The 55,309-nt window shown below is 60.0% G+C and carries 53 protein-coding genes and 1 other RNA gene (2 of these 54 cut by a window edge); 20 read left to right on the top strand and 34 right to left on the bottom strand.

What is annotated here, in order from left to right; genetic code table 11:
* The 8 genes from gcvT to GIV35_RS03280 form a co-directional block, all read right to left on the bottom strand.
* Nucleotides 1–450, bottom strand: the 5' portion of a protein-coding gene (gene gcvT, locus GIV35_RS03315) for a glycine cleavage system aminomethyltransferase GcvT (protein WP_105228911.1). It extends 633 nt beyond the left edge of the window; 450 of the gene's 1,083 nt are visible here — the first part of the coding sequence; its start codon is at nt 448–450; its stop codon lies off the left edge, out of view.
* Between the two features lie 156 nt (nt 451–606).
* Nucleotides 607–2,223, bottom strand: coding sequence for an ABC transporter permease (locus GIV35_RS03310; protein ID WP_020301817.1), 1,617 nt, complete (start codon nt 2,221–2,223; stop codon nt 607–609).
* Between the two features lie 150 nt (nt 2,224–2,373).
* The gene (locus tag GIV35_RS03305) at nt 2,374–3,378 is read right to left on the bottom strand and encodes an extracellular solute-binding protein (protein WP_057975325.1); all 1,005 of its coding nucleotides are present in this window, start codon (nt 3,376–3,378) and stop codon (nt 2,374–2,376) included.
* Between the two features lie 219 nt (nt 3,379–3,597).
* Nucleotides 3,598–4,815: a 2-octaprenyl-3-methyl-6-methoxy-1,4-benzoquinol hydroxylase gene (locus tag GIV35_RS03300; protein ID WP_168220205.1), complete on the bottom strand. Its 1,218-nt coding sequence runs from the start codon at nt 4,813–4,815 to the stop codon at nt 3,598–3,600.
* A gap of 8 nt (nt 4,816–4,823) precedes the next feature.
* Nucleotides 4,824–5,309 carry a DUF4442 domain-containing protein gene (locus GIV35_RS03295; protein WP_236264306.1) on the bottom strand — a complete coding sequence of 162 codons (486 nt, stop codon included), beginning with the start codon at nt 5,307–5,309 and terminating at the stop codon, nt 4,824–4,826.
* Nucleotides 5,302–6,489: a 2-octaprenyl-6-methoxyphenyl hydroxylase gene (gene ubiH / locus GIV35_RS03290; RefSeq protein ID WP_236264307.1), complete on the bottom strand. Its 1,188-nt coding sequence runs from the start codon at nt 6,487–6,489 to the stop codon at nt 5,302–5,304. Before ubiH ends, GIV35_RS03295 begins: the two co-directional genes overlap by 8 nt.
* Nucleotides 6,486–7,808: a Xaa-Pro aminopeptidase gene (pepP, locus tag GIV35_RS03285; RefSeq protein ID WP_236264308.1), complete on the bottom strand. Its 1,323-nt coding sequence runs from the start codon at nt 7,806–7,808 to the stop codon at nt 6,486–6,488. The genes ubiH and pepP overlap by 4 nt, the downstream gene beginning before the upstream one ends.
* A 21-nt stretch (nt 7,809–7,829) precedes the next feature.
* Entirely contained in the window at nt 7,830–8,387 is a 558-nt protein-coding gene (locus GIV35_RS03280) for a YecA/YgfB family protein (protein WP_034129010.1), read from the bottom strand.
* Nucleotides 8,388–8,525: 138 nt separating this feature from the next.
* Here GIV35_RS03280 and GIV35_RS03275 point away from each other — a divergent pair, with 138 nt between their 5' ends.
* The 4 genes from GIV35_RS03275 (at nt 8,526) to GIV35_RS03260 (ending at nt 9,945) form a co-directional block, all read left to right on the top strand.
* Complete coding sequence (locus GIV35_RS03275) at nt 8,526–8,735, top strand: TIGR02449 family protein (RefSeq protein ID WP_003177365.1); 210 nt, start codon at nt 8,526–8,528, stop codon at nt 8,733–8,735.
* Nucleotides 8,732–9,049, top strand: a complete 318-nt coding sequence (locus GIV35_RS03270) for a cell division protein ZapA (protein WP_054895993.1) — start codon at nt 8,732–8,734, stop codon at nt 9,047–9,049. The genes GIV35_RS03275 and GIV35_RS03270 overlap by 4 nt, the downstream gene beginning before the upstream one ends.
* A 30-nt stretch (nt 9,050–9,079) precedes the next feature.
* A non-coding RNA gene (ssrS, locus tag GIV35_RS03265) (6S RNA) lies at nt 9,080–9,258 on the top strand.
* A 57-nt stretch (nt 9,259–9,315) separates the two neighbouring features.
* Nucleotides 9,316–9,945: a 5-formyltetrahydrofolate cyclo-ligase gene (locus tag GIV35_RS03260; RefSeq protein ID WP_213152894.1), complete on the top strand. Its 630-nt coding sequence runs from the start codon at nt 9,316–9,318 to the stop codon at nt 9,943–9,945.
* Between the two features lie 12 nt (nt 9,946–9,957).
* Here GIV35_RS03260 and GIV35_RS03255 read toward each other — a convergent pair whose 3' ends face one another.
* A complete protein-coding gene (locus GIV35_RS03255; RefSeq protein ID WP_010207387.1) occupies nt 9,958–10,107 on the bottom strand; it encodes a hypothetical protein in 150 nt (49 codons plus the stop codon).
* A 195-nt stretch (nt 10,108–10,302) separates the two neighbouring features.
* Here GIV35_RS03255 and GIV35_RS03250 point away from each other — a divergent pair, with 195 nt between their 5' ends.
* The 4 genes from GIV35_RS03250 to GIV35_RS03235 all read left to right on the top strand — a co-directional run bounded on the left by GIV35_RS03250 (nt 10,303) and on the right by GIV35_RS03235 (nt 15,620).
* Complete coding sequence (locus GIV35_RS03250) at nt 10,303–10,752, top strand: EVE domain-containing protein (protein ID WP_105228916.1); 450 nt, start codon at nt 10,303–10,305, stop codon at nt 10,750–10,752.
* Nucleotides 10,753–10,822: 70 nt separating this feature from the next.
* The gene (locus GIV35_RS03245) at nt 10,823–11,788 is read left to right on the top strand and encodes an HlyD family secretion protein (RefSeq protein WP_105228917.1); all 966 of its coding nucleotides are present in this window, start codon (nt 10,823–10,825) and stop codon (nt 11,786–11,788) included.
* Nucleotides 11,785–14,502, top strand: coding sequence for a ribosome-associated ATPase/putative transporter RbbA (gene rbbA, locus GIV35_RS03240; RefSeq protein ID WP_236264309.1), 2,718 nt, complete (start codon nt 11,785–11,787; stop codon nt 14,500–14,502). Before GIV35_RS03245 ends, rbbA begins: the two co-directional genes overlap by 4 nt.
* On the top strand, nt 14,502–15,620 hold the full coding sequence (locus GIV35_RS03235) for an ABC transporter permease (RefSeq protein WP_105228919.1): 1,119 nt from the start codon (nt 14,502–14,504) through the stop codon (nt 15,618–15,620). Before rbbA ends, GIV35_RS03235 begins: the two co-directional genes overlap by 1 nt.
* 42 nt (nt 15,621–15,662) lie before the next feature.
* Here GIV35_RS03235 and GIV35_RS03230 read toward each other — a convergent pair whose 3' ends face one another.
* Complete coding sequence (locus GIV35_RS03230; RefSeq protein ID WP_198715833.1) at nt 15,663–16,070, bottom strand: flagellar basal body-associated protein FliL; 408 nt, start codon at nt 16,068–16,070, stop codon at nt 15,663–15,665.
* Nucleotides 16,071–16,220: 150 nt separating this feature from the next.
* Here GIV35_RS03230 and GIV35_RS03225 point away from each other — a divergent pair, with 150 nt between their 5' ends.
* Nucleotides 16,221–17,198 (top strand): NADPH:quinone oxidoreductase family protein, encoded by a 978-nt coding sequence (locus GIV35_RS03225; protein ID WP_236264310.1) that lies wholly within the window; start codon nt 16,221–16,223, stop codon nt 17,196–17,198.
* A gap of 291 nt (nt 17,199–17,489) precedes the next feature.
* On the top strand, nt 17,490–18,827 hold the full coding sequence (gene glpT / locus GIV35_RS03220) for a glycerol-3-phosphate transporter (RefSeq protein ID WP_014720415.1): 1,338 nt from the start codon (nt 17,490–17,492) through the stop codon (nt 18,825–18,827).
* Here glpT and GIV35_RS03215 read toward each other — a convergent pair.
* Complete coding sequence (locus tag GIV35_RS03215; protein WP_054895996.1) at nt 18,824–19,477, bottom strand: gamma-glutamylcyclotransferase; 654 nt, start codon at nt 19,475–19,477, stop codon at nt 18,824–18,826. The two genes, glpT and GIV35_RS03215, sit on opposite strands and share 4 nt — an antisense overlap.
* A 250-nt stretch (nt 19,478–19,727) precedes the next feature.
* Here GIV35_RS03215 and GIV35_RS03210 point away from each other — a divergent pair, with 250 nt between their 5' ends.
* Nucleotides 19,728–20,210, top strand: a complete 483-nt coding sequence (locus GIV35_RS03210) for a sn-glycerol-3-phosphate transporter (RefSeq protein ID WP_105228922.1) — start codon at nt 19,728–19,730, stop codon at nt 20,208–20,210.
* A gap of 60 nt (nt 20,211–20,270) precedes the next feature.
* Here GIV35_RS03210 and GIV35_RS03205 read toward each other — a convergent pair whose 3' ends face one another.
* The 6 genes from GIV35_RS03205 to GIV35_RS03180 form a co-directional block, all read right to left on the bottom strand.
* On the bottom strand, nt 20,271–21,239 hold the full coding sequence (locus GIV35_RS03205; RefSeq protein WP_213152890.1) for a CDP-6-deoxy-delta-3,4-glucoseen reductase: 969 nt from the start codon (nt 21,237–21,239) through the stop codon (nt 20,271–20,273).
* Nucleotides 21,239–22,705 (bottom strand): 4-hydroxy-3-polyprenylbenzoate decarboxylase, encoded by a 1,467-nt coding sequence (gene ubiD, locus GIV35_RS03200; protein WP_105228924.1) that lies wholly within the window; start codon nt 22,703–22,705, stop codon nt 21,239–21,241. The genes GIV35_RS03205 and ubiD overlap by 1 nt, the downstream gene beginning before the upstream one ends.
* 59 nt (nt 22,706–22,764) lie before the next feature.
* Nucleotides 22,765–24,747 carry an acyltransferase family protein gene (locus GIV35_RS03195; RefSeq protein WP_198715836.1) on the bottom strand — a complete coding sequence of 661 codons (1,983 nt, stop codon included), beginning with the start codon at nt 24,745–24,747 and terminating at the stop codon, nt 22,765–22,767.
* Nucleotides 24,748–24,903: 156 nt separating this feature from the next.
* Nucleotides 24,904–26,163, bottom strand: a complete 1,260-nt coding sequence (gene rho, locus GIV35_RS03190) for a transcription termination factor Rho (protein WP_003176825.1) — start codon at nt 26,161–26,163, stop codon at nt 24,904–24,906.
* 234 nt (nt 26,164–26,397) lie between these two features.
* Nucleotides 26,398–26,727: a thioredoxin TrxA gene (trxA, locus tag GIV35_RS03185; RefSeq protein ID WP_034129019.1), complete on the bottom strand. Its 330-nt coding sequence runs from the start codon at nt 26,725–26,727 to the stop codon at nt 26,398–26,400.
* A 121-nt stretch (nt 26,728–26,848) separates the two neighbouring features.
* Entirely contained in the window at nt 26,849–27,544 is a 696-nt protein-coding gene (locus GIV35_RS03180; protein ID WP_105228926.1) for a FadR/GntR family transcriptional regulator, read from the bottom strand.
* A 254-nt stretch (nt 27,545–27,798) separates the two neighbouring features.
* On the opposite strand from GIV35_RS03180, the gene GIV35_RS03175 reads away from it, so the two are divergent.
* The 4 genes from GIV35_RS03175 to GIV35_RS03160 are packed head-to-tail and all read left to right on the top strand — an operon-like array spanning nt 27,799 to nt 30,638.
* On the top strand, nt 27,799–28,584 hold the full coding sequence (locus GIV35_RS03175; RefSeq protein ID WP_223022899.1) for a transporter substrate-binding domain-containing protein: 786 nt from the start codon (nt 27,799–27,801) through the stop codon (nt 28,582–28,584).
* Between the two features lie 14 nt (nt 28,585–28,598).
* Nucleotides 28,599–29,267: an amino acid ABC transporter permease gene (locus GIV35_RS03170; protein WP_054896001.1), complete on the top strand. Its 669-nt coding sequence runs from the start codon at nt 28,599–28,601 to the stop codon at nt 29,265–29,267.
* On the top strand, nt 29,264–29,914 hold the full coding sequence (locus GIV35_RS03165; protein WP_073526089.1) for an amino acid ABC transporter permease: 651 nt from the start codon (nt 29,264–29,266) through the stop codon (nt 29,912–29,914). The genes GIV35_RS03170 and GIV35_RS03165 overlap by 4 nt, the downstream gene beginning before the upstream one ends.
* Nucleotides 29,901–30,638, top strand: a complete 738-nt coding sequence (locus GIV35_RS03160; RefSeq protein ID WP_034129024.1) for an amino acid ABC transporter ATP-binding protein — start codon at nt 29,901–29,903, stop codon at nt 30,636–30,638. The genes GIV35_RS03165 and GIV35_RS03160 overlap by 14 nt, the downstream gene beginning before the upstream one ends.
* 4 nt (nt 30,639–30,642) lie before the next feature.
* On the opposite strand, the gene GIV35_RS03155 is transcribed toward GIV35_RS03160, so the two are convergent.
* From GIV35_RS03155 to GIV35_RS03135, 5 genes are all read right to left on the bottom strand, one after another.
* Complete coding sequence (locus tag GIV35_RS03155; protein WP_230960007.1) at nt 30,643–31,005, bottom strand: hypothetical protein; 363 nt, start codon at nt 31,003–31,005, stop codon at nt 30,643–30,645.
* Between the two features lie 190 nt (nt 31,006–31,195).
* Nucleotides 31,196–33,700, bottom strand: coding sequence for a fimbria/pilus outer membrane usher protein (locus GIV35_RS03150; RefSeq protein ID WP_268939831.1), 2,505 nt, complete (start codon nt 33,698–33,700; stop codon nt 31,196–31,198).
* A 6-nt stretch (nt 33,701–33,706) separates the two neighbouring features.
* Nucleotides 33,707–34,408: a fimbria/pilus chaperone family protein gene (locus GIV35_RS03145; protein ID WP_081095710.1), complete on the bottom strand. Its 702-nt coding sequence runs from the start codon at nt 34,406–34,408 to the stop codon at nt 33,707–33,709.
* A gap of 105 nt (nt 34,409–34,513) precedes the next feature.
* The gene (locus tag GIV35_RS03140) at nt 34,514–35,173 is read right to left on the bottom strand and encodes a DUF1120 domain-containing protein (protein WP_236264312.1); all 660 of its coding nucleotides are present in this window, start codon (nt 35,171–35,173) and stop codon (nt 34,514–34,516) included.
* A 115-nt stretch (nt 35,174–35,288) separates the two neighbouring features.
* Complete coding sequence (locus GIV35_RS03135; protein ID WP_213152887.1) at nt 35,289–35,948, bottom strand: DUF1120 domain-containing protein; 660 nt, start codon at nt 35,946–35,948, stop codon at nt 35,289–35,291.
* A gap of 754 nt (nt 35,949–36,702) precedes the next feature.
* Between GIV35_RS03135 and ppx the strand changes: the two genes are divergently transcribed.
* Nucleotides 36,703–38,205, top strand: a complete 1,503-nt coding sequence (ppx, locus tag GIV35_RS03130) for an exopolyphosphatase (RefSeq protein ID WP_003195352.1) — start codon at nt 36,703–36,705, stop codon at nt 38,203–38,205.
* Nucleotides 38,206–38,344: 139 nt separating this feature from the next.
* Here the strand turns inward: ppx and ppk1 are convergent, their stop codons facing one another.
* Entirely contained in the window at nt 38,345–40,567 is a 2,223-nt protein-coding gene (gene ppk1, locus GIV35_RS03125) for a polyphosphate kinase 1 (protein WP_213152885.1), read from the bottom strand.
* 18 nt (nt 40,568–40,585) lie between these two features.
* Complete coding sequence (gene hemB, locus GIV35_RS03120; protein WP_057975313.1) at nt 40,586–41,599, bottom strand: porphobilinogen synthase; 1,014 nt, start codon at nt 41,597–41,599, stop codon at nt 40,586–40,588.
* Between the two features lie 208 nt (nt 41,600–41,807).
* On the opposite strand from hemB, the gene GIV35_RS03115 reads away from it, so the two are divergent.
* On the top strand, nt 41,808–42,443 hold the full coding sequence (locus GIV35_RS03115; RefSeq protein WP_105228929.1) for a DedA family protein: 636 nt from the start codon (nt 41,808–41,810) through the stop codon (nt 42,441–42,443).
* Here the strand turns inward: GIV35_RS03115 and GIV35_RS03110 are convergent.
* Nucleotides 42,424–43,659 carry a sterol desaturase family protein gene (locus GIV35_RS03110; RefSeq protein WP_198715841.1) on the bottom strand — a complete coding sequence of 412 codons (1,236 nt, stop codon included), beginning with the start codon at nt 43,657–43,659 and terminating at the stop codon, nt 42,424–42,426. The genes GIV35_RS03115 and GIV35_RS03110 overlap by 20 nt on opposite strands.
* Before the next feature lie 115 nt (nt 43,660–43,774).
* Here GIV35_RS03110 and elbB point away from each other — a divergent pair, with 115 nt between their 5' ends.
* Nucleotides 43,775–44,440 carry an isoprenoid biosynthesis glyoxalase ElbB gene (gene elbB / locus GIV35_RS03105; protein ID WP_236264313.1) on the top strand — a complete coding sequence of 222 codons (666 nt, stop codon included), beginning with the start codon at nt 43,775–43,777 and terminating at the stop codon, nt 44,438–44,440.
* 146 nt (nt 44,441–44,586) lie between these two features.
* Here elbB and GIV35_RS03100 read toward each other — a convergent pair whose 3' ends face one another.
* From GIV35_RS03100 to abc-f, 5 genes are all read right to left on the bottom strand, one after another.
* Nucleotides 44,587–45,042 carry a YaiI/YqxD family protein gene (locus tag GIV35_RS03100; RefSeq protein ID WP_105228932.1) on the bottom strand — a complete coding sequence of 152 codons (456 nt, stop codon included), beginning with the start codon at nt 45,040–45,042 and terminating at the stop codon, nt 44,587–44,589.
* A 1-nt stretch (nt 45,043) separates the two neighbouring features.
* A complete protein-coding gene (locus GIV35_RS03095) occupies nt 45,044–46,939 on the bottom strand; it encodes an FTR1 family protein (protein WP_236264314.1) in 1,896 nt (631 codons plus the stop codon).
* Between the two features lie 202 nt (nt 46,940–47,141).
* The gene (locus GIV35_RS03090) at nt 47,142–47,774 is read right to left on the bottom strand and encodes a LysE family transporter (RefSeq protein ID WP_005792425.1); all 633 of its coding nucleotides are present in this window, start codon (nt 47,772–47,774) and stop codon (nt 47,142–47,144) included.
* An 88-nt stretch (nt 47,775–47,862) separates the two neighbouring features.
* Complete coding sequence (locus GIV35_RS03085; RefSeq protein WP_105228934.1) at nt 47,863–48,435, bottom strand: mechanosensitive ion channel family protein; 573 nt, start codon at nt 48,433–48,435, stop codon at nt 47,863–47,865.
* Nucleotides 48,435–50,345 carry a ribosomal protection-like ABC-F family protein gene (gene abc-f / locus GIV35_RS03080; protein WP_014720438.1) on the bottom strand — a complete coding sequence of 637 codons (1,911 nt, stop codon included), beginning with the start codon at nt 50,343–50,345 and terminating at the stop codon, nt 48,435–48,437. Before abc-f ends, GIV35_RS03085 begins: the two co-directional genes overlap by 1 nt.
* Nucleotides 50,346–50,395: 50 nt before the next feature.
* Between abc-f and GIV35_RS03075 the strand changes: the two genes are divergently transcribed.
* Nucleotides 50,396–50,860, top strand: a complete 465-nt coding sequence (locus tag GIV35_RS03075) for a TIGR02444 family protein (protein ID WP_177430945.1) — start codon at nt 50,396–50,398, stop codon at nt 50,858–50,860.
* Here GIV35_RS03075 and GIV35_RS03070 read toward each other — a convergent pair.
* The gene (locus GIV35_RS03070) at nt 50,857–52,035 is read right to left on the bottom strand and encodes an AlgP family protein (RefSeq protein ID WP_236491365.1); all 1,179 of its coding nucleotides are present in this window, start codon (nt 52,033–52,035) and stop codon (nt 50,857–50,859) included. The genes GIV35_RS03075 and GIV35_RS03070 overlap by 4 nt on opposite strands.
* 192 nt (nt 52,036–52,227) lie before the next feature.
* Between GIV35_RS03070 and GIV35_RS03065 the strand changes: the two genes are divergently transcribed.
* Nucleotides 52,228–52,905 (top strand): FKBP-type peptidyl-prolyl cis-trans isomerase, encoded by a 678-nt coding sequence (locus GIV35_RS03065; RefSeq protein ID WP_105228937.1) that lies wholly within the window; start codon nt 52,228–52,230, stop codon nt 52,903–52,905.
* Between the two features lie 53 nt (nt 52,906–52,958).
* Here the strand turns inward: GIV35_RS03065 and GIV35_RS03060 are convergent, their stop codons facing one another.
* The 3 genes from GIV35_RS03060 to GIV35_RS03050 form a co-directional block, all read right to left on the bottom strand.
* Nucleotides 52,959–53,417 carry an Rsd/AlgQ family anti-sigma factor gene (locus GIV35_RS03060; RefSeq protein ID WP_034129039.1) on the bottom strand — a complete coding sequence of 153 codons (459 nt, stop codon included), beginning with the start codon at nt 53,415–53,417 and terminating at the stop codon, nt 52,959–52,961.
* A 209-nt stretch (nt 53,418–53,626) separates the two neighbouring features.
* Complete coding sequence (locus GIV35_RS03055) at nt 53,627–54,148, bottom strand: disulfide bond formation protein B (RefSeq protein ID WP_105228938.1); 522 nt, start codon at nt 54,146–54,148, stop codon at nt 53,627–53,629.
* A gap of 236 nt (nt 54,149–54,384) precedes the next feature.
* On the bottom strand, nt 54,385–55,309 hold the 3' portion of the coding sequence (locus GIV35_RS03050) for a heme biosynthesis protein HemY (protein ID WP_105228939.1). It continues 317 nt past the right edge of the window; only the last 925 of its 1,242 coding nucleotides appear in the window; its start codon lies beyond the right edge, outside the window; its stop codon occupies nt 54,385–54,387.

Here is a 55,309-nt window from a genome sequence, read left to right as displayed (position 1 = left end):
GTGTGGGCCTTGGATGGCGAGCATGGCCAACTCTGACCGTTCATGCAGTTGCACTGAGTAGGTGCCCAGTTGCTCCTGCATCCAGGCCATGTCCTGGTCGCGGGTGGCGGCGTTGACCACCAGGCGGTAACCGGCTTCGGTGCGGTAGACGATCATGTCGTCCACTACCCCGCCCTGCTCGTTGAGCATGGCGCTGTATAACGCACGGCCACAGCCGTGCAGTCGGTCGACATCATTGGCCAGCAGGTACTGGAGCCATTCCTTGGCCTGGGGGCCGGTGACATCGATTACGGTCATATGAGATACATCGAAGACCCCGCAGTCGCGCCGCACCTGGTGGTGTTCTTCAACTTGCGAGCCGTAATGCAAAGGCATATCCCAACCGCCAAAATCGACCATTTTCGCGCCGAGGGCGAGATGCAGGTCATACAGAGGCGTACGCTGTCCCATGGGTTTCTCCTTCCGGGCTTGGCGAAGGCGCGCAGAGCTGCCACTTGCGCCGAACACCTTGTACTACAAGGCCCGCAGCCACATACAGCAGGTCGATCCGAAAGACGGAGCGCACCGAATGCCGCGCATTGTAGCCTCAAGCCGTAGGACTGGCACCTAACCGATTTGCCGAGCCGAGCGACGAATCAGCCCGATGACCGGCAACAAGCCAACCAGCACAAGGGTCAGCGCCGGCAAAGACGCCCGCGCCCATTCGCCTTCACTGGTCATTTCAAAGATGCGGACCGCCAGGGTGTCCCAACCAAACGGGCGCATCAGCAAGGTGGCGGGCATTTCCTTGAGCACATCCACAAACACCAGCAGCGCTGCGCTCAACGTGCCCGGCAGCAATAACGGCAGATACACTTTGCAAAACAGTCGTGGGCCGCTCACGCCAAGGCTGCGTGCCGCTTCGGGCAGTGACGGACGGATTCGCGCCAGGCTGTTTTCCAGCGGCCCGTAGGCCACCGCCAGGAACCGCACCAGGTACGCCAGCACCAGTGCCGACAGGCTGCCCAGCAGCAAAGGCTTGCCCGCCCCGCCCAGCCATCCGGAGAGCGGCACCACCAACTCGCGGTCCAGGTAACTGAACGCCAGCATGATCGACACCGCCAGCACCGAGCCTGGCAAGGCATAGCCGACATTGGCCAGGCTGATACCGGAGCGAATCGCCCGGGTGGGCGCCAGACGGTTGGCAAAGGCCAGTATCAGCGCCACGCTGACCGTGATCAGCGCTGCGATACCGCCCAGGTAAAGGGTATGCACGATCAGCCCGGTGTAACGTTCATCCAGGTCGAAGCGGCCACGCTGCCAGAACCACGCCACCAGTTGCAGCATCGGAATCACGAACGCACAGGCGAAGACCAGGCTGCACCAAGCGCTGGCCGCCACGGCTTTGAACCCGCGCAGGTGGTACAACGCCTTGCCCCGTGGGCGCTCATTGCTCGGTCGGCTGGCCCCGCGCGCACGTCGCTCGCCATACAGCACCAGCATCACTACCAGCAGCAGCAGGCTGGCCAGTTGCGCGGCACTGGACAGGCTGAAAAAGCCGTACCAGGTTTTATAGATTGCGGTGGTAAAGGTGTCGAAATTGAACACCGAGACCGCGCCAAAATCCGCGAGCGTCTCCATCAGCGCCAAGGCCACACCGGCACCAATTGCTGGTCGCGCCATTGGCAATGCCACGCGCCAGAACGCTTGCCATGGCGATTGCCCCAGCACCCGCGCCGCTTCCATCAAGCCTTTGCCCTGGGCCAGGAACGCACTGCGCGCCAGCAGGTAGACATAGGGATAGAACACCAGCACCAACACAATGACCACGCCGCTGGTAGAGCGTACCCGCGGCAAGCGCAACCCGGTGCCGAACCACTCGCGCAGCAGGGTTTGCACCGGGCCGGCGAAATCCAGCAGGCCCACGAACACAAAGGCCAGCACATAGGCAGGGATTGCAAAGGGCAACATCAGTGCCCAATCGAGCCAGCGCCGCCCGGGGAACTCGCACAGGCTGGTCAGCCAGGCCAGGCTGACGCCCAGCAGCGTCACGCCCAGGCCGACACCGAGCACCAGGGTCAAGGTGTTGCCCAGCAAGCGGGGCATCTGAGTGTCCCAGAGGTGCGACCAGATCTGCGGGTCGATGCTTTGCCAGGACAGCAGCAGCACGCTCAGCGGCAACAGCACCAGGGCGGCGACGCTGAAAACCGGTAGGTACCAGCGACGTTGGGCGGGGTGGGCCAAGGAAAAGCTCTCAGAAAAATAAAGATGTTGAAGCGGCCACTAACCAATGTGGGAGCTGGCTTGCCTGCGATACAAGCACCTCGGTGTATCAGTGATACCGAAGTGATGCAATCGCGGGCAAGCCAGCTCCCACAGTTAAGCGGCGCAGCTTCAGTTCCAGCCAGCGCGATCCATCAGGCGAATCGCTTCGGCCTGGCGCTTGCCTGCCACTTCCACTGGCAAGGTATCGGCCACGAACTTGCCCCAGGTCGCCACTTCCGCCGATGGCGGTACCGCTGGGTTGGCAGGGAACTCCTGGTTGACGTCGGCGAAGATCTTCTGTGCCTCAGGCGTGGTCATCCACTCCACCAGCGCCTTGGCCGCTTCCGGGTGCGGTGCGTGCTGGGTCAGGCCGATGCCGGAGAGATTCACATGCACGCCGCGGTCGCCCTGGTTCGGCCAGAACAACTTCACCGCCAGCTCTGGCTTCTGCTTGTGCAGGCGACCGTAGTAATAGGTGTTGACGATACCCACGTCGCACTGCCCGGCGTTGATCGCCTCCAGCACGGCGATGTCATCGGAGAACACGTCGGTGGAGAGGTTATTCACCCAACCCTTGATGATTTCTTCGGTCTTGGCCGCGCCATGGGTTTCGATCAACGTGGCGGTCAGCGACTGGTTGTAGACTTTTTTCGCCGTGCGCAGGCACAGGCGGCCTTCCCACTGCTTGTCGGCCAGGGCTTCGTAGGTGGTCAGGTCGCCCGGTTTTACCCGGTCGGTGGAATAGGCGATCGTTCGCGCACGCAGGCTCAAACCGGTCCAGGCGTGGGCCGATGAGCGATATTGCAGAGGAATGTTCTTGTCGATGACAGGAGAGGTGAACGGTTGCAGGATGCCCATCTGCTCGGCCTGCCAGAGGTTACCGGCGTCAACGGTGAGCAGCAGGTCGGCGGTGGCGTTCTCGCCCTCTGCCTTGATGCGCTGCATCAACGGGGCTTCCTTGTCGGTGATGAACTTGACCTGTACGCCGGTCTTTTTGGTATAGGCGTCGAAGACGGGCTTGATCAGTTCGTCGATACGCGAGGAGTAGACCACGACTTCGTCGGCCGCCTGCACGGTGGTGCTGCCGATCAGGGTGAGTGCCAGGGCAGTCAGGAGGCGCTTGGGTGCCAACATGGGTGCGGTCTCTCATTTGCAAATGGAGGGCAAATGATAAGGACTCACATTTGGTAACGCTTGGTTGAGGCGTTACCAGATGTTGCAGGTGCTTTTATTCACCTTTGTGGGAGCGGGCTTGCTCGCGAAAACGGAGTGTCAGTTATAGAAATATCAACTGACCCACTGCATTCGCGAGCAAGCCCGCTCCCACACAAGCCCGAACGGACGCATTTCAGTTCAGGGTTTGGCGAGTTCGGGGAGATCGCCAGTCAATCCCAGTGCCTGGCGCACAAACACGGCTTTGGCTTCGGGCATCTGGTCGACGATTTTCAAACCCGCGTTGCGCAACCAGCGCAGCGGCAGTTGATCGGCCTGGAACAAGCGCTCAAAGCCTTCCATCGCCGCCATCAGCGCCAGGTTATGGGGCATGCGGCGCCGCTCGTAACGGCTCAGCACTTTCACATCGGCCAAGCGCTCGCCGCGCTCGGTCGCCGCCAACAGCACTTCGGCCAGCACGGCTGCATCGAGGAAACCCAGGTTGACGCCCTGCCCCGCCAACGGGTGAATGACGTGGGCGGCGTCGCCGATCAACGCCAGGCCTTCGGCCACATAACGTTTGGCATGGCGCTGGCGCAACGGTACGCACACACGCGGGTCGGCACTGACCACAGTGCCCAAGCGCCCCTCGAAGGCACGTTCCAGTTCCCGACAGAAGCGTTCATCATCCAGCGCCATCAAGCGCTCGGACTCCGCGGGCGTGGTCGACCAGACAATCGAGCACCAGTCTTCCTGCCCATCGCGCACCAGCGGCAGGAACGCCAATGGGCCGGTGTCGGTGAAACGTTGCCACGCGGTGCGCTGGTGCGGCTGACTGCTGCGCACGCTGGTGACGATGGCGTTGTGCAGGTAATCCCATTCGCGGGTAGGTGTACCGGTCAGGCGGCGTACGGCGGAGTTGGCACCGTCGGCGGCCACCACCAGCGGCGCGCGCAGCTTGCGGCCGTCGGCCAGGGTCAACAACCAGTCATCGCCGGATCGGCGCATCTGTTCCAGGCGCGCATTGGCCAACAGGCCGAGGTCGCAGTCATGCAGGCGATCGAGCAAGGCATCCTGCACCACGCGGTTCTCGACGATATGCCCAAGCACCTCCGCATGCACACTGGCCGCCGAGAAGTGGATCTGCCCGGTACCGCTGCCGTCCCATACCTGCATTTCGCCATAGGGGCTGGCACGCCGCTCTACGATGCCGTCCCACACGCCCAGGCGCTCAAGAATGCGCTGGCTGGCCGCCGACAACGCACTCACCCGTGGTTCAAACGCCGCCGCCGGCTCAAACGGCTTGACGCTCAACGGGCTGCCGTCGAGCAGCAGCACCTGCAGGCCACTGCCCTGCAACGCCAGCGCCAGGGCGCTTCCGACCATTCCGGCCCCGACAATCAGCACATCTGCGCGCATGTCCATATTCAAGCCTGTCTCGCTGGCGACTTGCGCCGCACATAAAGGGTTTTGTCGACCCGCGCCACCAGAGTGCCGGAGCCGTCATGAATCTCGACCTTGAGGTGGGGCAGATATTTCTCGCCACCTGCGGTCTGGCGCCGGATTTCATCGAGCAAAGCGTCGTCGATGGAGAGTTCGGCATACACCGGGCCTTTGCCCGGCGAGATGAAGTCGATACTCGCAGCCTTGTCCCACACGATGTAGTCGCGGCCCAGGTTTTCCATCAACAGCAACATGTAGAACGGATCGACCATCGAATACAGGCTGCCGCCAAATTGCGTACCGACGTAATTGCGGTTGTACCAACCCAGGCCCATGCGCACCTTGGCATGCCGAAAATCGGCACTCAATGCTTGCACCCGCACCCCGGCGCCGAGATACGGCGGGTACAGGGTGAGGAACCAGCGCAACAGGCGCGCCTTGCCCACGCGTTGGGTTAGCCACTTACGCATCGGAACGCGTACCCAGGCCCATGGCCTGGCGGGCGAACCAGCGTTTGGCCGGTGGCAACAGGTCGAGGCCGAGCAAGCCCATATTGCGGCCCAGCGCCACCAACGGTTGGGCACTGCCAAACAGGCGCGTGACCTGGTCGGAGAAGCCTACGGTGAGTTGCTGGTCCAGGCGCTGGCGCTCGCGATAGCCTTGCAAAGTCGCCAGGTCACCCGGCACAGCAGGCCCGGCCAGCAGCGCTTCGGCCAAGGCATTGGCATCGCGCAGAGACAGGTTGAACCCCTGCCCGGCAATCGGGTGCAGGCTATGGGCAGCATTGCCGAGGACCGCCAGGTGCGAGCGCACTTGCTCTTCGGCTTCCACCAGGGTCAACGGGTACAGGTGGCGGGCGCCCACTTGCTTGAGGGTGCCCAGGCGATACCCGAACACACCCTGCAGTTCGCTCAGGAAGCTACGCTCGTCAAGGCTGGCCAGGCGCTGGGCGTCCATGCCGATGCGGGTCCAGACCAGCGCGCAACGGTTGTCCGGCAGCGGCAGCAAGGCCATGGGGCCTTCATCGGTAAAACGCTCGAACGCCTCGCCATTGTGGGCTTCGCTCGGGGTGATGTTGGCGATCAGGGCGCTCTGGTTGTAGGGCCGGGTTTTCACGCCAATGCCCAGTTGCTCACGCAAGCCGGAACGGCCGCCATCGGCCAGTACCGCAAGGTCGCATTCCAGCACGGTTTCATCGTTGAGGGTCAGGCGATAGCCATCGGGCAGCGGCTCCATGCGCGTGACTTCCGCCGGGCAGCGCCAGCTCACCACGTCCTTGTCCAAGCCTTGCCACAGGCATTGGCCGAGCCAGGCGTTTTCTACCACATAACCCAGGGCCGGCACGCCCTCCTCCATCGCAGACAGACGCGCGGTGGAGAAACGCCCACGGTCCGACACGTGGATCTGCTTGATCGGCTCTGCACGTCGGGAAATGGCATGCCACAGGCCCAGCCGCTGGTAAATCTGGCGCGCGCCAAACGACAGCGCGGAAGAGCGCGCATCGTAGCTCGGCTGGTAGCTGTCGCCCGGTGCAAAGGGTTCGATCAGCACGATTTTCCAACCCCGCGCCTTGGCCCCCGCTTGCAACGCCAGGGCCAGGCTGGCGCCCACCAGGCCACCGCCGATAATCGCCAGGTTGAGCCGGCTCATCGGGCAGCCGCCATCAACGCTTCGATCTCGGCAACGGTCTTGGGCACGCCGCCAGTCAGGATTTCACAGCCTTGCTTGGTCACTACCACGTCGTCCTCGATGCGCACGCCAATGCCACGCCATTTTTTTGCCACGTTCTGGTTGTCCGGGGAAATATAGATGCCCGGCTCCACGGTCAAGGCCATGCCCACTTCCAACACGCGCCATTCACCGCCCACTTTGTACTCGCCCACATCATGCACATCCATGCCCAGCCAGTGGCCGGCACGGTGCATGTAGAAGGCGCGGTAGGCTTCGCTGGCGATCAACTCGTCAACGTCACCTTGCAACAACCCCAGCTTCACCAGGCCGGCGGTGATGACCTGCACGGTCGCCTCATGGGCCTGGTTCCAATGCTTGTTCGGTGCGATATGCTTGAAGGCGGCTTCCTGGGAGGCCAGCACAATCTCGTAGATCGCCTTCTGCTCCGGCGAAAACTTGCCGTTGACCGGCCAGGTACGGGTGATATCGCTGGCGTAGCAATCGATCTCACACCCGGCGTCGATCAGCACCAGATCGCCGTCCTTGAGCACCGCATCATTCTGCTGGTAATGCAGGATGCAGCTGTTGCGCCCAGCAGCGACGATGGAGCCATAGGCCGGCATCTTCGCGCCGCCTTTGCGAAACTCGTAATCCAGCTCGGCTTCCAGGCTGAACTCATGCAGGCCGGCACGGCTGGCCTGCATCGCCCGCACATGGGCCGCACAGGAAATTCGCGCTGCCTCGCGCATCACCTTCACTTCTGCCGCCGATTTATACAGGCGCATATCGTGGAGCAAATGATCCAGGGCAACGAATTCGTTCGGCGGCTGGGCGCCCAGGTGCGCTTTGGAACGGATCACGTTGATCCACTCCATCACGTGCCGGTCGAACTCGGCATTGCTGCCCATGGCCGAGTACACGCGGTCGCGACCTTCGATCAGGCCGGGCAGGATGTCGTCGATATCGGTAATGGGGAAGGCGTCATCCGCGCCAAAGTCGCGAATCGCGCCCTCGGTGCCCGCACGCAGGCCGTCCCACAATTCGCGCTCGGCATTGCGCTCGCGGCAGAACAGCACGTACTCGCCGTGTTGGCGACCGGGCATCAGCACGATCACCGCTTCGGGCTCGGGGAAACCGCTCAGGTACTGGAAATCGCTGTCCTGGCGGTAAACATGCTCGACATCGCGGTTGCGGATGGCCACGGCGGCGGCCGGCAGGATCGCTATGCTGTTGGGTTCCATCTGCGCCATGAGCGCCTTGCGGCGACGGGTGTATTCCGCTTTGGGGATATGAATCATGGGCAGATGGGCTTCCTTTCTTTAGTGCAACGACGGCTTGGCAGCGACCGGCTCAGCGGACTTCCTGGTCTCGGTGAACAGCAGCAACGGCGCGACGCGCAGGTATTCCATGACTTCCATGTAGTCGCCTTCGCCATCTTCGGACTCTTCCAGGGCATCTTGCACCTGTGAGATGGCCGCCAGGTCCTGCAGCACTTCCTTGGCGTCGGTGCTCAGCTCCAGGCCGCCGGCATTCACGCCGAAACCGTGGAGGAAGCCCTGGCACCACTGGCCCAGGGCAGCAGCGCGCTCGGTGAGCGGCGCGTCATCGGTCGGCAGCAGCAGGACCACGGTGACGTCGTCACCGGTCAACTCGCCCTTGACCATCTCTTGCAGGCCGATCAACGCATTGCGCACGTTCTCGGTGGGTTCGGTTTCCAGCAGCTCGGCCACATCGGCCAGCCAGTTGTCGGCATCAAAGCCGACACCGGTGCAACTGCGGCCCAACAGCACGCCGTGCAGTTCAGCAGGCGAGCATGGATGGCCGCTGGTGCTCAGCAGTTTGGAAAAAGCATCGTACGGGGAGTTCTGAATGGGCATGGTGAGCTAGGCGCCAGACGGCGCAATGTCTAGAATGGAGCGCTGTATCCTAGCACCGGCAGACGTACCAAGACTATCGAGGGCGTCAGATCGTTTATCCTGCAGTTGCCATTCATCAGACAAATCCAGTGGAACCCAATGGAAGACACCGACCTGCAAGCGCTGATGGCCAGACTCGAACTGCTAATTGATCGGGTCGAGCAACTTAAGAGTCAAAACGGACTCCTATTAGCTCAGGAAAAGACCTGGCGCGAGGAACGCGCTCACCTCATTGAAAAAAACGAAATCGCCCGGCGTAAGGTCGAATCGATGATTTCGCGCCTGAAGGCCCTGGAGCAAGACTCATGAGTTCAAGCAATAGCGTTACCGTGCAGATCCTCGACAAAGAATATTCGATCATCTGCCCCCAGGAAGAACGCAGCAACCTGGTGAGCGCTGCCCGCTACCTGGACGGCAAGATGCGCGAAATCCGCAGCAGCGGCAAAGTGATCGGCGCCGACCGCATCGCTGTGATGGCCGCGCTGAATATCACCCACGACCTGCTGCATAAGCAGGAGCGCCCTGACGTACAGGCCAGTGGCTCGACGCGCGAGCAGGTGCGTGACCTGCTCGATCGCGTGGATCTGGCGCTTTCCACCGATTCAGACACACCCAAGGGCTGATTGCCGAGCGGGTTTAAGGTATACTCGCCCCACTCCCTGGCGTGTTTGCCAGTCGGCGATGTCCCTGAGCCGATTCGCACTACCCTGGAAGTTGCACGTTGGGCTGGTGTGCATGTCCGCTAGACGGAAAGCCTTAAAGCCTACTGCTTCTTCCACCTTGAACTTTCGGGTTCAAGGGCTAAGTCGACAGCGGCTCTGTCGGGGAGCCTGAATTCCCAAACTCAATGCCAGTCCCCGGACTGGCATTGTTTTATGAGCCGAAAATCATGACCGAACCTGCGCCGCTATCTCGTCCGCAACTTCGACGCATGTTGCGCAAGTCCCGCCGCGCCCTCACGCCAAGCGAGCAGCGCCAGGCCGCTCAGGGTCTGTACCGACAACTGGCACAGCACCCGCTGTTTCGCCGGGCCAAACATATCTCTTTATATCTGCCCACGGACGGTGAAATCGATCCGCGCCTGCTGCTGCGTGCGGCCCAGCGCCGCGGCAAAGCCACTTACCTGCCGGTGCTCAGCGCCTGGCCGCGCACCAAGATGGTGTTCCAGCGCGTACGTCCTGGGGATAAGTTGTTGCCCAACCGCTTTCGCATTCTTGAGCCACGGGTCAATGCCCATCACCAGCGCCAGGTCTGGGCGCTGGACCTGGTGTTGTTGCCGTTGGTGGGGTTCGATGATGTGGGCGGGCGCCTGGGCATGGGCGGCGGGTTCTACGATCGCAGCCTGGCTTATCTTGCCCGCCGCCAGAGCTGGCGCAAGCCAACGCTGCTGGGGCTGGCCCATGAATGCCAGAAAGTCGAACGCCTGGCGCAGGCAAGCTGGGATGTGCCGTTGGCGGGTACGGTGACTGATAAGCAGTGGTATGTCGCGCAAACGCCACTGGAAACAGCGGCGCCTTAGTGAATGCTTGAGTTAACGCTTGAACGGTTGTGGCTGCTGCTGAGCCAGTTCAACCGGTGCATCGGTCTTGTTCGACCACAGGCTCTGGGCATAACCGGTGGTCACGACGCCCAGACCAAACAAAATAACCAAAATCCATAGTAAATCCGGCTTACGTTGCATCGATTGCCCCCCTTTCAGGCACCTCGTACACGATGACAACAACGTTCCAAAGTAGTCCGTTGCAGCTGCGTCAAGCTTAAAAGCGCGCATTCTGCGGTAACGTGAACCAACACGCAAACCTTGACGCCAACCGACTGTCGGTTTGTCATGCAATTGCCCGACAACGTGCCCAATACCTTTTTCAGGAGCCCAACAATGGCCTACTGGCTGATGAAATCCGAGCCCGACGAACTCTCCATCAACGGCCTGGAAAAGCTCGGCGAAGCGCGCTGGGACGGGGTACGCAACTATCAGGCCCGCAACTTTTTGCGTGCCATGGCCGTGGGCGACGAGTTTTTCTTCTATCACTCCAGTTGCCCGGAGCCTGGGATTGCCGGCACCGGCAAAATTATCCGCGCCGCCTACCCGGACCCCACCGCACTGGAACCAGAAAGCCACTATTTCGACGCCAAGGCCACCCCGGAGAAAAACCCGTGGAGCGCGATCGATGTCGCCCATGCGCAGACCTTCCCCAAGGTGCTAAGCCTTGGCTATCTGAAGCAGCAAACTGCACTGGCTGAAATGCCGCTGGTGCAAAAGGGCAGCCGGCTTTCTGTCATGGCAGTCACGCCTGAACAATGGGCGGCCATCCTTTCTCTGCTTTAACTGACCGATATCAACCCCCCCCATGGGCTAAACCCATCACACTGGGACGCTAACGCCGCAGGATGCAGCCATGTCTACGAACCACCATACGTCCCGTCTGTTCGCCATCGCCCTGATCGTCCTGTTGCTGGGGGCCGGGGCCTTTGGTTACTGGCGTTCGACCCAGGACCGCCTGCCCGAAGGCTTGAGCATGGGCAATGGGCGCCTGGAATCCACCGAAGTGCAGATCGCCGCCAAGATTCCCGGGCGCCTGGCCGAAGTGCACGTGGATGAAGGCGACAAAGTGCTCAAGGGCCAGTTGCTGGCGCGCATGGACACCCGCACCCTGCAAGCCCAACGCGCCCAGGCCGAAGCAGAGGTGTTGCGCGCCAAGGAAAACTTCGCCGCCGCCCAAGCCAACGTGCAATTGCGCCAAAGCGAGCAACTGCTGGCCAGCCAGGAACTCAAGCGTACCCAAGAGCTGTACCGGCGCGGCTTCGCCAGCAGCCAATTGATCGACCAGCAGCAAGCGCGCCAGAACACCGGCAACGCGGCAGTGATCGCCGCCCAAGCCCAGGTCAACGCGGTGAAGGCCGCCATCGGCGCAGCCCAGGCCCAAGTGGCCCAGCTCACCAGTGAAATCGACGACAGCAGCCTGCGAGCGCCCATCGACGGTATCATCCAATTGCGCCTGGCCGAGCCGGGCGAAGTGCTCGGCGCGGGCGGGCGCGTGTTGCTGCTGATTGACCCCAATGACCAGTACATGAATCTCTACCTGCCCGCCTCCGTTACCGGCCGTCTGACCGTCGGCAGTGAAGCGCGCATCCTGCTCGACGCCCTGCCCCAGCAAGCGCTGCCGGCCAGAATCAGTTTTGTCGCGGCCAAATCCCAGTTCACTCCCAAGGAAGTCGAAACCCGCGATGAGCGGCAGAAACTGGTGTTCCGCGTCAAATTGCGCCTGACTCAGCCAAGCGCCGTGCCACAAGCCAAACCGGGCATGCCCGGCGCGGGCTATGTACGCACGGCCGATGTCGACTGGCCGGCCAACCTGCAATGAGCGGCTTGGCGCTGCACGCCACGGGGATCAACCACCGCTACGGCAAGCAACACGCACTGCTCGACATTGCCTTCAGCCTGCCGGCCGGTACCCGCTGCGGGTTGATCGGCCCGGACGGCGCCGGCAAGTCGAGCCTGCTGGGTTTGATCGCGGGGGTTAAAAAACTGCAGGACGGCCAGTTGCAGGTGCTCGGCGGTTCCATCCAAGACCGTCGCCACCGCAACAGCCTGTACCCGCGCATCGCCTTTATGCCTCAGGGCCTGGGCGGCAACCTATACCCCGAGCTGTCCATCAGCGAGAACATCCGTTTCTTCGCTACTTTGTTCGGCCTGTCGAAAGCCGATTGCGACCAGCGCATGCACAACCTGCTGCTCGCCACCGACCTTGCACGCTTTGCCGAGCGCCCGGCAGGCAAGCTCTCCGGCGGCATGAAACAGAAGCTCGGCCTGTGCTGCGCACTGATCCATGATCCGGACCTGTTGATCCTCGACGAGCCCACCACCGGCGTCGACCCACTGTCACGCAGGCGTTTCTGGGAGCTGGTAGACAGCGTACGCCGTGAGCGCCCGCAACTGACACTGCTGGTGGCCACCGCCTACATGGAAGAGGCCGAGCAATTTGAGCATTGCCTGATGCTCGACCGTGGCAGGTTAATTGCTGATGGGCTGAGCCGCGAACTGGCGACGATCACGCCCAGCGGCAAACTGGATGAAGCCTTCACCCACTTCCAGGGCGACAGTGCCCACGACAACCAACCACTGGTCATTCCACCGCGTACAAGCGGCAACGCCGATATCGCCATCCAAGCCCACAACCTGACCCTGCGCTTTGGCGATTTCACTGCGGTGAACAACGTCAGCTTTGCCATTGGCCGCGGCGAGATCTTCGGCTTCCTCGGTTCCAACGGCTGCGGCAAGACCACCACCATGAAAGTCCTGACCGGGCTGATGCCGGCCACCGAGGGCAATGCAATCCTGCTGGGCAAACCGGTGGACGCCAAGGACCTGGCGACCCGCAAACGCGTAGGCTTCATGTCGCAGAGCTTCTCGCTGTATGGCGAGCTGAGCGTGCGCCAGAACTTGGTGCTGCATGCGCAACTGTTCGACTTGCCCAAGGCCGACAGCGGCCCGCGCATTGATGAACTGATCCAACGTTTCGACCTTGGTGAAGTGGCCGAACAGCCCTCCGGCGAGTTACCCCTTGGCCTGCGCCAGCGTTTGTCCTTGGCGGTTGCGGTGCTGCATCGCCCGGAAGTGCTGATCCTCGATGAACCCACCTCGGGCGTCGACCCTGCGGCGCGGGATGATTTCTGGCGATTGCTGATCGAGTTGTCACGGGAACAGGGCGTGACCATCTTCCTGTCCACCCACTTTATGAACGAAGCCCAGCGCTGCGACCGCATCTCCTTGATGCATGCCGGCAAGGTGTTGGCCTGCGACACGCCCGAGGCGCTGCAACAGCAGTTCCACGGTGACACCCTGGAAGCCGCGTTCGTCACCTGCCTGGAACAGGCACAGGGCGAACCGGAACCCACCACTCCCCCTGCAACCGTCAACGAAACCCACGCGCCGCCCGCGAGCAAACGCGGCTTCAGCCTGGCGCGGTGGTTGGCGGTGGCCAGCCGCGAAGGCAAGGAACTGCTGCGCGATAAGGTACGTATGGCCTTTGCTTTGCTCGGGGCGCTGTTCATGATGGTGATCTTCGGCTACGGCATATCCCTGGACGTGGAAAACCTCGCCTTCGCCGTCTACGACCAGGACCAGACCCCGCAAAGCCGTAGCTACCTGGAAGCATTTCGCAGTTCGCGCTATTTCGCTGAACGAGCACCCATCAGCGACGCCAACGAACTGCATCGGCGCCTGCAGCGCTCGGAAATCAAACTGGCCCTGGAGATCCCGCCCGGCTTTGGTCGTGACCTCTACGCCGGCCGCCAGCCCACTGTCGCGGCTTGGCTCGACGGCGGCATGCCGTTTCGCGCTGAAACCAGCCGCAACTACGTGGAGGCCGTGCACCAGAGCAACCTTGCGCAACTGGCTGAACTCAGTAGCCTGCCCTTGAATAACCAGGCGGCCGCCAAACTGGAAACCCGCTTTCGCTACAACCAGGACGTGGTCAGCGTGAACGCTATCGGCCCTGGCGTGATGGCGCTGATCCTGGCGTTCATTCCGGCCATGCTCACCGCCCTCGGCATCGTGCGCGAGAAGGAGCTGGGGTCGATCACCAACTTCTATGCCACGCCGCTGACACGCCTGGAGTTCCTGTTGGGCAAACAGGCGCCCTACCTCGTCGTCAGCCTGATCAACCTGGCGCTGCTGGTGGCGATGAACCGCTGGTTGTTCGGTGTACCGTTCAAAGGCAGCGGCCTGACCCTGGCCTTCGGCGGCCTGTTGTATGTGCTGGCGACGACGAGCATGGGCCTGCTGATCTCGGCGTTCACCCGCACCCAGATCGCAGCGATCCTCGGCACCATGATCATCACCAGCCTGCCGACCATCCAGTTTTCCGGGCTGATCGTGCCGCGTTCGTCCCTGGAGGGGGCGGCGGGGCTGATGGGCATGCTGTTTCCGGCCGGGCACTTTCTGGATATTGCGGTGGGCACCTTCACCAAGGCCCTGGACCTACGTCAGTTGTGGCCTCAATGCCTGGCGTTGTTCGGGTTTTTCGTCGGTTTTACCGGGCTGAGCCTGGTGATGCTCAAGAAGCAGGAGGCTTGATGCACAAGCTCACTCACATCCTGCGCCTGGGGCTCAAGGAACTCACCAGCCTGCGCCACGACAGCGTTTTGCTGCTGTTTCTGTTCTACGCCTTTACCGTGGCGATTTATATGCCCGCAGCCGGCTCGGTAATTGGCGTGCACAACGCCAGCGTGGCCTTTGTCGATGAAGACCACAGCGCGCTCTCGCGGCAAATGGCCCAGGCCCTGCAACCTCCAGAGTTCCAGGCGCCAGCGCCACTGCCTTACGACCAGCTGGACAAGGTCATGGACAGCGGCCAATACACCTTCGTGATCAATGTACCGGCGAATTTCCAGGCCGACCTGCTAGCGGGGCGCCAGCCGGGTGTGCAAGTGAACGTCGATGCCACGGCGATGAGCCAGGCATTCATGGGGGCGGGTTACATCGGGCGAATTTTTCAACGCGAGCTGCTGACCTACAGCGGTCAGGCCGACGCTGCTAGCAAAGCCCCGGCCCTGCTGACCACCCGGGCACTGTTCAATACCAACCTGGAAGGCGGCTGGTTCCTGGCGGTGATCCAGATCGTCAACAACATCACCATCCTCGCCATCGTGTTGACCGGCACCGCCCTGTTGCGCGAACGCGAGCACGGCACTCTCGATCACCTGCTGGTGCTGCCTCTGACCGCGCTGGAGATTATGCTGGCGAAAATCTGGAGCAACATGCTGGTGGTGGTGTTGTGTACGTGGCTGTCCCTGGAACTGGTGGTCAAAGGTTTGCTCGGCGTGCCGTTGGCCGGTTCGTTGAGCCTGTTCCTGCTGGTGACGGCGCTGTATCTGTTTGCGAGTACCGCGCTGGGGATCTTCCTCGCCACCCTCGCCCGCTCGACGCCGCAGTTCGGCCTGCTGGCGATCCCGGTGATCATCCCGATGCTGTTGCTCTCTGGCGGCAGCACGCCGCTGGACAGCATGCCCGAATGGTTGCAGTGGGTGATGCAGGGCTCACCATCGACGCATTTTGTGAGCTTGAGTGCAGCGATTCTATTCAGGGATGCAGGGCTGAGCGTAGTGTGGCCAGACTTGCTGGCACTGGCGGGGATTGGCCTGGTATTTTTTGCGGTGGCGTTGGCGCGGTTTCGCAAAAGCCTGGCTTCCTGAGGAAGCCTGGCAGGACCTCGCGAATGGCGCGAAGCGCCGGCTTTACTGGATGATCAGATTGTTGAAGAGCAGGTCTTCGACCATCGGCTTGCCGGTCTCGTCATTCATCACCTGCTGGGTTTGTTTCAGGGCTTCCTGACGCAGCTTTTCCTTGCCTTCGACCGTACTCATGGCCTCGCTAGTCTGCTGGGTAAACAGCGCCACCAACTGGTTGCGGATCAACGGATCGTTGGCCTTGACCGCCGCGGCTGCTTCGGTGCCGGTCACACGCAGGGCGATATCGGCCTTGTACACCTTGAGTTTGGCCGTGCCATCCAGGCCGTAATTGCCCACGAACGGCGGCGTCAGGCTGATGTAGCTGACTTTCGGCGCCTCGCCTTCCTTGGCTTCTTCGGCCTGGGCTGCCATCGGCAACGTCAGGGCCAGCATCAACAGGATCCACGCTTTCACAGTTCATTCCTCGAATTCGGTTGCCCGGTAGCATAACGCTAGCAAGGCTGAGCACAAGCTTATGGGGGCTTATCAGGCGTGGGCATGCTCGTTGACCCACGGGCGTTCCCTCCTACACTTATCGGCCACGACGCCAAAAGGAATAGTCCGATGAAAGCTGTGCTGTGCAAAGCCTTCGGCCCCGCCGAAACCCTGGTGCTGGAAGAGATCGCCAGCCCCGCGATCAAGAAGAACGAAATCCTGTTGGACGTGCATGCGGCCGGGGTGAATTTCCCGGATACGCTGATCATCGAAGGCAAATACCAGTTCAAGCCGCCCTTTCCGTTCTCACCCGGTGGTGAAGCGGCAGGCGTGGTCTGCGAGGTGGGTGAGAAAGTCAGCCACCTGAAAGTCGGTGACCGTGTGATGGCGTTGACCGGCTGGGGCAGCTTTGCCGAGCAGGTCGCGGTGCCCGGCTATAACGTGCTGCCGATCCCGCCGAGCATGGACTTCAACACCGCCGCCGCCTTCAGCATGACCTACGGCACCTCCATGCACGCGCTGAAACAACGCGCCAACCTGCAACCCGGCGAGACCTTGCTGGTGCTTGGTGCGTCCGGCGGCGTGGGCCTGGCCGCCGTGGAGATCGGCAAGGCCATGGGCGCCCGGGTGATTGCCGCCGCCAGCAGCGCCGACAAGCTCGCAGTAGCCAAGGCGGCCGGCGCCGATGAGTTGATCAACTACAGCGAAGCCAGCCTCAAGGATGAGGTCAAGCGCCTGACCGATGGCAATGGCGCCGATGTTATCTACGACCCGGTGGGTGGCGACCTGTTTGACCAGGCCATTCGCTCGATCGCCTGGAATGGGCGGCTGCTGGTGGTGGGGTTCGCCAGTGGGCGTATTCCTGAGCTGCCGGTGAACCTGGCGTTGCTCAAGGGCGCAGCGGTGGTCGGGGTGTTCTGGGGCTCGTTTGCCCAGCGCCAGCCGCAGGATAACGCGGCGAATTTTCAGCAGTTGTTCACGTGGTATGGCGAGGGCAAGTTGAAGCCGTTGGTGTCACAGGTGTATCCGCTGGAACAGGCAGCACAGGCGATCAATGATCTGGGGCAGCGCAAGGCAGTGGGTAAAATAGTTGTCCAAACCCGATAACACACCTGAAATGCAATCCATGTGGGAGCTGGCTTGCCTGCGACAGCGGTGAGTCAGCTGCTACAGATGAAGCTGAAAGACCGTCATCGCAGGCCAGCCAGCTCCCACAGTAGTTACTTCGCGGCCTTAGGACCTAACCACGACCATCACTTATCTATAGGCGACATGTTCGTAAAAGAACATGCAATTGCTCTCGTTTCCTGTGTTTGCAGATAAGAGGCGATGCTATTTTCGGTAACGAAACTGTAACATTCGCATCCGCAGTCAAAACAAGAAATTTGGAGCTCTTGAATGTTTGCTTTCTTTCGACCTGCCGCACACCAGGCGCCCCTGCCTGAAGAAAAAATAGACAGTACCTACCGACGGCTGCGCTGGCAGATCTTCGCGGGTATTTTCTTTGGTTACGCCGGCTACTACCTGCTGCGTAAAAACTTCTCCCTGGCCATGCCCTACCTGATCGACGAGGGTTACACCCGCGGTGAACTGGGCCTGGCGATGTCGGCGATCGCAATCGCCTACGGCTTGTCCAAATTCCTGATGGGCCTGGTGTCAGACCGCTCCAACCCACGCTACTTCCTGCCCTTCGGCCTGCTGGTTTCGGCGGGGGTGATGTTCATTTTCGGTTTCGCGCCTTGGGCAACGTCCAGCGTGACCATGATGTTCATTTTGCTGTTCATCAACGGCTGGGCCCAGGGCATGGGTTGGCCGCCAAGTGGGCGGACCATGGTGCACTGGTGGTCGCAGAAAGAACGCGGCGGCGTGGTGTCCGTATGGAACGTGGCGCATAACGTCGGCGGAGGCTTGATCGGCCCGCTGTTCCTGCTGGGCATGGCGTGGTTCAACGACTGGCATGCGGCGTTCTATGTACCGGCCACCGTGGCCCTGGCGGTGGCGGCGTTTGCCTTCATCACCATGCGCGACACCCCGCAATCGGTGGGCCTGCCGCCTATCGAGCAGTACAAGAACGATTACCCGGAAGGCTACGACGCCAGCCACGAAGACGAATTCAGCGCCAAGGAAATCTTCGTCAAGTACGTGCTGCGCAACAAAATGCTCTGGTACATCGCCTTCGCCAACGTGTTTGTCTATCTGCTGCGCTACGGCGTACTGGACTGGGCGCCGACCTACTTGAAAGAAGCCAAGCACTTCACGGTCGATAAGTCGTCCTGGGCGTACTTCTTCTACGAATGGGCAGGTATTCCGGGCACGCTGCTGTGCGGCTGGATGTCGGACAAGATCTTCCGTGGCAACCGCGGCCTGACCGGTATCGTGTTCATGGCTCTGGTGACAGTGGCCACCCTGGTTTACTGGCTCAACCCGCCGGGCAACCCGATGATCGACATGATTGCGCTGTTCTCCATCGGCTTCCTGATCTACGGCCCGGTGATGCTGATCGGCCTGCAGGCACTGGAACTGGCTCCGAAGAAGGCCGCCGGCACCGCAGCGGGCTTCACCGGTCTGTTCGGTTATCTGGGCGGTTCGGTAGCGGCAAGTGCGGCCATGGGCTACACGGTTGACCATTTCGGCTGGGACGGTGGTTTCGTGCTGCTGATCAGCGCCTGTGTACTGGCGATCGCGTTCCTGATCCCTACGCTGTGGCACACCAACAGCGTCAGCTCGGCGCGTTAATCGCCCGGGCAACCCTTGGCACAACGCTTGAGCCGCGCCTCCAGATTTTTATCTGGCATGGCGTGGCTACGCAGGGCGTTCACGGTCTGCTCGACATAATCGCGAGTGGTACCGTAACGCCCGCAAGCGCTTTGCAGTACATGGTTAAGCACGATATCGGGCAAGTTGCCGGCATAGCTGGGCAAATGCCGCTCCAACACAAACCCCAACGCCTGCACGGTACTGCCATCTTGCAATCGGCAGCTGAGCCAGTGCGGCCGGTAAGAGGGGTAAGGCATCTCGCGTTGCCACAGGGCATACAGCGAGGCCTCCAACTGATCTTCCGGCAAACGGTAGGCGAACCCGCTGCAGGAACCACCGCGATCCAGGCCGAACACCAACCCCGGCAACTCCGGCGTTCCCCGATGCTCATGGGACCACAGGTACAAGCCCCGGTGATAACCGTGGACCCGCGCCCGTACGCGTTCGGTGGATGAACATTCAGGGCGCCAGATCAGCGAACCATAAGCAAATAGCCACACCGGCCCGCCCTTATGCCGTGCCATGGTGGCTTGCATCGAGCTCATTAACTGTTCGTGTGTGAGTTGCGGCCCAAGATCGAGGCGCGGAGGGTAAGCCAATTGCAGAAGATCGGTTTCAATGGCGGTCATGGCGAAATGCGGTGCGCCTCCTGAGTGTTACCAGTTGTGAGCGACTTTACCGTAATAAAACGCAGCGCTGTAACCGTACGGCGAAAAAGTGCCACTGGGCATTAATCAACGCCGCCACTCGTCAGGATCTGGACGGTTAATCCCGCTACTGTCAGCCCCGGTTCAGCCTGGGCGGGCGCCATGCCGTCAAACTAGCGCGCACATAACGACCCACTTAGCCGTTCATTACATCGACTATCGAGGTCGCCCCATGAAAAAATTTCGATTGCCTGGGCTGTTGTTCCTGGCCCAAGCCACCACCGCGCTGGCGGGCGAAACCCCACCCGCCAACGACGACAAAGGCTTCTGGTACGCCCAGACCAGCGTCTACACCCGGCACTTCGCCCCCGACCCCGAGCACAACAACAAACAGGACCTGATCGGCCTGGAACGCAACGAGGCGTCGGGCCTGGTGTATGGCGGGGTGACTTTTCGCAACTCGTTCCGCCAGCGCTCGTACTACGCCTATGCGGGCAAGCGCTATGACATGGCCGAGTATCCGGTGTATGCAAAATTGACCGGCGGGCTGCTTCAGGGCTATCGCGGCGACTACCGCGACAAGATCCCGTTGAACCGATTCGGTGTGGCGCCGGTGATCATTCCGTCGGTGGGCGCGCATTACGGGCCGGTGGCGGCGGAGTTGGTGTTGCTCGGGTTCAACGCGGCAATGGTGACGACTGGCGTGCGCTTCTGACACGACACTGTCCCCTGTGAGAGCTGACTTGCCTGCTCCTACATTATTCAGCGCAAGGCTTCAGGGCCTTGGGGCGTAGGCGAAGACGTCGGCGCGCATCCGGTGCGCATCCATGCCGGCGCTGACCAGTGCGTCCAGCGTGCCGTAGATCATCGCCGGCGAACCGCTGGCGTAGACGTGCACGCTATTGAGGTCGGCAATGTCTTCGCACACTGCCTCATGCAGCAAACCACAGCGCCCTTCCCAACCACACAGGTCGCTGACGACTTTGTGCAGGAACAGGTTGGGCAATTGCAGCCATTGATCCCAATGCTCGATTTCGTAGAAATCATCCGGCAGACGCACGCCCCAATACAGATGCACCGGGTGCTTGAAGCCTGAAGCGCGGCAATGCTCGATCAGGCTGTTCATCTGCGCCATGCCGGTGCCGGCGGCCATCAGTACCAGTGGCCCGTCTGGCAGTTCAGCCAGATGAGTGTCGCCAAACGGCAGCTCGACGCGCGCCATCTGGTTACGCTGCAACTGCTCGATGAGGCTGCGCGCACTGGCTTCCCGTGCCAGTACATGCAACTCCAACTCACGCCCGGCATGGGGCGCCGAGGCCAGGGAAAACGCTGACTTCTCGCCGTTGTCCCGCTCGATCATCAGGTATTGCCCGGCGTGATAACGCACCGCCTTGCCAGCCGGGGCGCGCAGGCGCACACGCCACACATCGCCACCCACTTGCACACACTCGATCAATTGGCACGACAATTTGCGCAACGGCAACTCTCCCGGCGCCAGAACGCCATCCCACAGCACCACACAATCCTCCAGGGGCTCGGCGATACAGGTGTAGAACTCACCATGATCGCGCACTTCCCCGCCTTGGCGTACCCGGCCCTCCACCAGCAACGCCGCGCAGACATGGCACACGCCATTGCGACAGGCTTGAGGGCACTCATAGCCCAGGCGGCGTGCGCCTTCGAGGATTCGCTCGCCAGGAGCCAGCTCCAGCACAGCACCGGAAGGTTGCAGGGTTACACGCATCAATCTATTCCCAATTCTTTCCAGATCGCATCGACCCGCGCAGTGACGGCTTCATCCTTGACGATCACCCGGCCCCACTCACGCGTGGTTTCGCCCGGCCATTTATGCGTGGCATCCAGGCCCATCTTTGAGCCAAGGCCCGATACCGGCGACGCGAAGTCGAGGTAGTCGATGGGCGTGTTGTCGATCATCACCGTATCGCGCTTGGGGTCCATGCGCGTGGTGATGGCCCAGATCACGTCGTTCCAGTCTCGGGCATTGATGTCGTCGTCGGTGACGATAACGAACTTGGTGTACATGAACTGTCGCAAAAACGACCACACACCGAGCATTACCCGCTTGGCATGCCCCGGATACGACTTCTTCATGGTCACGATGGCCATGCGATACGAACAGCCCTCGGGCGGCAGGTAGAAGTCGGTGATTTCCGGGAATTGCTTTTGCAGGATCGGCACGAACACTTCGTTGAGCGCCACGCCGAGGATGGCCGGCTCATCGGGCGGACGACCCGTGTAGGTGCTGTGGTAGATCGGCTTGACCCGATGGGTGATGCGCTCGACGGTGAACACCGGGAAGCTGTCGACTTCGTTGTAGTAACCGGTGTGGTCGCCGTACGGGCCTTCATCGGCCATTTCACCTGGGTGAATCACGCCTTCAAGAATGATTTCGGCGGTGGCCGGCACTTGCAGGTCATTACCGCGGCACTTCACCAGCTCCGTGCGATTACCGCGCAACAAACCGGCGAAAGCGTACTCGGAGAGGCTGTCAGGTACGGGCGTGACTGCGCCGAGGATGGTCGCCGGGTCGGCACCCAGGGCCACGGATACCGGGAACGGCTTGCCGGGATGCTTTTCGCACCACTCACGGAAGTCGAGGGCGCCGCCACGGTGGCTGAGCCAGCGCATGATCACTTTGTTACGGGCAATGACTTGCTGACGGTAGATACCGAGGTTCTGGCGGTCCTTGTTCGGGCCTTTGGTGACGGTCAGGCCCCAGGTGATCAACGGGCCGACGTCGCCGGGCCAGCAGGTTTGCACCGGGAGCATGGCCAGGTCGACATCGTCGCCCTCAATGACCACTTCCTGGCACACCGCGTCTTTGACCACCTTGGGGGCCATGGCAATGATCTTGCGGAAGATCGGCAGCTTGGACCAGGCGTCCTTCAAGCCCTTGGGCGGCTCGGGCTCCTTGAGAAAGGCCAGCAGCTTGCCGATCTCGCGCAGTTCGCTGACGGACTCGGCGCCCATGCCAAAGGCCACGCGCTCGGGAGTGCCGAACAGGTTGCCCAGCACCGGAATATCGAAGCCGGTCGGGTTTTCGAACAACAGCGCCGGGCCCTTGTTGCGCAAGGTGCGGTCGCAAATCTCAGTCATTTCCAGCACCGGAGAAATCGGCATCTGGATACGTTTCAACTCTCCGCGCTGCTCAAGTTGCTGCACGAAATCCCGAAGATCCTTGAATTTCATTAACCATGCCACCCGTAAAATAGGCGTACATCCTACCTGCTCTGAGGGCGGCTGGCAGCTTAATTGGCCGTCAATCCGCGTGATTGCAACGAACTGAACAACGGCTCCAGGAAGGCTTCGATGTGTCGCGCGCCGACGTCTGAAAGGTGGTTATCGTCGGTATACAGCGCTCGGCCATTGAGTTCGACCCGGCATAGACCGTCGGTGCCACACAGCAAAGGTGCAGGGTCCAGCACCGCGACACCGCTGTCGGCCGCCGCCAACTCATCAAACAAGTGCGTGATAAAGGCCTGGCGCTTTACATGCTCGGCCACGGCGAGCCCTTCACCGTCCACGGGGCGGTTCATCATGGCCAGGCGGCTGAGACGGTAAGGTACGATGATTTCCTGCAGCGGCACTTCCTTGACCAGCCAGACCTTGTGCCCGGCAGCGCGCAAGCCCTGGATGCGCTCGCGCAAGCCCTGGGCAAAGCGTTGTTCGGCGACGGCACGCACATACTGGCCGGTGCCCGGGTCTTTGAGCGCATGCTCCTTGTCGCCGGACATTTGCCCGTACACATACAGGCTCCAGCGGGCGGCCAACACCACATCGCTGAAAGTCTGCTCGGACATGGCCTTCTCGACGCGACGATTGAAATGCGCGCAGCGGGCAATATTCTCCAGACCATCGAGGGGAATACAGCCGGCAAAACTGGCTTCGACCAGGCTGATATCGTGGCGATCAGCGCCCTCTTTAAGTGCAGGTATCAGCGCAGTGGCGTGACTGTCGCCCCATACCAGCGCTGAAACAGATTGGCCTTTCGGGCCGAAATGGCAGAACAAGCGTTCATCGGGCGTATCTTTGTCGGCCATGCACGCCAGCAGGTCAGGGCTCCACTTCTTGGCCTGGGCAAAACGCAACGCCTGTTCGGACAAGCGCGAAGGCACGCCGTCAGCTTCGCGTATCGCAAGGCCAGTGAAGCCCAGCCCCAGAATGCCGACCATGGCTGACGCCAGAATCGCCTTACGCGAAGCCAGCAAACGCTTTTCCCGGAACGGCGTTTCCACGAAGCGCCAGGACAGATAGCCCAGCACCAGCGAAAGCAGCATCAGCCCCGCCAGCTCCAGCGCGCTCAAGCCATCTACCGCGGCATAGTTGGCGTACACGAACACCGGCCAGTGCCAGAGGTACCAGGAATAAGAGATCAGCCCGATACCCACCATGATCCGTGTGCCCAACAGGCGAGCGACCCAGGTCTGTTGCTGACCGTTGGCCCAGATCAACCCGACCACCCCCAGCACGGGCAACAACGCGGTCGCACCTGGGAACGGCGTTTTCGCGTCGTAGCCCAGCACAGCGATGAGGATCAATGCCAGGGAAGCCAGGCTGACCCCTTGAGCCAAGGCCGGCGAGGCGCGCCATTCACGCTTGGGCTGCACCGCCAGCATTGCACCGGCCAGTAGTTCCCAGGCCCGCAGGTGCAACAGGAAGAAGGCTTTCTGCGGCTCATGCTGAACCGCCCAGACGCTCATGCCAAACGACACCAACAGTACCGCGAACAATGCCAGGCGCCAGTGCTTCAACCGACTGGAAAGCAACGTCAGCAGCAATGGGAAGAAAATATAGAACTGCTCTTCTACTGCAAGCGACCAGGTATGCAGCAAGGGCTTGATGTCGGATGAGGCATCAAAGTAGCCATGCTGACGCGAGAACAACAGGTTCGACGTAAAGGTCACCTGATAGTGCGCAGACCGCCCTAACTCCTCATAGTCCTTGGGCGCCAACAGAAACCAACCCACTGCCAGTGTCGCGGCGATCATCACAAACAGGGCCGGCAAGATACGCCGGGCTCGACGAGCCCAGAAGTCGATGAAGCTGAAGCGTCCAGCTTGACGCTCACGCCAGATAATTGACGTGATCAGGAAACCTGAGATGACGAAGAAGACGTCAACGCCAACAAAACCGCCAGTAATGCCAGGGACACCAAAGTGGAACAACACGACTGCAAGGACAGCAATGGCACGCAGGCCATCGATGTCTCTGCGGTAAGCAAGGGTGGTCATAAGAATGTGGTCAGTCTGCGACGAAAGGGATGAGCGAAGTCACGCGTCAATTTTTGTTACTTAACGGATACTTATGCCACAAAAATCGCAGAATCTCGACGCAAAAAAAATGGCGCCCCATTAAGGACGCCATTTTTTTGGACCTGAAACGCTGTATTACTTGCGTTTCATCGACAGGAAGAACTCGTCGTTGGTCTTGGTGGTTTTCAGCTTGTCGATCAGAAACTCGATGGCCGCAACTTCGTCCATCGGGTGCAGCAGCTTGCGCAGGATCCACATACGCTGCAGTTCGTCGTCTGCGGTCAGCAACTCTTCGCGGCGGGTGCCGGAGCGGTTGATGTTGATCGCCGGGAACACACGCTTTTCAGCGATGCGGCGGTCCAAAGGCAGTTCCATGTTGCCGGTACCCTTGAACTCTTCGTAGATCACTTCGTCCATCTTCGAGCCGGTTTCAACCAGCGCGGTGGCGATAATGGTCAGCGAGCCGCCTTCTTCGATGTTCCGCGCAGCGCCGAAGAAACGCTTTGGTTTCTCCAGGGCGTGGGCATCGACACCACCGGTCAGCACCTTGCCGGAGCTCGGGATCACGGTGTTGTAGGCACGGGCCAGACGCGTGATGGAATCGAGCAGGATCACCACGTCTTTCTTGTGCTCGACCAGGCGCTTGGCCTTTTCGATCACCATTTCGGCAACCTGCACGTGGCGGGTTGGCGGCTCATCAAACGTCGAGGCAACCACTTCGCCGCGCACGGTGCGCTGCATTTCGGTCACTTCTTCCGGACGCTCATCGATCAACAGCACGATCAGATGAACTTCAGGGTTGTTACGTGCAATGTTCGCGGCGATGTTCTGCAGCATGATGGTCTTGCCGGCTTTCGGCGGTGCGACGATCAGGCCACGCTGGCCTTTGCCGATCGGAGCGCAGAGATCGATCACACGACCGGTCAAGTCTTCGGTGGAGCCGTTACCGGCTTCCATCTTCATGCGCACGGTCGGGAACAGCGGGGTCAGGTTCTCGAAGAGAATCTTGTTTTTCGCGTTCTCTGGGCGGTCGAAGTTGATCGTGTCGACCTTGAGCAGGGCGAAGTAACGCTCGCCTTCCTTCGGAGGACGGATCTTGCCAACGATGGTGTCACCAGTGCGCAAGTTGAAGCGACGGATCTGGCTCGGCGAGACGTAGATATCGTCTGGGCCGGCGAGATAGGACGCGTCTGCAGAGCGGAGGAAGCCGAAGCCGTCCTGGAGGATCTCCAGCACGCCATCACCGGAGATTTCCTCGCCGCTTTTCGCGTGCTTCTTGAGCAGGGAGAAAATCACGTCCTGCTTGCGCGAACGGGCCATATTTTCTATGCCCATTTCTTCGGCCAATTGGAGCAGGTCGGTAATCGGCTTTTGCTTGAGTTCAGTCAGATTCATATAGGAATGACGTAATCATTTATGGAGGGGGGAAATTAAGCTTTTGGCTTAATGAGGCCGCGCCGCAGAGAAGGCGACAGGATCGCGTACTAATCGAAAAGGAATGCGTCGGCGACGGCTTGCAGGGGGCAGTGGAGAAACCACTGCGGGGCCGAATGTACCACCTGGATTTCGGAGCGTCTAGCCCTGCTTTACGAAAAAGCCCCGCTATTTGCGGGGCTTTTTTGACGACGCTTAGATGTTCGCGTCGAGGAAAGCTTGCAACTGGGACTTCGACAGCGCGCCCACTTTAGTCGCTTCAACATTGCCGTTCTTGAACAGCATCAGCGTAGGAATACCACGTACGCCATGCTTGGCCGGAGTTTCCTGGTTGTCGTCGATGTTCAGCTTGGCAACGGTCAGCTTGCCTTCGTAGGTGGTTGCAATGTCGTCCAGGACCGGAGCGATCATTTTGCAAGGGCCGCACCATTCAGCCCAGTAGTCAACCAGCACCGGGCCGGCAGCCTTGAGTACTTCGGCCTCAAAGGTCGCGTCGGTGACGTGCTTGATAAGATCGTTGCTCATGGATGTCTCCGGATTGTAAGCAAAAAAAACGTTGCCCATCATAGCCGCCCTTCCCCTGTTCAGGAAGCCGCGTCTGATTGAGTCTTGCTATGAAGTTGAATGAGTGTGGGTATGACCCCACTCACGACGTAACGGGCGTCACGAACGCAATGCCCGTGCGCAACGCAGCATTACGTATATGTTCCTGCATGGTTTTCTGCGCCGTCGTACTGTTGCGGCGGGCCAGGGCGCGCAGGATCCTGCGATGTTCCTGCCAGGTTTCCATGGCCCGCTCCGGCCGGATGAACGGTAGTTTCTGACTCTCCAAAAACACCTCGGCACTGGCACTGAGGATACTCACCATTGCCTGGTTACCGCTGGCCAGCAGAATGCACTGGTGAAATTCGAAGTCCAGGCGAGCGGCCGCTTCGAAGTCACCCGCCTTGAGCACTCTGTGCATGGCTTCGACATTATCCTCCAGGCTGTCCAGCGCCTCGATGGTCAGTGTCATTGCTGCCAACCCCGCCGCAAACCCCTCCAATGCGTAGCGCAGTTGGAAGATATCCGGCGGCGTAACCTGCGCCGCGAAGGGCCAGGCAAACCCTGGCGCTTCTTGCACGTCCTGCACGAACACGCCCTTGCCCGGCTGCACACTGACCACGCCCAAGGCGCTAAGGGATGACAGCGCCTCACGCAACGAAGCCCGACTCACCCCCAATTGCAGGGCCAGGTCGCGCTGGGACGGTAACGCATCGCCCGGCCCGAAGCCTTGCTCCTTGATCAGTTTGCGGATGGCCTGCAAGGCCGCTTCCGGTACGGCTTGGGCAATGGAATTCATAAAAAGCTCAGGTTCCCGATAGCTGCGTGACCCGTTGTAAAACTATTTATGGTCGGCTGCAAGCCACGCCCCAAAGGGGCTCGCAGCTTTTTGTCAGCGCTCGAAAAGGGTGCGAAAACCCTGGTAACTGTTCAGACCAGTAAGACCTGTGCACCTCAACAAACATCAGCCTTGCAGACGATCCGAACGGTGCTGGCATGGGCTGTGCACTGGGCAAACTCAGAAAATTCCTTCGCCTTTTTCGGAGAGTTGCCATGACCAAGCGCTACAGCGCCCTGCTCACTGCCCTGTTTGCCAGCCTGATGCTGAGCCAGGCACCCGCCCAGGCGAATGGTCTGGATGACATCGTCGCTCGTGGCACCCTGAAGGTTGCCGTCCCCCAGGACTTTCCGCCGTTTGGCTCGGTCGGCCCTGACATGCAACCCCGTGGCCTGGACATCGACACCGCAAAGCTGCTGGCCGACCAACTCAAGGTCAAGCTGGAACTGACCCCGGTGAACAGCACCAACCGCATCCCGTTCCTCACCACCGGCAAGGTCGACCTGGTGATTTCCAGCCTGGGCAAGAACCCCGAGCGCGCAAAGGTCATCGACTTCTCCAACGCCTACGCGCCGTTCTACCTCGCCGTGTTTGGGCCGCCTGACTCCCCCATCACCAGCCTCGACGACCTCAAGGGCAAGACCATTAGCGTGACCCGTGGCGCCATCGAGGACATCGAGCTGACAGCGGTAGCGCCCAAGGAAGCCACGATCAAGCGCTTTGAAGACAACAATTCCACCATCGCCGCCTACCTGGCCGGCCAGGTCGACCTGATCGCCAGCGGCAACGTGGTCATGGTGGCCATCAGCGAACGCAACCCCAAACGCGTACCCGCGCTGAAGGTGAAGCTCAAGGACTCGCCGGTGTACGTGGGCGTGAACAAGAACGAGCCGGCGCTGTTGGAAAAGGTCAACCAGATCCTGGTCGCGGCCAAGGCTGACGGTAGCCTGGAGAAAAACGCCATGCAGTGGCTCAAAGAACCGCTGCCTGCCGACCTCTGACGCGGAGCTCAACGATGGCCTATCAATTCGACTTTGTGCCGGTGCTGGCCAATACCGATCTGCTCCTGCGTGGCGCGCTGTTCACCCTTGAGCTGACGGCCATTGGCGCCCTCCTCGGCGTGGCACTGGGAACCGTCGGCGCCGTGGTAAGGGCGTGGAAGATCCAGCCGTTCGCGTGGCTCTTTGGTGTGTATGTCGAGTTGATCCGCAACACGCCGTTCCTGGTGCAACTGTTCTTTATCTTCTTCGGTCTGCCGTCCCTGGGGTTGAAAATCACTGAATGGCAAGCCGCCGTGCTGGCGATGGTGATCAACCTGGGGGCATACTCCACCGAGATCATCCGTGCGGGCATCCAGGCCATCCCTCGAGGGCAACTGGAGGCGGCCGCGGCGCTGGCAATGACGCGCTTTGAAGCGTTTCGCCATGTGGTGCTGCTGCCGGCCCTGGGCAAGGTGTGGCCAGCCCTGAGCAGCCAGATCATCATCGTGATGCTCGGCTCGGCGGTGTGTTCGCAGATCGCGACTGAAGAGCTGAGCTTTGCCGCCAACTTTATCCAGTCGCGTAATTTCCGTGCCTTTGAAACCTATGCCCTGACCACCCTGGTGTACCTGTGCATGGCGCTGATGATTCGCCAGTTGCTCAACTGGATCGGCCGACGGTTTGTCATGAGGAACAGCCGATGAGTGATTTTTCGTTCTGGGACATCGTGCGCAACCTGCTTACCGGCCTGCAATGGACGCTGCTGCTGTCGCTAGTGGCGTTTGTGGGCGGCGGCCTGATCGGCTTACTGGTGATGACCCTGCGCATCAGCCGCAAAGCGTTCCCACGCAACATTGCCCGCACCTATATCGAACTGTTCCAGGGCACGCCACTGCTGATGCAGCTGTTCCTGGTGTTTTTCGGCGTTGCCCTGCTCGGCGTGGACATATCGCCCTGGCTGGCAGCGGCGATTGCGTTGACCCTGTTTACCAGCGCTTACCTGGCTGAAATATGGCGCGGCTGCGTCGACTCAATTGCCCACGGCCAATGGGAAGCCTCGGCCAGCCTGGCCCTCAACCCGCTTGAACAACTGCGCTACGTGATCTTGCCCCAGGCGCTACGTATTGCTGTCGCGCCGACAGTGGGCTTCTCGGTGCAGGTGGTCAAAGGCACCGCCGTGACCTCGATCATCGGCTTCACCGAACTGACCAAGACGGGCGGCATGCTCGCCAACGCCACCTTCGAACCCTTCATGGTCTATGGCCTGGTGGCCCTCGGTTACTTCCTGCTTTGCTACCCCTTGTCCCTCAGTGCGCGCTACCTGGAAAGGAGACTGCATGCCTCTGCTTAGAATTTCCGCCCTGCATAAGTATTACGGCGATCACCACGTGCTCAAGGGCATCGACCTGACGGTGGACGAAGGCCAGGTGGTGGCAATCATCGGCCGCAGCGGCTCGGGCAAGTCCACCTTGCTGCGCACCCTCAATGGTCTGGAGTCGATCAACGACGGCGTCATCGAAGTCGATGGTGAATACCTCGACGCGGCCCGCGCCGACCTGCGCAGCCTGCGGCAGAAGGTCGGCATGGTGTTCCAGCAATTCAATCTATTCCCGCACCTGACCGTGGGCGAGAACGTGATGCTGGCGCCGCAAGTGGTGCAGAAAGTGCCAAAGGCCAAAGCGGTGCAGTTGGCAAAGCAGATGCTGGAACGGGTAGGCCTGGGCGAGAAGTTCGACGCTTTCCCTGATCGACTGTCCGGTGGCCAGCAACAGCGAGTCGCCATTGCCCGCGCACTGGCCATGTCACCCAAAGTGCTGCTGTGCGATGAAATCACATCGGCCCTGGACCCGGAGCTGGTCAATGAAGTGCTCAGCGTGGTGCGCCAACTGGCTAAAGACGGCATGACCCTGATCATGGTGACCCACGAAATGCGTTTTGCCCGGGAGGTTGGGGATAAGCTGGTGTTCATGCACCAGGGTAAGGTGCATGAAGTGGGCGATCCGAAAGTGCTGTTTGCACATCCGCAATCTGCCGAGCTGGCAAACTTCATCGGCAGCCATGGATCACCTGCCTGAGGACTCAGCCACCGGACACCAGCTCGAAACGCCCATTGCCCTCGTATGTGGTTTTATTGCCAACAGCAGTGGCTGCGCTCGATAGCCAGGTGTCTACTTGCACCTGCGCCGAAAAAGCGTGGCCTCTGGCAGGAGCTCCGCCGACCAGCACTACCAGAGATTGGCCTGGGCGTAGCTGGGCGTCCCGTTCGGTAGGGTTGTGCCATTGCGCTAACTCGATGGGTTTACCGTCGAGTTGAGGATGCTGAAGCGTCAGGTTGAAAAAACCCTGGCGGCCAAACCTGTAGCCAGTCTCATTGGCCGGCACGCCTTGAAAACGTAGCGCAATCACCGCAGCCTCCACGCAGATCACGTTCAGACGTACCATACGCTTTCCCAGCGAAGCACCCCGATTTTCGAGCTGTTCGCCTGGGCGAAGCAGGCCGTAATCGATGATGGGCTGGCTCAGGGACAGGCGGCAGTTCGCAGCACTTGCCGGCGCTGCCAGTAAAAGGCAGCTCAACAACAGCCCCAAGCCTTTGAGGCACCCGATACGCCACTCGTTCATGCGGGCCATCTCACCGACAGACCGCCGAAGCGGTTTCGTAGAATTTGCCATTATAGGTTTGCTCCGGAAGGTCGAGTTGCAGCGCGCAGGATACTGTGCTGGAAGAGACTTTAAGGGCCTGGGGCGCGTCGACGTTGCTGAGAAAAATCATCCCATCCCCAACCACCGTGGTCAGCAATGCATTTTCTGGCCCCAGCACGGCAGCGCCCTGAGGCAATGGTTTGCCGTGTATATCCGTAGCGCGCAGCAGTACCCGGCGCACATTGATTACTTCGAAATCGACCCTGTTGAAGGACCCACGACCCGCTTCCAGAACCTTGGTACCGTTCTTGATATCCATCTGGCGAGGTAGGCTTTTGCCTTCCAACTCCAACACACTCGACTGATAAGCCGGCAAACTGGCGATCACAGCCTTGCCCCACGGGTCGGTCCACACCGGCCCTTGAGGTGTGGTAAGACGAGCACCGGCAACCTCGCCCACCGAGACCACGCCAAACGTGTCCTCAACCCGATACGGCGACAATGTGAAACCTTCAGAATGGGCGACCACCGCCCCTTGCAATTGCCCGGAGTAACTGGTGCTGGACGAGTCACGATTCAGCCCCAGCCCCACTTGCGCGTAACGAGAAGACGCGTTGAGCGTGCCGCCCAGGGTGTGCTCACGATGCCCTGCGAAGTCTCTGTCGCTGCGTATCTGGTAGTTCAGCGTCTCGTCGACACGCTCATCATAGGCAGTGCCGATACTGGAGCGCTCTCCCTGACGCCGAGCGAATGCGCTGAGGCTCCGATCACGGCCCAAGGGAACACTGACCTGCAGTCGAATACCCAGTCCGTCATCGTTCCGGTCATCGGCACTGTTGGACTGGCCAATCTGAGAGTCCACGGTCACACCGACGCTGGCATATCTGAAGCTCTTGTTCCACGTGCCGTAGATATTCTGGGTAATCCGGCTCTTGAAATCGGCCCCCCGGTTATAACCGATTGAGAAGCCACCCAACTGAGGGTCCGCCCAACTGAATCCTACGGTGTAGTGGTTCTTGAATCGCGAGCCATCCACATCGTTTACATGAGGCGTCACTGTATCGATGACGTCACGATAGCCCGGTGTCTGCGCAGTGGCACTCAAGGACATCTGTACATTCGCAGGCAGGCCGACGCTCACAGACACACTGTTGCGCGCGCCTTGTACGTTTGTTGAATGATCCCGGGACAAGTTGTTACGCACCCCCAGAGAAAAGCGCTGGGAAAAGCTGCTGTCCAGGGCAAGCCCTACCGCATTGTAGCTATCGGTACTTTGTACCCCTGCGCTGACCGCGCTGTCCTTGCCCACAGCCCACGTACCACTGGCCATGGCCAGCAGGGGCTCTTTGGCCCCTCTCCCCTCCACCTCGCGGACCTTGCCCAAAGAAGCTGTATATCCAGACTTCACGGGGACCACTGCGCGGAACGTAGCAGCCGGCACGACAAAACTGCGCTGCCCGCCCTGAGTCTCTATCACCGTGACCTGAAGGTCGCTGGTGCCGTTGAGCAAGGGCAGATTGGTCAGCGTAAAAGGCCCCTCAGGAACGACCGTGGTATAGATCAACGCGCCGGATTGCCGTACTTCCACCCGTGATTGGCTCAGGGCTCGCCCCTCGACTACCACGCCATTGTGACTGCCACCACTTTCAATACCATCGGGGAAAATCTGCGCGCCCGTCAGTTGTACTCCCCCAAACACCGGGTTATTGCTCGATATCTGACCGACCTGGAAGGTCGAAGCCAAAGGCAAGAAATCCCGTTGTGCATAGGCGAAAAGGTGTTCGGCCGTTGTGCGGCGATCGTTGGAAATATAAAGCTGGCGGCTGCGGGCAATCCAATCACCAAAATTGAAGCCCACCTCTGTGGAGGCTGAAAGATACCGATAGGTATCCGCCCTGGAATGACTGTTGATTGCCTGGACGTCGTAATTGAGTAGCGCTGCCGTGCCTCCGCGCGCATAGCTGCCGGAGTCTCGCTGAACGTCTCGCAGCGCTTGCGTAGGCACCACCAACGACACCTCTTCGTTGCCAGGGCGCAATGTCGTTACTGTCTCAGGGTATTCGGCTTTGAAGTCATGACAGGCTTGCTCGGGGGGGACACTTTTGTCGATCACCGAGGAAGGTACCCGCAAGCTGCCACGATCAAGCAAACTACGGGTAAAGCATAGCTCACCTTCTTTATCGAACCGAGCATCCGTCAAGCCTATCCGCTCACCGTTGACGTGCAGGTCCACGACCCTCACACCCTCACTGAAACGTGGCGCATGACGAAAATAGTGGGCAACCGAAGGGCTGATACCCCGCGCCTGCAGCGTTTCCAAGTCGAACCCGGAAATGCTCGATACACGGGCGGCAGAAGCATCCGTGACCACCACCGCCATCATTGCCATGCACACCGACAGGCTCAGCCCGCTTCGCCTGAAAAGCGCCTCACGCTTTTGTACATGATTCAAGTCGTCGGGAACTGCACCGAAATTGCCATTGGTTGTGTTCATGAACGGTCACGGCGCATTCGTGATGAGCAGCGCATCGTAGCTATCGACAGCGAAGCCGTAGACGGTCGCGGGTTCAAGGGTGACCGAGGTCGCACCGGGTACAGGCTTGTCCAAGGCCACCTGCAACACTTCGCCAGGCAGCACGTAGGTACGAGCAAGGCTGGCCGTCACTCGTTGCGGATTAAGACGGACGTCTGCCGCCAAGCGAACTACGTAGGGGCTGTCGTTGCGCACACTCAAGACGTTGGCCTGAAGATGCCAGGTCAGTAGTTCCCAAGGCGCATCGTTCTTTGGCAAGCCTTTGGGATGCAGGATCAGTGGAAGGTTCTGCCGAAGGCTGATACCAATGGTCGCACCGGAACCAGGTTGTGCCTGAGGAATTCCTTCGAAGGACACACGCTTCAGGCGCTGGGTCTTGAGTGGTTCGGTGCCTATTGAAAGAAACCGCACCATCTGACGCTCTCCTGCATCCACGCGTGTGACCGGTGGGGTGACAACAATCAGTTGCTCGGTATCTTCCGGGACGTCCTCGATAACCGAGTGCAGCAGTGCCGGACTGCTATCCGTGTTGGTGACGTTAATGCTGACTTCACCTTCTGCCTCATGTAGCACAATGACGGTGGTATCAGGACGCATACCGTCGGCGAACAGCACCGCCGGCAAGAAAAAACCTATTAACAAGCATGATTTAAGAAATCTTTTAACCATCACTTCACTACCCACTTGTGCGCACAGGCTTTGCGAAAGAAATATTGGCCGACACAAAGCCCGCTTAATAAAGCGTGGCTCTGCTCGGCCCCTTTCCGCACCTAGTTATAGATAGCGCAGCTCTAAAGTAGCCTGACCGTCCAGATTAATCTGATTACTCATATTTAACTCTGATGTTTTATTGATAACAGGCAACACTTCAATTTGGCCTGCCACCGTATTAACCTTGATAGGTGCGTAGACATTGCCTGCCCGCCAAGCCGTAAGGTTGGAGGTATGGCCGACGGCTTGGGTGCTATTCGTATGCCAATATCCGCCATTATTCTCGGAACCAACAATCCCCACCGCTACACCGTCCGCCACAGAATTACGTAGGTGGATCAGATACCCACCAATCTTTTGCCCTTGGGACGTAGCACCCAATCCGAAGTTATAAGTATCTTTATAATTACTGCCAAAAAGACTGAGCATCATGCCGGGAATTCGAGAGCTTGCACGATTGTCCGACGCCCTGATCGCCACCGTTGTCTTGACATTGCTGGCACACTTGATCGAATAAGGCGTTGTCTTTTTAGCCAACTGTGTATAACGCGTCGGACTCAGGGAATTCGGGTCAATCCTTCCGTAGTCAAAAACCGAATTGGTTATCGTGAAACTGCAGCTGACGGGGGCAATCGTTCCTTTCACACTCAGGTCAGCAGCTTGAGCATGAAAACCAAGGGACGCCAAGCACGCGACACTCATTACAAACATCGTCTTATTCATTTTTAGCACTCTCAACATAACGATAAATATCAGATCAAACCCGATGACTATTAGGCCTGCACTATCACCCACACACCGATGCGAATTATCTGATCAAGGAAGTACGAATAGGAGCCTAGAGGTAACGAAGCTCCAAGGTTGCGTGACCGTCCAACTCGATTTTACTGCCCACATCGAGCGCGGACTTTTTATTAATAAAGGTGATAATCTGAATATTCCCCGATACCGAATTAACCTTAAGTGGTGTTTGCGCTCCTGAACCACCCCACCAGGCAATGACATCGCCGCCTTGACCCAACGCATTGCTTCGATAGTTCGTCCATGTATTGCCATTGTCTGCGGAAGTCAATGTACGGACGGTTCGCCCATCAGCAATAGAGTTTTGAACATGTACGGCATAACCCCCTATTTTTTGCCCTTTGGACGACACACCCAATCCATAGTTGTAGTTATCAGTGTAGCCTTGGTCTATTGAGCTAACGATACCTGGCACTTTGCTGGATGAACGATTATCCACTGCCTTGAGCCCAACCGCAGTGAGTGCAGTTCCCTCGCATTTAACAGCGAACGGCGTAGACTTCGCCGTCAAACGCGTATACTGAGTTTCGCTTAGGCTCGACGGCCGGATATCACCATAATCGAAAACAGCATTAGTCATTGTAAAACTGCAACTGGCAGGAACAATGGCCCCCTTTACGCGCAACTCTGAGGCCTGAGCACTCAGACTAGCCACCGAAAGCACCACACCTGCCACCAAAACAAACTTTACTTTCATGATCTTACATCCTGCATAGACATAGAAATGGATTCGCTAGCAAAAACCAATATCGCTCATCACTAAAACTGCCGACACAACAACTATCGGAAATAGCACAGCTCTAGCGCAGGCTGCTTGCCATCGAATTCATAGTGTTAAACTGCAACGGGCGGGGCCATTAATACCCTTCACTCGTAGATTGGCTGCTTCGACGCTTAAATCTACAGCAGCCAGAAGCAGTCCCGCCGGCACTGACACTTTGCTCTTCATCTGAGCACCTTAATTTCCTGAACATGTAAAAACAGCACCTATAGTCAGCGATGTGAGGTGTTCACTTGTTGAACCCCACACGCACAACTACCCCCTTGCACAAGCCCTGAGCGACAAATAATTACCGCCACGGCTTAATTGCCGACCGGCAGTATCGGCGCCACACATAAATAATTAAGCCGGAAAAATACCTCAATCAACGTAAGACAGCTCTGCGAAAACGGCTCACATTTAGATTGTTTACTGTAGGAGCAAACACAAAAAACCAAGACAAATATGCATACACATGTAGGACTAAGTTGACCATCCAGAAATTACGCACACTGCAAGTTATGAACTACAGCGACTCCTGACCCAATAACACAGCTATCGCAACCACCTCCTACAAGCGGCATTCACAATTTCTGATGAGTGATTGGGGAAAATTCCTCTGGCACTACGCGTTGGCGCCAGCCGTCGATCGTGGCACGATGGCAAGGTTATCGACCGAGACCCCCAAACCATGCCGCAATCCCAAGCCAAGAATCTGTCCTTGATCGCCGCCATCGACCTGGGCTCCAACAGCTTTCATATGGTCGTGGCCAAGGCCCAGAACGGCGAGATCCGCATCCTTGAGCGGCTCGGCGAGAAGGTGCAACTGGCCGCCGGGATCGACGACGAGCGCAAGCTCAATGAAGAATCCATGCAGCGCGGGCTCGATTGCCTCAAGCGTTTCGCGCAACTGATCAACGGCATGCCCCCTGGCGCGGTGCGTATCGTTGGTACCAACGCCTTGCGCGAAGCGCGCAACCGCAACGAATTCATCCATCGCGCCGAGGAAATCCTCGGGCATCCGGTGGAAGTCATCTCGGGCCGTGAAGAGGCACGCCTGATCTACCTCGGCGTGTCCCACACCCTGGCCGACACGCCCGGCAAACGCCTGGTGGCGGACATTGGCGGTGGCAGCACCGAGTTCATCATCGGCCAGCGTTTCGAACCGCTACTGCGTGAAAGCCTGCAGATGGGATGCGTGAGCTTCACCCAGCGTTATTTCAAGGATGGCAAGATCACCCCGGCGCGTTATGCCCAGGCCTACACCGCAGCGCGCCTGGAAATCATGAGCATTGAACATGCCTTGCACCGCCTGACCTGGGATGAAGCCATCGGCTCGTCCGGCACCATCCGTGCCATTGGCCTGGCCTTGAAGGCCGGTGGCCATGGCACCGGTGAGGTGAACGCCGAAGGCCTGGCGTGGCTCAAGCGCAAGCTGTTCAAGCTGGGGGATGCAGAGAAAATCGACTTCGACGGCATCAAGCCCGACCGTCGCGCCATTTTCCCTGCGGGCCTGGCGATTCTCGAAGCCATCTTTGACGCCCTCGAACTGCAACGCATGGACCACTGTGACGGCGCCCTGCGCGAAGGTGTGCTCTACGACCTGCTGGGCCGGCACCACCATGAAGACGTGCGAGAGCGCACCCTCAGCTCGCTGATGGAGCGTTATCACGTCGACCTGGAGCAAGCCGCCCGCGTCGAGCGCAAAGCCTTGCACGCCTTCGACCAGGTGGCCGAGGACTGGGACCTGGAGGACGGCGTCTGGCGCGAGTTACTCGGCTGGGCAGCCAAGGTGCATGAAGTCGGCCTGGACATCGCCCACTACCATTATCACAAGCACGGCGCGTACCTGATCGAACACTCGGACCTGGCCGGTTTCTCCCGGGAAGACCAACAGATGCTCGCGCTGCTGGTACGCGGCCATCGTCGCAATATTCCCAAGGACAAGTTTGCCGAGTTCGGTAAAGACGGCATCAAGCTGATCCGCCTGTGTGCGCTGCTGCGCTTTGCAATCCTGTTCCACCACATCCGCGGCACCCAGGAAATGCCCCAGGTCAAACTGCACGCCGATGGCGATAGCCTGGAAGTGATGTTCCCCAAAGGCTGGCTGGATGAAAACCAGCTGACCCAGGCGGACTTCGCCCAGGAAGCGGAATGGCTGACGCGGGTAGGGTTCAGCCTGAACCTGCGCTAAGCAAATCTAAAAGCATTCTGCAAAACAAATGTGGGAGCGGGCTTGCTCGCGAATGCAGTGGATCAGTCACCAGATGCATTGACTGACACACCGCATTCGCGAGCAAGCCCGCTCCCACATGGAATTGCGTATGCCTGGGCTAGTTCACCGTCAGAATCGGGCTACCCAACTTCTCCAGCAACGTCGCCTGCGCGCTGCGCGGGTTCTGGTTGCCGGTCGGGGTGTTACGCACGTAGCGCCCATCCGACTGCAGGCTCCAGCTATGGGTGTTGTCGGTCAGGTAGCTTTCCAGCTCCTTCTTGACCCGCATGATCAGCTTCTTGCCTTCCACCGGGAAGCAGGTCTCCACGCGCTTGTCGAGGTTGCGCTCCATCCAGTCGGCACTGGAGAGGAACATCTGCTCTTCGCCGCCGTTGAGGAAGTAGAACACGCGTGTGTGCTCCAGGAAGCGGCCGATGATCGAGCGCACGTGGATGTTATGCGACACGCCCACAATGCCGGGGCGCAGGCAGCACATGCCACGCACCACCAGGTCGATGCGCACACCGGACTGGCTGGCCTTGTACAGCGCGCGGATGATCTTCGGGTCGGTCAGCGAGTTGAACTTGGCGATGATGTGCGCCGGTTTGCCGTCGAGGGCAAACTGGGTCTCACGGGCAATCATGTCGAGCATGCCCTTCTTGAGCGTGAACGGCGCGTGCAACAGCTTCTTCATGCGCAGAGTCTTGCCCATGCCGATCAACTGGCTGAACAACTTGCCGACGTCTTCGCACAGCGCGTCGTCGGACGTCAGCAAGCTGTAATCGGTGTAGAGCTTGGCGTTGCCGGCGTGATAGTTGCCGGTGCCCAAGTGGGCGTAGCGCACGATCTCACCGGCTTCACGGCGCAGGATCAGCATCATCTTGGCATGGGTCTTGAAGCCGACCACGCCGTAGATCACCACCGCACCGGCCGCTTGCAGGCGGCTGGCCAGTTGCAGGTTGGACTCTTCGTCGAAACGCGCACGCAACTCGATCACCGCGGTGACTTCCTTGCCATTACGTGCCGCATCCACCAGCGCATCGACGATTTCCGAGTTGGCACCGCTGCGGTACAGGGTCTGGCGCACGGCCAGGACATGCGGGTCTTTGGCAGCCTGGCGCAACAGGTCGACCACCGGGGTGAACGACTCGAAGGGGTGCAGCAGCAGGATGTCCTGCTTGCTCACCACGCTGAAGATGTTCTCGCTGTTTTGCAAAAGTTTCGGGATCTGCGGGGTGAACGGCTTGTATTGCAGCTCAGGATGGCTGTCCAAGCCGGTGATGCTGAACAGGCGCGTCAGGTTTACGGGGCCATTGACTTGGTACAGCTCCGATTCTGCCAGGTTGAACTGCTTGAGCAGGTAGTCCGACAGATGTTTCGGGCAGGTGTCCGCCACTTCCAGGCGCACCGCGTCGCCGTAGCGCCGCGAGAACAGTTCGCCGCGCAGGGCACGGGCCAAGTCTTCGACGTCTTCGGAGTCCAACGCCAGGTCGGCGTTACGAGTCAGGCGGAACTGGTAGCAGCCCTTGACCTTCATGCCCTGGAACAGGTCATCGGCGTGCGCGTGGATCATCGACGACAGGAATACATAGTTGTCGCCAGCGCCCCCTACCTCTTCCGGTACCTTGATGATCCGAGGCAACAGACGCGGCGCCGGGATGATCGCCAGGCCCGAATCGCGGCCGAAAGCGTCGATACCTTCGAGTTCGACGATGAAGTTGAGGCTCTTGTTCACCAGCAAGGGGAACGGGTGCGTCGGGTCGAGGCCGATAGGCGTGATGATCGGCGAAATCTCGTCCCGGAAGTAACGGCGCACCCAGGTCTTGATCTTGGCGGTCCAGTGACGACGACGAATGAAGCGGACCTGATGCTTTTCCAGCTCCGGCAGCAGGATGTCATTGAGGATCGCGTACTGGCGGTCCACATGGCCGTGTACCAGCTCACTGATGCGCGCGAGGGCCTGGTGCGGTTGCAGGCCGTCGGCACCGGCTTGTTCACGGGCGAAGGTGATCTGCTTCTTGAGGCCGGCAACACGGATCTCGAAGAACTCGTCCAGGTTGCTGGAGAAAATCAGCAGGAATTTCAGCCGTTCCAGCAAGGGGTAGGACTCATCCAGCGCCTGCTCGAGCACGCGGATGTTGAATTGCAGTTGTGACAACTCGCGGTGGATGTACAGGCTGCTGTCATCCAGGTTGGTGACCACTGGCACTGGCGCCGGCGCAGGTGCTTCGGCCACCACCGCAGGCGGTGCAGGCTCCAGCTCCGGCGGGGTCTGGGCGGCTTGTTCAACCACCGGGTGAGCGTCTTTTACGGCAACTTCTGAGAGTCCTTCGGTATTCATCGAGTGTTCCTGTGAGGGCTATTGTTGCTCTCTAAGCAATTGGGCGGCGCGGGCGGCGAAGTAGGTCAGAATGCCATCAGCGCCGGCACGTTTAAAGGCAGTCAGGGATTCGAGGATCACCCCTTCACTCAACCAACCATTCTGGATTGCCGCCATGTGCATGGCGTATTCACCGCTGACCTGATAGACAAAGGTCGGCACTTTGAATTCCTCTTTGACCCGGTAAAGAATGTCCAGGTAAGGCATCCCCGGCTTGACCATCACCATATCGGCGCCTTCGGCCAGGTCGGCGGCCACTTCGTGCAGGGCTTCCTGGCTGTTGGCCGGGTCCATCTGGTACGAGGCCTTGTTGGCCTTGCCCAGGTTCAGCGCCGAGCCTACCGCATCGCGGAATGGGCCGTAGTAGGCGCTGGCGTATTTGGCCGAGTAGGCCATGATCCGCACATTGACGTGACCGGCCAGCTCAAGGGCTTCGCGAATCGCCTGGATGCGCCCGTCCATCATGTCCGACGGTGCAACCACCTGGGCGCCCGCAGCCGCGTGGGACAACGCCTGCTTGACCAGTGCATCGACGGTGATGTCGTTCTGAACATAACCGTCTTCGTCAAGAATGCCATCCTGGCCGTGGGTGGTGAAAGGGTCCAGGGCCACGTCGGTGATCACGCCCAGCTCCGGGAAACGCTCGCGCAGGGCACGGGTGGCACGCTGGGCAATCCCCTGGGGGTTCCAGGCTTCGGCGGCGTCCAGGGTCTTGAGTTCGGCCGGGGTCACCGGGAACAGCGCCAGCGCCGGGATGCCCAATTCGACCCACTTCGCCGCCTCTTCAAGCAACAGGTCAATGGTCAGACGCTCCACACCCGGCATCGACGCCACCGCTTCCCGGCGATTTTCACCGTCGAGCACGAAAACCGGCAGGATCAGATCATTCGTGGTCAGTACATTTTCACGTACCAGGCGACGAGAAAAATCATCACGACGATTGCGACGCAGACGGGTGGCGGGGAACAGGCGATTGGCAGGGGTAAAGCTCACGACAGACTCCTGAGCCCGTGTTTACGGGCGAGCGTTGCAGTTATAAGCGGCCATTATGACGAATGAATGACAGTTGTGCTTATCGACACGACCTGTAGTCCCATTCGTCATTTGCGTAGGAATTGTTCACTTCGTGACACATCTCGATACTTTCATGAATCTTCGTGAAGGCGTAGGCTGCGCGTTCATTTCGCCAGCACCCTAGACCATGCTTCAACAATTTCTGCATGACTTCGGCTACTTTGCCCTCTTTCTCGGCACGTTCTTTGAAGGCGAGACCATCCTTGTACTCGCAGGCTTCCTGGCGTTCCGTGGCTACATGGATATCAACCTGGTGGTGGTCGTTGCCTTTTTTGGCAGCTACGCCGGCGACCAGCTCTGGTACTACATGGGGCGCAAGCACGGCCGCAAGTTGCTGGCGCGCAAGCCGCGCTGGCAACTGATGGGCGACAAGGCACTGGAACATATCCGCAAGCATCCGGATATCTGGGTATTGAGTTTCCGCTTCGTATACGGCTTGCGCACGGTGATGCCCGTGGCGATTGGCCTGTCTGGCTACCCACCGTTGCGCTACCTGGTTCTGAACGGTATTGGCGCGGCGATCTGGGCCGCGGCACTGGGGGCGGCAGCCTATCACTTCGGCGCGGTGCTGGAAGGGATGCTCGGCAGCGTCAAGAAATACGAGTTGTGGGTATTGGGCGCCTTGCTGGTGCTGGGCTTTGGCCTGTGGCTGCGCCGTCGCTTCAAGAATGCCCGCATCGCCCGCCAAGCCTGTGCCGAGGCCAAGGCTCGGCTGGCTAACGAGCCAGCCTCGGTCGAAACGCCTAAGACACCAGCCGAGTAAGCCGGCTTCTGCAACAGTAGAGGCCGATGATGCTGAGCAGGCTGTAACTCGCCAGGCCCAGCCAGCCCAGGTTGCTGGCGGGCCACAACCCCACCAGCGGCGCCAGCCATACCAACGGAACATTCAGCGCCAGGCGCGCCAGCTCGGCCTTCAGCGCCCATGGGCGATTCTCCAGCGCCACGCCCAGGGTAAACAACCCCAGCGCCATCGTGCCCCAGCCAAGGACCAGCGCCGTGGAGGGCAAGCCCTCACCGAAATTCATCAGATAGCTGCCAAACCCTACATAGGCCGCAAACTGCAAGGCGATGTAGACCTGTTGGCGCACATCCAGCGGGACCTCGAATTTGCGGAACTGACTCAGGTCCGGCTTGGCCATCGGGTACTTGGCCTTGACGTCCGCCGGGCGCCAGCCGGTGCGCATGAACCAGATACGCAGCTTGTCCCACCAACGCTCAGTACGCCGGGCGTCACTCCAGAGTTGCGCATAAAACTGCAGGTTGGCCCACAGCGGGTTCCAGCTGGCCAAGGGTGTGGTCACACCGAAAATCACCGGTTCGTTATCGTCTTCCTCCTGGAAGGTACCGAACAGTCGGTCCCAAATAATGAACACCCCGCCGTAGTTGCGATCCATGTAGAGAGCGTTCTGCGCATGGTGGGCCCGATGATTGGACGGTGTGACGAAAAACCATTCGAACCAGCCAAGCTTGGGAACATGGCGTGTATGGACCCAGAATTGATAAAGCAGGTTGAGCGACGCCACGCTGATAAACACCACCAGCGGCACACCAACCACCGCCAGGGGCAAGTAGAAGATCCAGCTCAGCAGGAAACCGGTGCTGGTCTGGCGCAAAGCGGTGCTGAGGTTGTAGTCCTCGCTCTGGTGATGCACCGAATGCGCGGCCCACAGGATGTTGCGCTCATGACCCATGCGGTGCAGCCAGTAGTAGCAGAAGTCATAGAACACAAAGGCAAACACCCAGGTCCAGGCACTCTGGGCCGACAATTCGAACAGCGCCAGGTGCTTGAGGGCGAACGCGTAGGTCAGCAGGCCCACGCCCTTGGTGAGCAAGCCAGTGGTGGTGGACAGCACTCCGGTGCTGAGGCTGTTGATGGCATCCGCCACTCGGTAGTTGCGCACGCCACGCCAACGGTCGGCCAGCAACTCCACCACGATCAGGGCAATAAAAAACGGTACTGCGTAAGGCACAAAGTCCATGGGCTAGTCCGGCCTATTTTTGTTACATCAAGATTAGGTGCAGCGACGTGAGTTCCCATTGGCAAGAGGTTACAAATTAGTAGACATTTAACGCCATGAATCAGGAGAAATGCCCATGAGCAAAAAGATTGCAGTGATCCTTTCCGGCTGTGGCGTGTACGACGGCGCAGAGATCCATGAAAGCGTGATCACCCTGCTGCGCCTGGACCAGCGCGGCGCTCAAGTGGAATGCTTTGCACCCGACGTAGCGCAGTTGCACGTGATCAACCACCTCACGGGCGAGGAAATGCCCGAATCGCGCAATGTGCTGGTGGAATCCGCGCGCATCGCTCGAGGCGCCGTGAAGGATATTGGCCAAGCCAACGCCGCAGACTTTGACGCGCTGATCGTGCCGGGCGGTTTTGGCGCGGCCAAGAACCTGTCGAACTTTGCCGTGGAAGGCGCAGGCTGCAGCATCAACCCCCAGCTGCTGGCACTGGCTGAAGCCTTTGCCGAAGCGGGCAAGCCGGTGGGTTTGATCTGCATTTCGCCGGCCCTGGCCGCCAAGATCTACGGCCCTGGCGTGACCTGCACCATCGGCAACGATGCCAGCACCGCCGCAGCCTTGGACAAGATGGGCGCCACCCACGTCGAATGCACCGTGGAGGACATCGTCGAGGACCAGGCGCGCAAGCTGGTGAGTACACCGGCCTACATGCTGGGCAAGAACATCAGCGAGGTGGCGTCCGGCATCAACAAGCTGGTGGATCGGGTGCTGGAGTTGACCCACGAGAACGACTGATGGGGATGCGGCTGTGGCGAGGGAGCTTGCTCCCGCTGGGTGGCGAAGCCACCCCATCTAAGCTGACGCGGTGATTCAGATAAAACACTGACGACGGCTTTGGGGCTGCTACGCAGCCCAGCGGGAGCAAGCTCCCTCGCCACAGGTCAGGCTGGCTTCATCAAGCGGGTAAGGATTCGGTCCAGCGCATTGGCAAACGCCTGCTTGTCCTTTTCGCTGTGGGGCGGCGGGCCGCCGCCCATCTGGCCTTGCTCGCGCAGGTCGGTAAACAGGTTACGCACCGCCAACCGCTCGCTCATGTTCGCCGGGCTGAATTCCTTGCCACGCGGGTCAAGGGCCGTCACGCCCTTCTTCACCAGGCGGTCGGCCAAGGGCACGTCGCTGCAAATCACCAGTTCGCCAGGCACGGCGTGCTCCACCAGGTAATCATCAGCGGCATCCGGCCCGCTGGGCACTACGATCAACTTCACACAGGCAAAGCTCGGTTTGATCTGGCTTTGCCCTGCCACCAGCACCACCTCAAACTGGCGCTTGAGGGCGAACTTCACCACTTGGTCCTTGGCCGCCCGAGGGCAGGCGTCGGCGTCGATCCACACGCGCATGCTACGCCGCCACCCGGCGCTTTTCGGTCAGGCGGCTACGGCCATACAACCCCACAATCGCCAGGATCGCCACGGCCTGTGCCCCCAGCGAGTACGCATCGGCGTGGATGCCCAGCCAGTCGAAGTCAAAGAACGCCACCGGCCGCGTGCCGAAGATGCCTGCTTCCTGCAAGGCTTTCACACCATGCCCGGCGAACACCACCGACAGCGCACACAGCAACGCGGCGTTGATGCCGAAGAACAGCGCCAGGGGCAACTTCGCCGAACCGCGCAGGATCACCCAGGCCAGGCCCACCAGCAGCACCAGCGCCGTGGCACCACCGGCCAGCACGGCGTTGTGCCCGGCAGGGCCGGCCTGCAGCCACAGGGTTTCGTAAAACAGGATCACTTCGAACAGCTCGCGATACACCGAGAAGAACGCCAGCACGGCAAAACCGAAACGCCCACCGCCGCCCACCAGGCTGCTCTTGATGTAGTCCTGCCAAGCCGCCGCGTGACGCCGGTCGTGCATCCACACGCCGAGCCATAGCACCATGACACTGGCAAACAACGCCGTGCAGCCTTCAAGCAATTCACGCTGGGCACCGCTGACGTCAATGACATAGGCCGCCAAGGCCCAGGTACCCAAACCTGCCAACAGCGCCAGGCCCCAGCCGACGTTGACGCTGCGCACCGCCGATTGCTGGCCGGTGTTACGCAGGAAGGCGAGGATCGCGGCCAGCACCAGAATCGCTTCCAGGCCTTCACGCAGCAGGATCAGCAAGCCGGAGATATAGCTCAACGACCAGCTCAGGCCATCGCCGCCCAGCAAACCAGCCGATTCAGTGAGTTTGCCTTTGGCTGCATCCAAGCGCTGCTGCACCTGCTCGATAGGCAAGCCGTCCTGCAACGATTGCCGATAGGCCATCAGGGCCTTCTCGGTGTCTTTGCGCACATTGGCATCGACGTTATCCAGGGAGCTTTCCACCAGCTCGAAGCCTTCCAGGTAGGCAGCGACGGATAGATCGTAAGCCTGCTCGTGGTCGCCGTTGCGGAACGCCGCGAGGCTCTTGTCCAGGGTGGCGGCAGTGTAGTCGAGCAACTGCGCGGGGCCACGCTGAACCTGCGGCGGCTGTGCACGCTGGGCGCGGAACGTCGCCGCAGCGCCAGGGCCGTCAGCGGCGAGCACTTCATTGGGGGTCTGGCGCGCCAGGTCGGCAAGGTTGAACGTCTGCTCGCCTTTGGCAGCGGCCGGGTCGGCCGTGAAGCCGGCGATATAGGTTGCCAGGTCCCAACGCTGGCGGTCGTCCAGTTGGTCAGCGAACGACGGCATGTCGGTGCCTTCAACGCCCAGGCCGAGGGTGTTGTAGATCGCGTAGAGGCTCAGGCGGTCCAGGCGCGTTGCATCGCGCAGGTTAGCGGGGGGCGGCGTCATGCCCATGCCTGCCGGGCCATCGCCGGCGCCCGCTGTGCCGTGGCACACGGAACAATGCTGGGCGTAGAGCGGCGCGCCGCGCGTCGGGTCCGGCGTAATGGCCGGGGCCTGGCTGACTTCATACGCCACGGCCAGCTTGGCGCCCAATTGACGGGCCTGGCGGGCAACGCTCGCGCCGTCCTGGTGGGCAGTGACCGCGGCCAGCAGCTCATCAACGCCCTTTACCAGCTCGGCGCGCTCAGGCTTGTCCGGCAAATCCGCCACCAGCCCCTGCAATACCCCGAGAAACTCCACTTGTTCGCGGTATTCCGAATCATCCACCACCTTGCCCGCTTCTACCGTCGGCGGGTAGTCGGCGCCAATGTAGTCGAGCAAATGCAGGGCTTGCGGCGCGCCCTCGGCGGTCGCGGCCGACAGATTGAGGCTGCACGACAGCAATGCCGGCAACAGCAGCCAGGCGAGAAAGCGGAAAGGGGCGGTCATGAATGAATCTCAAGTGGAAATACGAAGTAACACTATTGTTGAGCTTTAATGGATTCGACTCAAGGTGTTATTTCATATCACCCTAAAACCAATGTGGGAGCGGGCTTGCTCGCGAATGCGGTGCTTCAGTCACTATTTTCTTTGACTGATACACCGTATTCGCGAGCAAGCCCGCTCCCACATTTTTGAGCCAGTCGCTTGGTCAGGCCGTGGCGCGATGCAGGCTGGCAAGGAAACCGGCAGCGCCGACAAACAAGCCAGCAAAGGTGCGGTTTACACGTTTCTGTTGTTTAGGCGTACGCAACAGACGCAAGACTTTCGAGGCCAAACCTGTGTAACCCGCCATCACGATCATATCGACGCTGATCATGGTCGCACCAAGGATCAGGTACTGGATCAACAACGGCGCCTGCGGGTTCACGAACTGCGGCAGCACCGCCAGCATGAATACCAGCGCCTTGGGGTTGCTGGCGTTGACCAGAAAGCCGCGGAACATCATCGCCATCGGTTTGCCGATCGGGCGTACGGCGGCGTCATCGGTCATGTCCATTGGCAACGCGCGCCATTGCTTGATGGCCAGGTACACAAGGTAGGCCACGCCGAACCATTTGATCGCATAGAACGCGGTGGACGATGCCGCCAAAATGGCACCCAGGCCACCCGCTACCACTGCAATCTGCATCGCCAGGCCAAGTTGTAGGCCGATAGCGTTCCAGTAGCCACGCACAAAACCGTACTGTAGGCCGCTAGACATCGAGGCGATGGCACCGGCGCCAGGAGAAAGGGAGATGATCCAACTGGCCAGGAAAAAGGCCAGCCATGTATCGAGAGCCATTGCACACCTCGTAAGGGAGTTAGCGGTTGTGCCTTAAGCTAACTCCAGCGACCAAAGGCTGGCTATAGATATTTACAAGATGTAAACGCTAGCGGTCGCCCGGAAATACGTGGGTTCCCGGCCAACGTCGCACCGAACGCTGGAAGAACAGACTATTGGGCACCTGCACCATCGCGCTGTTGGTCCCGGCTTCCTCGACTTCGATCAGCGTGGTGTAGAGCAAGTTGATCGCCACGACTCGGCCCTTCACGCCCGGCTTGTCGACGGTGTCCACCAACTCGACGATATCACCCAGGCGAAACGGCCCGACGGTAAAGATCAGGATTGCGCACAACAGGTTGGACAGCACCGACCACATGGCGAAGAACGCCACGGCCGCCACCGCGACAAAGCCCGACAAGGCCGTCCACAACACCGTGGCCGACACACCCAGGCGGCCCAATACAAAGATCAGCGCACTGCCCATGATCAGCCAGCGCAAGCCACCGCGCAGGGGCATCAACAATTGCGGCGGAAACGGGTAGCGCTCACCCAGGCGTGTCAGGCCTTTGGCGACAAAGCGCTGGGCCAGGTAGCCGGCCAGCAGGATCAGCAGGATTTGCACGCCAATCCAGATGGGCTCGATCCATTGCACCGGGACTGGCAATTGCAACGCTTCCATCAGGACAGCGCCTCCAGCTCCGCTTGCAGGGTTTCGAGCAATTCGAGGGCCTCCATCCAGGTTTCCTCCAGTTGCCCCTCGCGCACCTTGAGCTTGGCCTGTTCGGCCAGCAGGTCACGCAGCTCGTCCTTGCGCGCCGCCTCGTACACGGCGCTGTCGCCCAGGCTGGCTTCGATCTTGGCCAGGCGCTCATGCACCTTGCCCAGTTCGGCTTCCAGCTTGTCGGCCTCACGCTTGTGCGGCGCCAACTGCTGGCGCAGCGCGGCGGCGGCCTGGCGCTGGGCTTTCTTGTCGGTCTTGTCCGGGTTGACCGGCGTGTTGCTGGCCGGCGCATTGCGCAGGCGGTATTCCGTCAGCCAGCGCGCGTAATCGTCCAGGTCGCCGTCGAACTCTTCGACCTTACCGTCGGCCACCAGCAGGAAGTTGTCGGTGGTGCTCTTGAGCAGGTGACGGTCGTGAGACACCACCAATACCGCACCGCTGAATTCCTGCAGGGCCATGGTCAGCGCCAGGCGCATTTCCAGGTCCAGGTGGTTGGTCGGTTCGTCGAGCAGCAACAGGTTCGGGCGATCCCACGCGATCAGGGCCAGGGCCAGTCGGGCTTTTTCGCCACCGGAGAAATTCAGCACAGGTTCGTCAATGCGCGCGCCACGGAAGTCGAAACCGCCAAGGAAGTCGCGCAGGGTCTGCTCGCGCTCGGTCGGCGCCAGGCGTTGCAGGTGCAACAGCGGGCTGGCCTTGGCGTCCAGCGAGTCCAATTGGTGCTGGGCGAAGTAACCCACCACCGTGTTCTCGCCACGGGTCAGGCGGCCGGCCAGCGGCTCAAGCTCACCCGAAAGGTTCTTGATCAGTGTCGACTTGCCTGCGCCGTTCGGGCCGAGCAAACCGATGCGTGCGCCCGGCGTAAGCTGCAGCTTGACCTTCTCCAGGATGGTTTTGTCGCCATAGCCCAGGCGAGCATCCGATAGGTCCAACAGCGGGCTGGAGATCTTCACCGACTCACGGAAGACAAAGTCGAACGGCGAATCGACGTGGGCCGCCGACAGCTCTTCCATGCGCTCCAGGGCCTTGATCCGGCTCTGGGCCTGGCGGGCCTTGGTAGCCTGGGCCTTGAACCTTGCGATGTAGCTTTCCATGTGCGCACGTTGCGCCTGTTGCTTTTCAAAGGCCTGTTGCTGCTGGGCCAGGCGTTCGGCGCGAGCGCGTTCGAACGCGGTATAGCCGCCACGGTACAGAGTGATTTTCTTCTGTTCGACATGGGCGATGTTATCGACCACGGCGTCGAGGAAATCCCGGTCGTGGGAAATCAGCAGCAAGGTGCCCTGGTAACTCTTGAGGAAGTCTTCCAGCCACAGGATCGCATCGAGGTCCAAGTGGTTGGTCGGCTCGTCGAGCAGCAACAGGTCCGAGGGGCACATCAGCGCTTGGGCCAGGTTCAGACGCATACGCCAGCCACCGGAGAAGTCGGCCACCGGACGGTCCATCTGTTCGTTGGTAAACCCAAGGCCAGCGAGCATCTTGCGAGCACGGGCGTCGGCGGTATAGCCGTCGGCGCTGTCCAGCTCCGAGTGCAGGCGCGCCTGTGCGGCACCGTCCTGGGCTTTTTCGGCCTCAGCCAGATCGTGCTGCACCTGGCGCAGGCGCAGGTCGCCATCGAGCACGTAGTCGATGGCGATACGGTCCAGGGTGTCGATCTCCTGGCGCATATGGGCAATGCGCCAGTCGGCCGGCAGCAGGCAGTCCCCCGAATCCGGGGTCAGCTCACCCAGCAACAAGGCGAACAACGTGGATTTGCCGGCGCCGTTGGCACCGATCAGGCCGGCTTTGTGACCGGCGTGCAGGGTCAGCTCGGCGTCTTCAAGAAGACGTTGCGGGCCACGCTGTAATGTTAGGCTTTGAAGTCGGATCATAATGGCGGCGGAGTCTACCAGCTTCGTTGGCCGCTGGCTTGGGTGTGAATATGTGCGCTGACCTGTGGAGCTTTGCCCTTTCGACCTATGCCCGCCCGGGCGTGGAGGCCGCTTGCCTGCGCGTGCAGGAGCAAGGGGCAGACGTGTGCCTGTTGTTGTGTGGTGCGTGGCTGGAATGGCGAGGTGTGGCATATAAGCCCGAACGCGTTCAGGCACTGCAGCAGATTGCCCAGCCGTGGCGGGTGCAGGTTGTCGAACCCTTGCGACAAATGCGCGTGCAATGGCGGGCCTTGGCCCAGCAGGATGCGCAATTGGCATCGCTACGAGAGCAGGTCAAGACACTGGAACTGGAGGCCGAAAGAACGCTGCTGGCGCGCTTGGAAGCGCTGGCGCAGGCATGGCCGATCAATGAGGTGCCGGGTCAGCAAGAATGGCTTGAAGGCCTGGCGACCGAAGCCGCCAACCTTGACCACGACGCGCTGCTGCAATTGCGCGCCATGGCAACCAACACTTAGGAAGCGCTGGTTGGGGTGCTGCTTGGCGCTACCGGTGCAGGGGTGCTGCTGGCCGATGCAGTTGGAGCGGAGGCTGCTGCCGGAGTGGCAGTGGGTGCTGCTGGAGTAGCTGGCTTTGCGGGCGCTGGCTTGGCAGCGGGCTTCGCGGCCGGTTTGGCGGCAGCAGGTTTAGCAACTGGCTTCGCGGCTGGTTTGGCGGCAGCAGGTTTAGCAGCTGGCTTCGCGGCTGGTTTGGCAGCAGCGGGTTTAGCAGCTGGCTTTGCAGCCGGTTTGGCAGCAGCAGGTTTAGCGGCCGGTTTGGCAACTGCCGTTTTAGCGACTGGCTTGGCAGCTGGTTTGGCAGCAGCAGTTTTAGCAGCTGGCTTCGCGGCTGGTTTGGCAGCAGCAGTTTTAGCAGCTGGCTTCGCGGCTGGCTTGGCAGCAGCAGTTTTAGCGGCTGGCTTAGCGGCTGGCTTGGCAGCAGCAGTTTTAGCGGCTGGCTTAGCGGCTGGTTTGGCAGCAGCAGTTTTAGCAGCTGGCTTAGCGGCTGGTTTGGCAGCAGCAGTTTTAGCAGCTGGCTTAGCGGCTGGTTTGGCAGCAGCAGTTTTAGCAGCTGGCTTAGCGGCTGGTTTGGCAGCAGCAGTTTTAGCAGCTGGCTTGGCGGCTGGTTTGGCAGCAGCAGTTTTAGCAACTGGCTTAGCGGCTGGTTTGGCAGCAGCAGTTTTAGCAACTGGCTTGGCGGCTGGTTTGGAAGCAGCGGTTTTAGCGACTGGCTTAGCGGCTACTTTTGCAGGCGCACGAGCACCCAGTGCCTTAGCTACGGCTTCCTTCACACGGCCAACGCCTTGGGCCAGTTTCAGGCTTTCTTGAGCGTCTTTTTTGAGTTGGGAAATATAGCTGCGGGTTTCGGCTTGGCGATCCTTGAGAGCATCCAGCAGCTCTTCAAGTTCTTTGACCGCGCCTTTGGCTTTGGCTTGCGCCTTGGACTTGCCGGCAGTGGCGGCGTCTTGCAGTTTGGTGCGGGACTTGTGCAGTTTTTCTTGCGCTTTACCGCGTTGCTTTTCCAGTTTGGCGAGCAGTTTTTCTGCATCAGCCAAGGCTTGGGAGCACGCGCTTTCCAGATGTTCGAGCAGGCTGCCCGAAAGTTGTTGGAGCAAGTGCAACGGGGTATTTACAGGCTTCTGTTTGGCCGACATGGTTTACCTCCTGGCTGACGTGGGTGCGGCTCATACTAGCCCTCTGCTCTTACCGCCGCTAGGGCATGTTGACAGTATCGTTTGCGTTGCGTTGCAACGTGCGAAAATTCTTATCGATATAACGGAAAACCACGTCACTTTTTACGCAGCCGCACTGGCATAATCCGTCGCACTTTCGCCGGGAGAATGCCCATGTCGCGTTACCTTTTTCTAGTGTTCGGCTTGGCGATCTGCGTGGCCGAAGCAAGCGAGCAACCCTCTTCAAACACCACCGCCGCAACCCCGCACGATCTTGCCTATAGCCTGGGCGCAAGCCTTGGCGAACGGTTGCGCCAGGAAGTCCCCGACCTGCAGATACAGGCCCTGCTCGACGGACTCAAGCAAGCCTACCAAGGCAAGCCACTGGCGCTGGATAACGCGCGCATCGAACAGATCCTCGCGCAGCACGAAGCGCAGAACGCCGCCGACGCCCAACGACCTCAAAGCGAAAAAGCACTCGCTGCCGAGCAGCAATTTCTCTCAAAGGAAAAAGCCACCGTCGGCGTTCGTCAGTTGGCCGATGGGATCCTGCTCACCGAGCTGGCACCGGGCACTGGCAACAAGCCGTTGGCCAGCGATGAAGTGCAGGTGAAATACGTGGGCCGACTGCCTGACGGAACTGTCTTCGACAAAAGTACGCAACCGCAATGGTTTCGCCTCAACAGCGTGATCAGCGGTTGGAGCAGTGCATTGCAACAGATGCCGGTGGGTGCGAAATGGCGGCTGGTGATTCCTTCAGCCCAGGCCTATGGCGCAGACGGCGCAGGTGAGTTGATCCCCCCCTACACGCCGCTGGTGTTCGAAATTGAACTGCTCGGTACTCGCCACTGACCCATAAAAAAACGGTGCGACATGCGCACCGTTTTTTATCTCGCCGCCAAGGGTCAGGCCTGGACAGCAGCCTTTTGTTTGTGGGCCGTGTGCAACACTTCGATCAGGCAATCTTCCAACTCGAAACGCTCATGGAGCAGACCGCCGAGCTCCTTGAATTTTTCAGCAACACACTTGCCTTCATCACACAGATCATTGAAGGCCAGCAGCTTCTCGGTGATCACATCAATGCGCGGGTAAAGGGTTTCGGCCAATTCCAATCCGCGCTTGTCATTGAAGGCTTTCGCTTCGCCGGTCAGTTGCTCATAAACCTCAAAATGACCCGCAGACACGTAGTCCACCAAAGACCCGCAGAATTCTTGCAGAGGCTTTTGCTTCTCAGCCAATGCATCGGGATGGGCACCAAGAGTGTCATAGGCCTGAATCAGTTCGTGGCGCTCCAACAGCCATCTATCGATCAGCTTATGCACCCCACCCCAGCGTTCCTGAGCATTCTGACAACTTTCCAACATGATGATCTCTCTTCCCTATTGGGGCGCCGCAGCTCTGTACCTGCGCAACACTTCAAGGATGAAGCAGCAGACGGACAAGGCCGCGTCTGACAAGCGGTTTGGATAACGCGTGCGGGCCAGATTATGCCCGCATGACTATGGCTTCAAGGTACGCAGGAGAGAATGTTCATACAAGTGTTTAATCCGCTCCTACAACCTGAGTCTAGTTTTCAAGGCGTTGCGAGGCGCAAATGCCTGCCGAACAACAACCGTGACACCTGCATGAACCCCAGGATCAGCATCGCCACGAAGAACAACAGGCTCCACTCAGGCAGGCTCAGGTCAAACAGCGTCCAGTTGATTTCGACACAATCGACCGTGCCATTGAACACCGAGCGCATTGCCTGCCAGACAGACAGGTTTTCAAGCATATGCTGCAGGCTGGGCCAGCAATCCCCGACCTGACTTGCCGGCCTGTTCTGCAACAGCACTTGCCTGCCTGCGGTGATGGCGCCCAGCGACGCACAGGCCATGCTCGCCAGCCCGTAGAGGCAATGGCCGGAACGCCCAGGTCTGTGAAGCGCGGCAATCAGGTTGATCAAGGCAAAAGACGCGAGGAACAGGCGCTGTACCTGGCATAGAAAACAAGGTCGTAGCAGCGCGCCGTATTGAAGGTAGAAAGACGCGCCCAACGTCAGCGCACCCGCCATGAACGCCAGGAAAAACAAAGAGCGTAAAGGGGCCAAAGACATTGTTTATCCGCACTGCAAGAGATAGGTCGCTACGGTAGAGGAAAGGCCCGACCCCTTTCAATACGCCCTAGAGCAGACATTTCCTCGAAAACATAAAGACATCCCGCCACGGGCCCGAGGAAATTCAGTTACAACAAGTAGGAATTAGTAACAAGGCCAGTTAAACCGAGTGTTTTCAAGCTTTGAAGGAGCGGGTGTCGGATCGGTCCGAGCCAATCCACTCACCCTTTCCTACTTCAAGCTCGCGCAGGCACCGGCAGCGGCGAAGACAGCAGGCGATTGTCGAGCAACCCCAAGCCTTCCTGAAACAGCTGGTTGCTGCGCTCGGTGTCGCCCAATTGGGCCAGCAGGCGAGCCAATTCGGCGCAGGCTTCGGGATTGCGCTGCACTTGCAGGCTGCTTTCCAGATAATCCCGCGCCTTGCCCCACAGACTGTTTTGCAGGCACAGACGGCCCAGCGTCAGCAACAGGCTGGCATCGCCTGGGTGGTCCTTGAGCCAGCCTTCGGCAAACTTCAATTGGCGCGCAGGATCACTGCCGCGCAACAGGCCGTACAACCGGATCAAGTGGCTGTCATAACCGCGCTTGAGAGCACCACGCAGCACTTCTTCGGCCTTGGCATCCGCGCCCAATCGACGCAGTTGGTCGGCATACGCCAACACCAGTTGTGGCTGTTGGCGCTGGGCAGCGGTCAGTTGCTCCCATGCGCGTTCCAAGGACTGCAACCCGGCTTCGCCTTGCTCTTCACGCTGGGCCGCCAGGCTCAGGTTCTCGCCCCAGGCGCGACGCTCCAGCTCGGCCAGTTCATTGGCGGGCAAGACTTTGTCCTTGCGCAGCTCAGGCAGCAGGCGAATCACAGACGACCAATCGCCACGCTGCTGATGCAGGCGTTGCAGTTGTCGCAGCACTTGCGCGTTATGCGGGTGACGCTCATGCATCGCCTGAAGAGTGACCAGCGCGCCTTCCGTATCACCTCGATCCATCTGCAATTGCGCGTGGCTCAAGGCAATGGCCAGTTCGGCCTGGGGCTGGCGCTCCAGAGCGCGCTCCAGCAAGCCGTCGGATTCCTCATAACGGCCCTGTTCATTAGCCGCACGGGCGGCACCGATGTAATACAGCAGCGGCTGACGCTCTGCTTCGGCGGCGCGGTGCAAGTGGCGC

The sequence above is a fragment of the Pseudomonas sp. PA-1-6B genome, assembly GCF_021609545.1.
Lineage (GTDB): Bacteria > Pseudomonadota > Gammaproteobacteria > Pseudomonadales > Pseudomonadaceae > Aquipseudomonas > Aquipseudomonas fluorescens_BV.
This window is presented reverse-complemented; position numbering and strand designations above follow the sequence as displayed.

What these genes read in the sequence shown, in the direction of transcription:
- GIV35_RS03060 (WP_034129039.1), bottom strand. Translation starts at nt 53,417, where the DNA reads ATGTTGGAAAGTTGTCAGAATGCTCAGGAACGCTGGGGTGGGGTGCAT.
- GIV35_RS03100 (WP_105228932.1), bottom strand. Translation starts at nt 45,042, where the DNA reads ATGCGCGTGTGGATCGACGCCGACGCCTGCCCTCGGGCGGCCAAGGAC.
- GIV35_RS03075 (WP_177430945.1), top strand. Translation starts at nt 50,396, where the DNA reads ATGTGCGCTGACCTGTGGAGCTTTGCCCTTTCGACCTATGCCCGCCCG.
- GIV35_RS03305 (WP_057975325.1), bottom strand. Translation starts at nt 3,378, where the DNA reads ATGTTGGCACCCAAGCGCCTCCTGACTGCCCTGGCACTCACCCTGATC.
- GIV35_RS03165 (WP_073526089.1), top strand. Translation starts at nt 29,264, where the DNA reads ATGAGTGATTTTTCGTTCTGGGACATCGTGCGCAACCTGCTTACCGGC.
- GIV35_RS03275 (WP_003177365.1), top strand. Translation starts at nt 8,526, where the DNA reads ATGGAAGACACCGACCTGCAAGCGCTGATGGCCAGACTCGAACTGCTA.
- GIV35_RS03150 (WP_268939831.1), bottom strand. Translation starts at nt 33,700, where the DNA reads ATGAACACAACCAATGGCAATTTCGGTGCAGTTCCCGACGACTTGAAT.
- GIV35_RS03135 (WP_213152887.1), bottom strand. Translation starts at nt 35,948, where the DNA reads ATGAAAGTAAAGTTTGTTTTGGTGGCAGGTGTGGTGCTTTCGGTGGCT.
- GIV35_RS03065 (WP_105228937.1), top strand. Translation starts at nt 52,228, where the DNA reads ATGTCGCGTTACCTTTTTCTAGTGTTCGGCTTGGCGATCTGCGTGGCC.
- GIV35_RS03210 (WP_105228922.1), top strand. Translation starts at nt 19,728, where the DNA reads ATGAAAAAATTTCGATTGCCTGGGCTGTTGTTCCTGGCCCAAGCCACC.
- GIV35_RS03055 (WP_105228938.1), bottom strand. Translation starts at nt 54,148, where the DNA reads ATGTCTTTGGCCCCTTTACGCTCTTTGTTTTTCCTGGCGTTCATGGCG.
- GIV35_RS03095 (WP_236264314.1), bottom strand. Translation starts at nt 46,939, where the DNA reads ATGACCGCCCCTTTCCGCTTTCTCGCCTGGCTGCTGTTGCCGGCATTG.
- ppk1 (WP_213152885.1), bottom strand. Translation starts at nt 40,567, where the DNA reads ATGAATACCGAAGGACTCTCAGAAGTTGCCGTAAAAGACGCTCACCCG.
- GIV35_RS03205 (WP_213152890.1), bottom strand. Translation starts at nt 21,239, where the DNA reads ATGCGTGTAACCCTGCAACCTTCCGGTGCTGTGCTGGAGCTGGCTCCT.
- GIV35_RS03110 (WP_198715841.1), bottom strand. Translation starts at nt 43,659, where the DNA reads ATGGACTTTGTGCCTTACGCAGTACCGTTTTTTATTGCCCTGATCGTG.
- GIV35_RS03195 (WP_198715836.1), bottom strand. Translation starts at nt 24,747, where the DNA reads ATGACCACCCTTGCTTACCGCAGAGACATCGATGGCCTGCGTGCCATT.
- GIV35_RS03140 (WP_236264312.1), bottom strand. Translation starts at nt 35,173, where the DNA reads ATGAATAAGACGATGTTTGTAATGAGTGTCGCGTGCTTGGCGTCCCTT.
- trxA (WP_034129019.1), bottom strand. Translation starts at nt 26,727, where the DNA reads ATGAGCAACGATCTTATCAAGCACGTCACCGACGCGACCTTTGAGGCC.
- glpT (WP_014720415.1), top strand. Translation starts at nt 17,490, where the DNA reads ATGTTTGCTTTCTTTCGACCTGCCGCACACCAGGCGCCCCTGCCTGAA.
- GIV35_RS03170 (WP_054896001.1), top strand. Translation starts at nt 28,599, where the DNA reads ATGGCCTATCAATTCGACTTTGTGCCGGTGCTGGCCAATACCGATCTG.
- ubiD (WP_105228924.1), bottom strand. Translation starts at nt 22,705, where the DNA reads ATGAAATTCAAGGATCTTCGGGATTTCGTGCAGCAACTTGAGCAGCGC.
- GIV35_RS03280 (WP_034129010.1), bottom strand. Translation starts at nt 8,387, where the DNA reads ATGCCCATTCAGAACTCCCCGTACGATGCTTTTTCCAAACTGCTGAGC.
- rbbA (WP_236264309.1), top strand. Translation starts at nt 11,785, where the DNA reads ATGAGCGGCTTGGCGCTGCACGCCACGGGGATCAACCACCGCTACGGC.
- GIV35_RS03260 (WP_213152894.1), top strand. Translation starts at nt 9,316, where the DNA reads ATGACCGAACCTGCGCCGCTATCTCGTCCGCAACTTCGACGCATGTTG.
- GIV35_RS03070 (WP_236491365.1), bottom strand. Translation starts at nt 52,035, where the DNA reads ATGTCGGCCAAACAGAAGCCTGTAAATACCCCGTTGCACTTGCTCCAA.
- GIV35_RS03255 (WP_010207387.1), bottom strand. Translation starts at nt 10,107, where the DNA reads ATGCAACGTAAGCCGGATTTACTATGGATTTTGGTTATTTTGTTTGGT.
- GIV35_RS03160 (WP_034129024.1), top strand. Translation starts at nt 29,901, where the DNA reads ATGCCTCTGCTTAGAATTTCCGCCCTGCATAAGTATTACGGCGATCAC.
- GIV35_RS03295 (WP_236264306.1), bottom strand. Translation starts at nt 5,309, where the DNA reads ATGCGTAAGTGGCTAACCCAACGCGTGGGCAAGGCGCGCCTGTTGCGC.
- ubiH (WP_236264307.1), bottom strand. Translation starts at nt 6,489, where the DNA reads ATGAGCCGGCTCAACCTGGCGATTATCGGCGGTGGCCTGGTGGGCGCC.
- GIV35_RS03235 (WP_105228919.1), top strand. Translation starts at nt 14,502, where the DNA reads ATGCACAAGCTCACTCACATCCTGCGCCTGGGGCTCAAGGAACTCACC.
- pepP (WP_236264308.1), bottom strand. Translation starts at nt 7,808, where the DNA reads ATGATTCATATCCCCAAAGCGGAATACACCCGTCGCCGCAAGGCGCTC.
- GIV35_RS03115 (WP_105228929.1), top strand. Translation starts at nt 41,808, where the DNA reads ATGCTTCAACAATTTCTGCATGACTTCGGCTACTTTGCCCTCTTTCTC.
- GIV35_RS03155 (WP_230960007.1), bottom strand. Translation starts at nt 31,005, where the DNA reads ATGGTACGTCTGAACGTGATCTGCGTGGAGGCTGCGGTGATTGCGCTA.
- GIV35_RS03245 (WP_105228917.1), top strand. Translation starts at nt 10,823, where the DNA reads ATGTCTACGAACCACCATACGTCCCGTCTGTTCGCCATCGCCCTGATC.
- ppx (WP_003195352.1), top strand. Translation starts at nt 36,703, where the DNA reads ATGCCGCAATCCCAAGCCAAGAATCTGTCCTTGATCGCCGCCATCGAC.
- rho (WP_003176825.1), bottom strand. Translation starts at nt 26,163, where the DNA reads ATGAATCTGACTGAACTCAAGCAAAAGCCGATTACCGACCTGCTCCAA.
- GIV35_RS03175 (WP_223022899.1), top strand. Translation starts at nt 27,799, where the DNA reads ATGACCAAGCGCTACAGCGCCCTGCTCACTGCCCTGTTTGCCAGCCTG.
- GIV35_RS03250 (WP_105228916.1), top strand. Translation starts at nt 10,303, where the DNA reads ATGGCCTACTGGCTGATGAAATCCGAGCCCGACGAACTCTCCATCAAC.
- GIV35_RS03090 (WP_005792425.1), bottom strand. Translation starts at nt 47,774, where the DNA reads ATGGCTCTCGATACATGGCTGGCCTTTTTCCTGGCCAGTTGGATCATC.
- GIV35_RS03300 (WP_168220205.1), bottom strand. Translation starts at nt 4,815, where the DNA reads ATGCGCGCAGATGTGCTGATTGTCGGGGCCGGAATGGTCGGAAGCGCC.
- elbB (WP_236264313.1), top strand. Translation starts at nt 43,775, where the DNA reads ATGAGCAAAAAGATTGCAGTGATCCTTTCCGGCTGTGGCGTGTACGAC.
- GIV35_RS03145 (WP_081095710.1), bottom strand. Translation starts at nt 34,408, where the DNA reads ATGGTTAAAAGATTTCTTAAATCATGCTTGTTAATAGGTTTTTTCTTG.
- GIV35_RS03225 (WP_236264310.1), top strand. Translation starts at nt 16,221, where the DNA reads ATGAAAGCTGTGCTGTGCAAAGCCTTCGGCCCCGCCGAAACCCTGGTG.
- GIV35_RS03085 (WP_105228934.1), bottom strand. Translation starts at nt 48,435, where the DNA reads ATGGAAGCGTTGCAATTGCCAGTCCCGGTGCAATGGATCGAGCCCATC.
- GIV35_RS03270 (WP_054895993.1), top strand. Translation starts at nt 8,732, where the DNA reads ATGAGTTCAAGCAATAGCGTTACCGTGCAGATCCTCGACAAAGAATAT.
- GIV35_RS03215 (WP_054895996.1), bottom strand. Translation starts at nt 19,477, where the DNA reads ATGACCGCCATTGAAACCGATCTTCTGCAATTGGCTTACCCTCCGCGC.
- abc-f (WP_014720438.1), bottom strand. Translation starts at nt 50,345, where the DNA reads ATGATCCGACTTCAAAGCCTAACATTACAGCGTGGCCCGCAACGTCTT.
- GIV35_RS03180 (WP_105228926.1), bottom strand. Translation starts at nt 27,544, where the DNA reads ATGAATTCCATTGCCCAAGCCGTACCGGAAGCGGCCTTGCAGGCCATC.